The organism is Mycobacterium sp. IDUB_36, assembly GCF_055419225.1.
Window position 1 is genome coordinate 3005583 of record NZ_JBVAXH010000001.1, and the last position, 57671, is coordinate 3063253.

Below are 57671 nucleotides of genomic sequence, written 5' to 3' on the forward strand. Positions count from 1 at the left end.
GTGGAAGTGGTGATCGTCGCCGAGGAGTTCGGTCGCGGGTTGGTCGACGCGCCGTTTCTCGGTCCGGTGCTGGCCGACGACCTGGCCCGGCGGGTCGGCGAGGACGGATCCGGATCGACCGCCGCGTTCGGCGGCCACGCCATCGACGCGCGCGGTTATCGACGGGCTTTGAGGCTCGATGGCGCGACGGTGTCGGCCGTTGACGTGGGTGCCACCCGAGAGGCCGTGGACCTCACCCGAGCCGCCGCAGATCTCGGCGAAACTGCCTCCACCATCGGTGAACTCGACGATGACGCCACTCGTCGGTGGCTGGCGCTCGCACTGGCCACCACATCGGCGGACCTGGTGGGCACCGCCCGTGGTGCACAAAGTCTGGCGGTCGAGTACGCGAAAATCCGCGAGCAATACGGTAAATCGATCGGCTCGTATCAGGCTGTCGCACACCTGCTTGCCGAAAGTCTGGCACTCATCGAGGGATCGGTGAGCATCCTGCGGCACGCCGCCTGGGCGGTCGACGAACTGGATCCGGCCGAGGCGATTCGAGCCGGACGCTTCGCGAAGGTCTACTGCGCCCGTGCCGCGCGGACCGTGTGCGAGACGGCGATCCAGGTGCACGGCGGTATCGGCAACACCTGGGAATGCCTGGCGCACGTCTTCCTGCGTCGCGCGCTCACCTCGACCGAATTGTGGCCCGTCAAGCTGGAGGAGATCAGCGTTGGACTTCCGTGACTCGCCCGACGAAGCGGCCTTCCGGGATCGACTGCGATCGTGGCTTTCGGTGCATGCCAAGGAGTTTCCCAGCTCCGGTGACGAGTACTGGGCCAAACAGGGCGAATGGCACAGCGCCCTGTACGAGGGTGGTTTCTTCGGATTGTCCTGGCCGAAGGAGTACGGCGGCCAGGAACTCCCACCGGTCTTCGACGTCATCCTCGACGAGGAGCTCGCCCGCGCCGAGGCTCCGCCGCGGCCCAGCCTCGGTTATCTGGTCGCGGGACTCAGCCGGCACGGCAGCAAGGAGCTGTGCACTCGATTCCTGCCCGGCATGATCAACGGAACCGAGCGGTGGTGTCAGGGCTTCAGCGAGCCCGGCTCCGGCTCCGACCTTGCTTCGCTGACGACCACCGCGACCCGGGACGGCGACAACTACGTCATCAACGGGCACAAGATCTGGACCAGCTACTCCGACATTGCCGACTGGTGTCTATTGCTGGCCCGCACCGATCCCGAAGCCAAGCGGCACCGCGGCATCTCGGCCTTCATCATTCCGATGAAACAGCCTGGTGTGCAACAGCGTCCGCTGCAGATGATCAACGGAGTCACCACCGAATTCGGTCAGGTGTCCTTCGACGGCGCCACCGTGCCGGCCGAGAACATGGTCGGCGCGCCGGGCGAAGGGTGGCCGCTGGCCATGACCGTGGTCGGCCACGAACGCGAGCCGTCGACTCTGGGTTACGCGGCGCGCTACGGCAAGCTCGTTCGTCAGCTGGCCGCGCGCAGTGGCGGTACGCGGAATGAGGAACTCGCCTGGGCCGCAGTGCAAACCGAGATGCTGACCCACCATGTCCGACGGCGGCTGTCCGAGCAACTCGACGGCGTTACGCACACGTCGGACGGATCGCTGGACAAGCTGTTGATGACCTGGGTCGAGCAATCGGTCGGCCACGCCGCGCTGGCGGTGGGCGGTATCGACGACCCCAACCTGCTCAGCGCCTACCTCTACAGCCGGGCCCAGAGTGTCATGGGTGGCACCTCGCAGATCCAGAAGAACATCATCGCCTCACGGATATTGGGGTTATAGGAGTGATCGCGAGCGCGGGCGGAGTCCGGGTGAAGCGGGTCACGACCCACGGGATAGGAGTGATCGCGAGCGCGGGCGGAGTCCGGGTGAAGCGGGTCACGACCGACGGGATAGGAGTGATCGCGAGCGCGGGCGGAGTCCGGGTGAAGCGGGTCACGACCCACGGGATAGGAGTGATCGCGGGTGAAGCGGGTCACGACGAACAAAGGAGCCTGAGATGTACGACATGCCAACCGAAATCGATGTTCAGGCCGACGGCCCGCTGCGGATCATCACGCTGAACCGGCCCAATTCGCTGAACTCGGTCAACGACTCGCTGCACCACGGCCTGGCAAAGCTGTGGCAGCGGTTGAGTGACGACCTGACCGCTCGAGCTGCGGTGATAACCGGTGCGGGACGGGCCTTTTCGGCCGGCGGTGATTTCGGGTATCTCGAGGAGCTGGCGAACGACGCGGCGCTGCGGGCCAAGACGATCATCGACGGGCGCGAGATCGTGCTGGGTATGGCGCGCTGCCGGATTCCGGTGCTGGCCGCCGTGAACGGGCCGGCCGTCGGGTTGGGCTGCAGCCTGGTGGCGCTCAGCGACATCGTCTACATCGCCGAAGACGCTTATCTGGCCGACCCGCACGTGCAGGTGGGATTGGTCGCCGCGGACGGTGGACCGTTGACCTGGCCGCTGCACATCAGCTTGCTGCTGGCCAAGGAGTACGCACTGACCGGTGCGCGCATTCCCGCCGCGAAGGCTGTCGAACTGGGGCTGGCCAACCACGTCGTGGCCGACCCGATGGCCGAGGCGATCAAGGCGGCCAAGAAGATTCTCGAGTTGCCGCAGCAGGCGGTCGAGAGCACCAAGCGGGTGCTGAACCTGCATCTGGAACGCGCGGTGCTGGACACCATCGACTACGCGCTGTCGGCGGAGAGCCAGTCCATGCAGACCGAGGACTTCCGCGCGATCGTCGCGAAGTTCAACGCCGGCAAAAACTGAGACCGGGTCCGGCCCGGGATCAGATGTGGTCCGGACTGGACGGATTCAGTGGATTGAGCGGATTGGTCGGGCTGTTCGGATTCGTCGGACTGTTCGGGCCGTAGGGCCCGAGATTGCATACAGCGCTTGCGTTTGCGATGCAATCCGCAGGGTTGAACGGATCGGGATCAGCGGGGTCTGCGCTCGCCGGAAGGGCGAGGGCAGTGGCGGTGACGCCGATGAGAACAACTGCAGCCGCAGCCGTGGCGACAACCCTGCGGACGTCGGGAACCAGCGTGAACCTCATCGAGACCGTCCCTTCTGACTGTGCGAATCAGCTACTCACCATTAGCGCACACATCGTCAGGACGCGACCGACGCTTTTTCGTCTACTTCGGCGGGAAGCGCAGCGCGCCATCCAGACGGATGACTTCGCCGTTGAGGTAATCGTTTTCGACGATGCTCTGCACGAAGGCGCCGTACTCCGGCGAGCGGCCCATCCGCTTGGGGAAAGGCACCTGCGGGCCCCAGTAGGCCTCGAGCTGGTCGCCCGCCTTGCCGTATGCCGGGGTCAGGAAGGTGCCGGGCGCGATCGTCACGACCCGGATGCCCAGCGGGGACAGGTCGCGGGCGGCGACCAGCGTCATGCCGACCACGCCGCCCTTGGCCGCGGCGTACGGCAGCTGGCCGATCTGCCCCTCGTAGGCCGCGATCGATGCGGTGTTGATGATCACGCCGCGAGCGCCCTCGTCGAGCGGCTCGGTTCGCGCGATGGCCGCAGCGGCCAGGCGCAAGACGTTGAAGACCCCGGTCAGATAGACGTCGATGGTCGTCTTGAAGCCGTCCAAGTCCAGTGGCGAGCCGTCCTTGCCGATCAGCCGTCCGCCACTGGCGGGGCCACCGTGCGCATCCACCGAGATCCGCAGCGGAGCGAGCGATTCGGCCTCGGCCAGTGCGGCGTTGACGTCCTCGGTCTTGGTCGCGTCGGTGCGGACGTAACGGGCGTCGAGCTCCTTGGCCAGCGCTGACCCTTTCTCGTCGGCCAGATCCGCGATGACCACTCTGGCTCCCGCCGCGTGCAGCCGTCGAACCGTGGCTTCGCCCAGGCCGCCTGCGCCGCCGACGACCACCGCCGAACTCCCGCTGATCTGCATCGCTGTTTCCCTTCTTGCAATCGACACTCTCGGTTGATGAGAATAATGTTCTCATATCGACGCACTACGCTGGGGTCCCCTCAGGTCGAAGTGGAGAGATGCCATGAACAACGAAGTTCTCGTCATCGTCGGAGTGGGCGGCATGGGGATTGCCGTCGCCCGTCGCAGCGGAGCGGGGCGAACCATTGTGCTGGCCGACATCGACGCCGCAGGCCTCGCGGAGACGGCGGCGGCGCTGACCCAGGACGGGCATCACGTCCTGACTCACGAGGTCGACGTCACCTCCCGCAGCTCTCTGGCTGCGGTCGCCGAGACGGCCCGCGCGGCCGGCCGGGTCACATCGCTGGTGCACACCGCGGGGCTGTCGCCGCAGCAGGCGTCCGCGGACGCGGTGCTCGCCGTCGACCTGCTGGGCGTCGCGTTGAGCATCGAGGAGTTCGGCAAAGTCATCGAGCCCGGCGGCGCCGGGGTCGTCATCGCCAGCATGGCCGGCCACATGCTGATGCCGCCGCTCGAACCGGACGTCGAACGCCAACTGGCCAGTGCGCCGGCCGAAGACCTCCTCGGTCTCGAAGCATGTTCGACTATCACCAGCAGCCAGCAGGCCTACCCTCTGGCCAAGCGCGCCAACCAGATTCGGGTGGCCGCCGCGGCGGGCAGCTGGGGTGAGCGCGGTGCCCGGATCAACTCGATCAGCCCCGGAGTGATTTCGACGGCGATGGGCCGCCTCGAACTCGACAGCGAGTCGGGCACGCTGATGCGGGCGATGGTCGAGAACTCCGGGTTGCGACGTTTCGGTACACCCGAGGACATCGCCGCCGCAACCGAATTCCTGCTCGGGCCGTCGGCATCGTTCATCACCGGGATTGATCTGCTGGTCGACGGCGGCGTGGTCGGTGCGATCCGCACCGGCACCATCGATCTCGCGAAAGCGCTCGCCGAGCGCTGACTTACGTTCGGTTAGTCGACCGAGGTTCCGGTTGCGGCGGCGTGGCCTGCCCGATAGCCGAAAACCATTGCCGGACCGATGGTTCCGCCGGCACCACCGTAGGCGCGTCCGGTCACTCCAGCCATGGCGTTACCGGCGGCGAACAGCCCCGGGATCGGCTCGCCGCTGACATGTAGGACGCGCCCGTCGCGGTCGGTGCGCGGGCCGCCCTTGGTGCCCATGGCGCCGACCGACACCGGGACCGCGAAGAAGGGTGCGGTGTCGATTGCGCCGAGCGTCTTGCCGGCCAGGGTGGTCGCGTGTTCGTCGCCCCAATAACCGTCGTAAGCGCTTGAGCCACGGCCGAAGTCGGGATCGATGCCATCGTCCACGTGGTGGTTCCACTGTTCGATGGTGCGAGTGAGCCCATCGATCGCGATGCCGGTCTTGGCGGCCAACTCGTCGAGATCAGCCGACTCACAGAACCAATCCGGTATCGGGCCGTCGGGGTCGACACCCAGGAATCCGTACCGCTTGAGGTGCTGTGAGTCGAACACAATCCAGGCCGGGTCGTTGACGTAACCCTCGCGAGGGTCGAGATAGTGAAACGCTCCCGCCATCGAGTTGTAGTCGCAGGCTTCGTTGACGAACCGCTTGCCGAGCCGATTGACGATGATGCTGCGCGGCCGCGTCCGCTCCAGTCGCACGCTGCGGCTGCGCTGATGCCCGTTGATCGTGTCGCCCGGGATCTGCACGATCGGCACCCACCAGGCCTCGCCCATGTTGGCCAGGTCGGCCCCGTGGGCCATCACCATCCGCAGTCCGTCGCCGGTGTTGTTGGGCGGCGAGACCGCGCCATGCATGGGGCCACGCAGAAAAGCGTTGACCAGGCTGGGATCCCATTCGAATCCGCCGGTCCCCAGGATCACACCGCGACGGGCCTGCACGGTCATCCGCCGACCGTCGGCGTCGATCCGGGCCCCGACGATCCGGCCTCCGTCGGTGATCAGCTCCTCGGCGCGGGCCTGAGTCCGGGGCGCGACACCGGCGTCCAGCAGTCCCTTGAGCAGGCCCGCGATCAGCGCGGTGCCCGCCACGCAGAGGTCGGCGTTCGGGTCACCACCGGCGTACAGCCGGGCCCGCGTCTCGGCGTCGAACCCGACGTTCGACCAGTCCTGCGGGAACGCCGTGATGCGGTCACGCCACTCGCCGAGCTGGTTGAGGTCAAAGGGAGCGGCGCTCAGCGACCGGCCTCCGCCTGGTTGACCGCCGGGTAGCTCGGGCTTGTAATCCGGGAAACCCGTGGCGATGTCGAAGCGCAGGCTGCTGTGTCCCTCGATGAAGTCGAGCATCGCCGGACCGGTTCGGACGAAAGTCTCGACCAGCGCGTCGTCCATCGATCCGAGCGCCTGCGCCCGCAGATAGCTGAGCGCGTCGTCGACCGACAAATCGCCGTCGGGAGAGCGGTTGTGCGCCGGGATCCAGACCACACCACCGGAAACCGCGGTGGTGCCGCCGACAGTCGCTGCCTTCTCGTACACCGCGACCGAGGCACCGTTGGAGACGGCCGTCAGCGCCGCCGCCAGCGCGGCACCGCCGCTGCCGAGAACGACGACGTCGACTTCATGGTCCCAAGACGGCATAAGCTCCGAATTCCTTCCTGTCCCGCTCAGTTGAGGATTGCCGATAATTCCTTGGCTGCATTGACAACTGCGTCTTTGCCGCGCATCACCACGTCCTCGCGGTGGGAGATCAAATTGATGCAGGCCGGCGGTGAAGGCAGATCGCGGTGTACCGGAACCGCCAATCCGTAAGTGTTCGGCTCGATCTCGCCGTGCGTGATCACCCAACCCTGCTCGCGGGCGCTCGCCACCAGGTCGCGCTCGTCGGGCCGCGGCGGCAAGCTGGCCAGCAGGGCGATGCCCGCGGCGCCCCGGTCGAGCGGGTAGCGGCTGCCTTCGTGGAAAGCCAGTTGGTAGGGGACCTGCGTCGGGACGATCACCGCGACGGCCACCTGCTGATCTCCCTCGGCCACCAGCAGCGACACCGTGGTGCCCAGCTCATCAGCCAGCGTCCGAAGGATCGGCACGCTCAGCTGCCGTACGTTCCGGTCGAACGACGCACCGAGCAACGCCAGGCCGGCGGCCGGCCGATACCGGCCGTCCTCGCCTTTGGCGACGAATCGAAATTGGGCCAGCGTGGCGAGCAGACGATAGGCAATCGTCCGATGCACGCCGATCGCGTCGGCCACCTGCTGCACGGTCAGACCCGCAGGAGCCTCGGCCACCTGCTGAAGAGCATTGAGCCCACGGGCCAGCGTCTGAGAGCCGGGCGCGGTCGTGGTCGGGACATCGCCCATGTCAGCGGCCCGCAATCTTGCTTGACAGACACTCCGTAGAGAGTGATGCTCTATACATAGTGCACATTAGTGTGCGATTTTAGCACATACTGTTGGCGCCAGACGAGAACAAGATTTCCGCGCACAGGCAAGAGAGGAACCGGTGGCCGAGCACGAAAGCGTGTGGAGTGACCTCCAAGGTGTCCCATTCGTGCAGGGCTACCTGGATGCCGGCGGCGTGCGAACCCGCTACCTGCACGCCGGCGACGACAGCAAGCCGCCTTTGATACTGCTGCACGGAAGTGGAGGTCACGCTGAGGCGTACGTGCGCAATTTGGAAGCCCACGCCGAGCACTTCTCGACGTGGGCGATCGACATGCTGGGCCACGGTTACACCGATAAACCCGGTCACCCGTTGGAGATTCGGCACTACCTCGACCACCTGTTCGCATTCATGGCTGCCATCGGCATCGACCGCGCCCATCTGTCCGGTGAATCGCTCGGCGGTTGGGTGGTGTCCCGAGCCGCGGTCGATCATCCCGAGAAGGTCGACCGGCTGGTGCTCAACACCGCGGGCGGTTCGCAGGCCGATCCCGAGGTGATGAAGCGGATCATCACGCTGTCGATGGCGGCAGCGGAGAACCCGACCTGGGACACTGTGCAGGCGCGCATCAAGTGGTTGATGGCCGACAAGTCCAAGGACTACGACGACCTCGTCGCCAGCCGCCAGCGGGTGTACCGCCAGCCGGGCTTCGCCGCCGCGATGAGCGACATCATGGCGTTGCAGGATCCGGAGATCCGGGCGCGTAACCTGCTGGGCCCCAAGGAATACGGTTCGATCACCGCGCCCACCTTGGTGCTGTGGACCAGTGACGATCCCACCGCCGACGCCACCGAAGGCCGACGGATCGCCTCGATGATCCCCGGCGCCCGTTTCGAGGTGATGTCCGGTTGCGGGCACTGGCCGCAATACGAGGACACCAAGACGTTCGACCGCCTGCACATCGACTTCCTGTTGGGACGTTGACGGTGGACAGCATCCACGAAGACCAGGAAGTAGACGTCGACGTCGTCGTCGTCGGCGCGGGACCGGTCGGCTTGACCTTGGCCAATATCCTTGGCCTGCAGGGTGTCAGCACGCTGGTGGTGGAAGAGCGCGACACCCTGATCGATTATCCGCGCGGGGTCGGCCTCGACGACGAGTCACTCCGCACCTTCCAATCGATCGGGTTGGTCGACCGCGTCCTTCCGCATACCGTCCCCAACCAGATCCTGCGATTCGTCGACGCCAAGCGCCGAGTGCTTGCCGAAATGGCACCTCCTGACGCGTGTTTCGGCTGGCCCAAGCGCAACGGTTTCGTCCAGCCGCTGGTCGACGCCGAGCTGCTGCGCGGGCTGGACCGCTTCGGGCACGTCGAGGTTCGGTGGGGTCGAGCGATGGCGGCCTACGCCGAGGCGCGCGACGCGGTGATCGTCGAACTCGATGACGGAGGCGGGCGCGAAAGTGTGCGCACCCGCTATGTCGTCGGATGCGACGGCGGCCGAAGTGCCACCCGCCGGCTGATGGGCGTCTCCTTCGACGGCACCACCTCGCCGACCCGCTGGCTGGTGGTCGACATCGCCAACGATCCACTCGGCCATCCGAACAGCGAAGTCGGCGCCGACCCGGCCCGGCCCTACGCCTCGATCTCGATCGCGCACGGAATTCGCCGGTTCGAGTTCATGATTCACGCCGACGAGACCGACGAGCAGGCCGAAGACCCGGCCTTCCTCACCGCGATGCTGGCGTCGATGGTTCCGCACCCCGACCGAGTCGATGTGATCCGCCACCGGCTGTACACCCATCACTCCCGGATCGCCGGCGCCTTTCGCAAAGGCCGACTGCTGCTCGCCGGGGACGCCGCGCACCTGATGCCGGTGTGGCAGGGGCAGGGCTACAACAGCGGCATCCGCGACGCGACGAACCTGGGCTGGAAGCTCGCCGCCGTGGTGAACGGCTACGCCGGAGACGCGCTGCTCGACACCTACGATGTCGAACGCCGTAAACACGCGCGGGCGATGATCGATCTGTCCACCATGGTGGGTCGCGTCATCTCGCCGACCAACCGACGCGTCGCCGCGGCGCGTGACCTGTTGATCCGATCGGCGTCGATTGTGCCCTCGCTCAAGCGATATGTGCTCGAGATGCGGTTCAAGCCGATGCCGCGCTACGAACAGGGAGCGGTGGTGCACCCCGAACCACGCCGACCCGATTCACCTGTCGGCACGCTGTTCGTGCAACCCCGGGTGGACACCCGCGAGCACCAGGATCTCCTGCTCGACGATGTGCTGGGCGATGGGTTCGCCATCGTGTGCTGGAACAACAATCCCCGGGAGATTCTTGGTGCCAAGGCATTTGCCGATTGGCAGGCCTTGGGGGCGAAGCTCGTCGCAGCGAGGCCCCTCACCCAACTGCATTGGGATGGCGATGACGACCCCGATGTGACGGTGATCGGTGACCGGACCGGCCGACTCAAAGCATGGTTCGACGCCCACCAGGAATCCGTGCTGTTCCTGCGACCCGATCGCTGTATCGCTGGCGCGTGCATCGCTCAACTCGCCCCCGAGTTGAGCGCTTCGCTTTTCGACGTCCTCACTTTGACATCGGGGGGCGGTGAATCTCACAGTGCCCCTAGCTCTCTGCTGCATGTCCCACAGCCCGCTGCTCAATCTGCCCGGGCCGTCGCAGGGCCTGCTTGACGACATCGACACCGCACTCACGCAGGCAAGAGATTTCGTCGCCGACTTCGATCCGGAGATCGTCGTCATCTTCGCGCCGGATCACTACAACGGGTTCTTCTATCGGACGATGCCGCCCTTCTGTATCGGCACCGACGCGCAGGGGGTCGGCGACTACGGCACCCACAAAGGCCCGCTGGATGTTCCCGAAGCCGTCGCGGTCGCGTGCGCGCAAGCCGTTCTGTCGGCCGGTGTCGACGTGGCGGTCTCGGCAAACATGGATGTCGACCACGGCACCGTTCAACCGCTGGAGAAACTGTTCGGTAGCGCGAAGGCGCGACCGATGATCCCGATCTTCATCAACTCGGTCGCCACCCCGTTGGGTCCTCTGCACCGCTGCCGCACCCTCGGCACCGCGGTCGGCAGCTATCTGGCGACCCTGGACAAGCGGGTGCTGGTGGTGGGATCCGGTGGACTGTCGCATGATCCACCGGTGCCGACCCTGGCCACCGCGACTCCGCAGATCGTGGAGCGGATAGTGCACGGACGACCGATGACCCCCGAGCAACGCTCGGCACGTCAGACCGCCGTGATCGAAGCAGCCAGGAGATTCGCCGGCGGCGACAGCGACTTGCGACCACTCAACCCCGACTTCGACCAGAAGTTCCTCGAGATCGTCGACAGCGGCCGGCTCGACGAGTTGGACAAGTGGTCGAATGCGTTCATCGCCGGTGAGGGTGGAAACTCCGCGCACGAAATCCGCACTTGGGTAGCGGCATTCGCAGCATTGGCGGCGTCCGGACCCTACGAGACGGGTCTGCGCTACTACAAACCGGCGCCGGAATTGATCGCCGGTTTCGCCGTCCGAACGGCGGTGTCGTCGTGACACGCGCCGGCGACGATGCAGAGCGCAGCGATGGGGAGGAGCGGCGCCAGATCGAGGAAGCCTTCGACAGCGTCGTGGATGTCCTGATCGTCGGCTCGGGTGGGGGCGGCATGACCGCTGCTCTGGCCGCGGAGGCCTCCGGGCTGACCACCTTGGTCGTGGAGAAGTCCAGCCAGTTCGGCGGTTCTACTGCTTTGTCCGGCGGCGGAATCTGGGTCCCGGGCGCACCGGCACAGCGTCGCGCGGGCTACACGCCACCGCCCGACAAGGTCGTCGACTACCTGCGGCGGATCACGGACGGATTGGTGAGCGACGCGCGAATCCGCCAATACGTCGAGTCGGCGCCGGACATGATGGACTTTCTGGAAAAGCTCAGCCCGTGGCTCGAATTCGTCTGGAAGCCAGGCTATGCCGACTACTACCCGGAAATGCCTGGCGGTTCCGAACTCGGCAGCACGATCAACGTCCCGCCCATTGATCTGCGCACCCTGGGTGAGGACGAGCGGAATCTGCTGACCCCACTTGCCCTGGCCCCGCGAGGAATCTGGTTGGGCCCCAAAGAGCTCCGGTCCTTCTATCAGGTCCGCCAGTCCTGGGCGGGCAAGGGCGTTCTGGTCAAGCTGGTGTGGCGGATGATCCGGGCGCGCGTCTTCGGCGACCGGATGGCGGCGATCGGTCAGTCGCTGGCCGCACGCCTACGGCTGGCAATGCGAGACCGGGGTATCCCGCTGTGGCTGAATGCGCCGATGACGCAGCTGCTCACCACCGCCGATGGATCGGTGGTCGGTGCTGTCGTCGTGAAAGACGGTACGCCGCAACGGATCGGAGCCAGTCGCGGTGTGATCGTGGCGAGCGGCGGCTTCGACCACGACATGGCCTGGCGTAAAGAGCACCAACCGACCGTGGACCAGGACTGGAGCTTCGGCAACCCGGCAGCCACCGGCGACGGGATCCGGGCCGGCCAGCAGGTGGGCGCCGCCGCCGACCTGCTGGACGAGGCCTGGTGGTTTCCGGCTATCCAATGGCCGGACGGCCGAATGCAATTCATGCTCAACGAGCGGATGATGCCGTCACAGTTCATCGTCAACGGTGCGGGTAAGAGATTCATCAACGAGGCGGCCCCGTACATGGACTTCGGTCACGCGATGATCGAAGGCCAGGAGTCGGGCGTCACCCACATTCCGTGCTGGCTCATCACCGACCGGCGGTCCTTCCTCAAGTACGTGGTCGCCGGCCATCTGCCGATCCCCAAAATCCCATTTGCGCCGGTTCCCACCGGCCGGCGTATTCCCAAAGCCTGGCTGGAATCCGGAGTGGTCAAGGCGGCCGGCAGCTGGGACGAGCTCGCCGACAAGATCGGTGTACCTGCCGCCGAACTACATTGCACCGCCACACGATTCAACGCGCTCGCGCTCAAGGGCCACGATGACGACTTCAACCGCGGTGACAGCGTGTACGACAACTACTACGGCGACCCCACGCTGCCCAATCCCAACTTGTACCCGCTGGGCAAACCGCCCTACTACGCATTCCGGATGGTGCTGGGCGACCTGGGCACCTCGGGTGGTCTGCGTACCGACGAGTTCGCCCGGGTGCTGCGCGGCGACGACACCGTCGTCAACGGCCTCTACGCGGTCGGCAACGCCTCGGCGGCGGTCATGGGCCGCAGTTACGCCGGCGCCGGCGCCACCATCGGACCGGCCATGACCTTCGGTTACGTCGCGGCCAAACACCTCATCAGCCAGAGCTCAACTCAATCAATTGTTCCGGGAGGTACCAGTTGAAGATCTCACTGTTCTACGAATTCGCTCTGCCCCGCCCGTGGTCGGACGACGATGAGCACATCCTGCTCAAGGACTGCCTCGATGAGGTCGAAGCCGCCGACAAGGCCGGCTTCTCCACGGTCTGGCTGACCGAGCACCACTTCCTCGAGGAGTACTGTCACTCGACCGCGCCGGAGATGTTCTTGGCCGGAGCCAGCCAGCGCACCAAGGACATTCGGCTGGGGTTCGGCATCATGCATCTGCCGCCCGCGGTCAACCACCCGGCCCGGGTCGCCGAGCGCATCGCCACCTTGGACCTGATCTCGGACGGCCGGGTCGAATTCGGCACCGGCGAATCATCGTCGATCGGCGAGCTCGGCGGCTTCAACATCGACCCGGCCGACAAGCGCGCGCAGTGGGAAGAGGCGCTCGAGGTGTCGATCCGCTGCATGACCGAAGAGCCTTTCACCGGATTCAAGGGCGAGCACATCGAGATGCCGGCCCGCAACGTTGTCCCGAAGCCGCTGCAAAAGCCGCACCCGCCGGTATGGGTCGCCTGCACCCGTCCGGCCTCGGTGCAGATGGCGGCTGAAAAATGCCTCGGCGCACTGAGTTTCGCCTATACCGGCCCGGGCCCCTTGACCGAGCGGGTGAACGGCTACTACAAGCACCTCGAGGAGGTGGGCGTACCCGTCACTCCGGCCATCAACCCGAACATCCTCGCGATCGGCGGCGATCTATCGATGATGGTGGCCAAGACCGACGAGCAGGCTGTCCAGCGCCTCGGCATGGGCGGCGGGTTCTTCTCGTTCGGCATCATGCACTACTACATGACCGGCGTACACACCCCCGGCCGAACCGGAGTCTGGGATCGCTATCTCGAAGAGTGCGAGAAGGATCCGACGCTGGCCTACGGGCCGGGACGCGGAGCGATCGGTTCGCCGGCCACCGTCCGGGAATTCCTGCGTGGTTACGAGGAGAGCGGAGTCGACGAGATCATCCTGCTGCTCAATCCGCGCAGCCACGAGGGCACCATGGAGTCCATCGAGCTGATGGGCAAAGAGGTGCTGCCCGAATTCATCGAGCGGGACAAGAGGGCGGTGGCCGAGAAGGCGAAACGGCTGGAGCCGGTCATCGAGAAGATCGAGGCACGCCGTCTGGAGCCCACCGCGCCGACGTTCGACGAGAACTACTCCTTCGGTGGCCTGCCCACCGGCCGCGGCGGAAACTTCACCGCGAGTGAGATTCCCGAGGCGATGGCCGAGATCAACGAAGGTCGGGTCCAGGCCGCGCAGCGGCTCAAAGACGAGTCGAAGCAGTAGTTGTCAGCGCGGATCGACGAGCTGTGGCGCTATGACGGACGCCGTGCGGTCGTCACCGGCTGCTCGTCGGGCATCGGGGCACACGTGGTCCGGCAGCTCACGGAATTGGGCGCGCACGTCATCGGGTTGGACAAACAGCCGGCCGCCCACGAGATCGCGGAGTTCTACGCCGTCGACCTGACTGATCCCGAGTCGATCGATCGCGGTGTGGCAGCGGTGGGCGAACGAGTGGACACGCTGTTCAACGTCGCCGGCGTCTCCTCCGGTATCGGAGACCCGCTGCTGGTCGTGACCGTCAACTTCCTCGGGTTGCGGCACGCCGCCGAGGCGCTGGTGCGCAAGATGCCCGCCGGGTCGTCGGTCGTGAGCGTCTCGTCGTTGGCGGCCAGGGAATATCGGCAGAACCAACGGATCACCGGCGGGTTGCTGAAGACCAAGACGATCTCGGACGGAATCGATTGGTGCAACGCCAATCCCGACGCGCTTGCCGACGGGGGCTACCGGTTGTCCAAGGAAGCGATCATCCTGTACACCATGAGCCAGACCGAGAAGCTGGGCAGCCGAGGCATCCGGATCAACTGCACCGGGCCGGGCGTCACCGAGACGCCCATCCTCGACCAGCTCCGCGGCGCCTACGGGCAGAATTTCCTCGATGACATCCCCAAGCCGCTGGGTCGGGTGTCTGAACCGGAGGAGCAGGCGGCGGCGCTGGTGTTTCTGAATAGCCCCGCCGCCAGCTATGTTTCGGGTCAGGTGCTGTGGGTCGACGGCGGCAATCTCGGCGCCGCGATCGCACGCGAGCTCGAGGAGAGGTAAGCACTGTGGCTGACCTGACCGACTTTCGCCGGGTGTCCGGCGAGGTGTCCAACTGGGGTCGGTGGGGAGACGCCGACGAGCTCGGAACGCTGAACTTCATCACCGCCGACAAGGTCGCCGAAGCGGCCAGTCTGGTCAGACACGGCAAGGTGTTCCCATTGGGTGTCGACTTCGGGTCGTCGGGTCCGCAGGGTGCATTCAAGTTCCGGCACAACCCGATTCACACGATGACGGTGGACGGCGGCGACGCGTACTCGCTACCGAACTTCGGTCCCGGCTGGGTCGGCAATCCAGGTGCGCAGGAAATGGGCAAGTATTTCCAGGACGACCTGTTCCGGTTCAACGACGACATGATCGTCATGCCGCTGCAGTGCGCCACCCAGTGGGATGCACTCGCGCACGTCTACTACGAGGACAAGCTCTACAACGGTTTTCCGGCCGACTCGGTGACCAGCTTCGGCGCGCGGCATTGCGGCATCGACAAAGTCGACGGCAAGGGCATCACCTCGCGCGGTGTGCTGCTCGACGTCGTCCGCCATCGTGGTGTCCAGACTTTCATCGAGCTCGGCAACCCGATCACCCCGGGCGAGCTGGACGACGTGGCCCGGGCGCAAGGCGTGTCCATCGGAGTTGGCGACATCGTCTTGGTCAGAACCGGTTGGTGGGCAAGGTTTCTGGAGACCGGAAGCGGGGCTGAACCCGGCTCCGGGCTGGACTGGCAGTGCGCGTCCTGGTTGCACGACCACGACATCGCCGCGGTGGCCGCCGACAACTTGATGGTCGAAGACCCGATATCCGGCGTGCAGGGGACACTGCTGCCGATGCACATGCTGTGCCTGCGGGACATGGGCCTGATGCTCGGCGAGTACTGGGATCTCAACGCGTTGGCCGCGGACTGCGCTGCGGACGGGGTGTACGAGTTCCAACTCGTCGCGCCGCCCCTGAGATTCACCGGCGCGGTCGGCTCTCCGGTCAACCCCATCGCGATCAAGTAGGAGCGTTCGATGGAGTCCATCACGACGACCGTCGACGGCCTGGTCACCCACTACCTCGAAGCCGGCGACGGTGATCCGGTGATCCTGCTGCACGGTGGGGAATTCGGGGTCAGCGCCGAAATTGGTTGGGAAGAGACAATATCCGCGCTCGCCGAGCGGTACCGGGTGCTGGCGCCCGACATGCTGGGTTTCGGCCAGTCGGCCAAGGTCATCGATTTCAACGACGGCCGTGGCATGCGGATCCGCCATCTGGCGCGGTTCTGTGACGAGCTCGGCATCTCCTCGGCGCACTTCGTCGGCAACTCGATGGGCGCCATCAATCTGCTCGTCGACGCCACCGCGGACTCGCCGGTGTTACCGATGCGGAGCTTGGTGGCCATCTGCGGCGGCGGTGAGATCCAGCGCAACCAGTACATGACCGCGCTGTACGACTACGACGCCACCCTGCCGGCGATGCGCCGGATCGTCGAGGCGCTGTTCCACGACTCGAAGTATTCGGCCGACGAGGCCTATGTCCGGCGCCGGTACGACTCGAGCATCGCCCCCGGAGCGTGGGAGAGCCTCGCCGCCGCCCGCTTCCGTCGTCCCGGCGCGGAACCGCCGCCGCCGCCGTCGAGCAAACGCGCCTACGAACGAGTGGCAGTGCCCACGCTGGTGATCGAGGGCTCCTGCGACAAGCTGCTACCGCCGGGTTGGGCCAAGGAAATCGCCGACCAGCTGCCGCACGGCCGATCGGTGGTCATCGAGGGAGCGGGTCACTGTCCGCAACTCGAACGACCGGTCGAGGTGAACACGGTGTTGCTCGAATTCCTGGGTTCGATTCAGCGCTGAGCCGCCGTCGCGGGCGAGGTACGAAAGCGCCATTCATCTGCTATTAAGACGCACGCGGCCTGCTGTTAACGGTAGGCTCGGCGTCCAGTAACCGATAGTTCGCGCGTCCGACCCGACGAAATGCAGGGGAGCCAGGTGAAGGTCAGCCGATGTATTGCGGCGCTCAGCGCGCTGTTGGTGGCTGTTTTGGTGGTGTCGGCGTGTGGCGGCGGCAAGAACACCGCGAACTCGTCGTCGGGGACCGGACCCCCACCGGTACCGGTGGACTGTGGCGGTAAGAAGAAGCTTCTGGCCAGCGGCTCGACCGCACAGACCAATGCGATCGAGCAATTCGTCTACGCCTACATTCGCGCCTGCCCGGGGTTGACCCTGGACTACAAGGCCAACGGTTCGGGCACCGGCGTCCAGCAGTTCCTCAGCAACGTGACAGACCTGGCCGGCTCGGACCGGCCGCTGGACGCGGCGAAGGGTGAACCCGACAAGGCGCAGCAGCGCTGCGGTTCTCCCGCCTGGGATCTGCCCGCGGTGTTCGGACCTATCGCGGTGACCTACAACCTCGAAGGCGTCTCGACGCTGAACCTCGACGGTCCGACGGCCGCGAAGATCTTCAACGGCGCGATCACCGTGTGGAACGATCCGGCGATCAAGAATCTCAACTCGGGTGCGAATCTTCCTGCGGCGCCGATCAATGTCGTGTTCCGCGGCGATAAATCCGGTACTACCTTCAACTTTCAGAAGTATCTCGATGCAGCCTCGGACGGCGCGTGGGGCAAAGGCACCGGCGAGACGTTCGAAGGCGGCGTCGGCCAGGGTGCGACCGGGAACGAAGGCACCTCGGCCGCACTGAAATCGACCAACGGGTCGATCACCTACAACGAATGGTCATTCGCGGTCGGCCACCAGTTGAGCATGGCGCAGATCGTGACGTCGGCCGGTCCGGATCCGGTGACGATCACGCCCGAGTCGGTCGGCAAGACGATCGCCGGCGCGAAGTTCGCCGGACAAGGCAACGACCTGGTCGTGGACACGTCGTCCTTCTACAAGCCGTCCCAGTCCGGCGCCTACCCGATTGTGTTGGCCACCTACGAGATCGTCTGCTCGAAGTACCCGGATGCGTCGACGGGTGCGGCGGTGAAGGCTTTCATGCAGGCCACCATCGGCGCCGGCCAAACCGGCCTGGATCAATACGGATACATCCCGATGCCGAGCTCGTTTCAGTCGAAACTTTCCGCTGCGGTGAACGGGATCTCGTGATGGAGCGTCGACAGTGAGCAATGGTCAACAGGGTTCGCGGGTGGGGTCGTGGTTCGGTCCCTACCGCCTGAACCGAGCGCTGGGACGCGGCGGCATGGGCGAGGTCTACGAAGCAGAGGACACGCGTAAGGGCCGGGTTGTCGCGCTCAAACTGATATCGCAGGAATTCTCCGACGACCCCGCTTATCGCTCCCGGATGCAACGCGAGGCCGGCGCCGCCGGCCGGTTGACCGAACCGCACGTGGTGCCCATTCACGACTACGGCGAGATCAACGGCCAGTTGTACCTGGACATGCGGCTCATCGACGGCGAGAGTCTGGCCGACGTGCTGAAGCGCACCGGACCGTTGAGTCCACCCCGTGCGGTGGCCATCGTTCGTCAGGTCGCGGCAGCGTTGGACGCCGCGCACGCCGGCGGCATCACCCACCGTGATGTGAAGCCGGAGAACATCCTCCTCACCGGTGACGACTTCGCCTACCTGGTGGACTTCGGCATCGCCCGTTCGGGCGAGGACGCCGGCGTGACGCAGGTCGGGATGGCAGTCGGAACGTATCGATACATGGCCCCGGAGCGGTTCAGCGACAGCGAGGTCACGCACCGGTCCGACATCTATTCGCTGGCCTGCGTTCTCGGCGAATGCCTCATCGGGGCACCACCGTTTCGCGGCGAGAGCGTCGAGCGGCTGGTTGCTTCCCACCTCATGGAGCCCGCGCCGCGGCCCAGCCAGCTTCAGCCCGGGCGAGTGCCGCCGGCGCTCGACGAGGTGGTCGCCAGGGGCATGGCGAAAAACCCCGCCGATCGATACCGGACCGCCGGCGAGTTGGCCAATGCCGCTCTGCGTGCGTTGACGACCACCGAGCAGCACCAAGCGGAAAGCATTCTGCAGCAGAACGATGTCGCCGCGGCCGAGCAGACCATGGCGAGTCCGTCGCTCTCCGACCCCGGCAGCCGGCAGTGGAGCTCACCGCCGACCGGCTTGGCGGGTGGCGGGGGGTGGCGATCAACGCCCACCGGATCCCGCACCGGGGGTTACGCCGCACCCCCCCCCGGATCCAACACCGGAGGTTATGCCGCACCGCCGACCGGGTCGAATACCGGAGGGCACGCCGCACCGCCGACTGGCATTGCTCCTGGAGGGCGTTCAGCCCCGCCCGCAGGCGGAGATTGGTCCTCGCCGCCCACCGGCATTGCGCCCGCGGCGCGCACGTCGCCACCCGCCGGTGGAGGCAACTGGGGGCCTCAGCCCGCTGCCTCGCCGCCGGCATCGTCGCGCCCCCGCCAACCGGACTTTCAACCCCAGCCCGAGCGTCGCAGCAAACGCAAGCTGTTGATGATCCTGGGCGCCGCCGCGGTCGCCGTGTTGCTGGCCACCGTCGCCGCCATCGTCTTTCGGCCTGACAAGGGCCCGGCAGCCGAGGCGTGCGGTCAAAACGAGTTGCCGTTCAACGGGCTCAACTTCCGGCTGTCGCCGGGCGGCGTCGCAGTCGACTCCGCGGGCGCCGTCTATGTCACCAACCAGGGAATGTACGGCCGCGTGGTGAAACTGAACCCCGGGTCGGAAACGCCTGCGGTGCTTCCGTTCACCGGTCTGTATCAGCCACAGGGATTGGCCGTCGACTCGGCCGGTGCGGTGTACGTCACCGACTTCAACCATCGGGTCGTGATGATGGCGGCCGGCTCGAATACTCAGACGGAACTGCCGTTCACCGGCCTGAGTTTTCCGGAAGGTGTGGCAGTCGACAAGTCCGGCAACGTCTACGTCGCTGATCGGGGTAACGACCGGGTGGTGAAATTGCCCGCCGGCACCAAGACCCCCGAGGTGCTTCCGTTCAGCGGACTCGACAACCCAGACGGAGTGGCGATCGATGACGCCGGCAATGTCTACGTCACCGACACAGACAACAACCGGGTGCTGAAGCTGGCGCCCGGGGCCAACGAGCAGACCGTGCTTCCGTTCACCGGGACCAGCGTGCCCTGGGGGATCGTGGTGAACCCGGCCGGCGATATCTACGTCAGCGAGCACGACGACAACCAGGTGGTGAAACTGGCGGCCAACGGCGGCGCCCCAACTCCGTTGGCGCTCAACGGCCTCAACACACCGCTTCAGTTGGCGTTGGACAAAGACAGCAATCTCTACATCGCCGACCGTGGCAACGACAGGGTGACGAAGTTCCGTGTCGCCGGGTGCTCCGGATAAGCCAGGACGGTCAGCGGCGTCGCAACGTGATGAGCCGGTTCGCCAGGGTCGCGACGAGATAGACCACGGCCACAACGATGATCAGCGTCAGCGCCGAACCCCACACCCGCAGAAAGCCGGCGTGCTCGGGATTGTTGAGTTCTGAGTAGATCAGCAGCGGTAGCGACGCCATGTTGCCGTGGAAGATGTCGAAGTTGATCGACCTGCTGTATCCCACCAACACCAGGACGGGCGCGGTTTCGCCCATCACCCGTGCGATGGCCAGCAGCACCCCGGTGACAATCCCCGGCAGCGCAACGGGAACAACGATCCGCATGATGGTTTTCCACTGGGGAATCCCCAACGCGTAACTGGCTTCTCGTAAGTCTTGGGGCACCAGCCGAAGCATCTCCTCGGTGGATCGCACCACGACCGGCAACATCAGCAACACCAGCGCCAGAGACACGGCGAAAGCACTCTGTTGGAAGCCGAAGGTTGCGATCCACAAGCTGAAGATGAACAGCGCCGCGACGATGGACGGCAGCCCGGCCAGCACGTCGACCATGAAGGTGGTGAACCGGGCGAGCCGGCTGGACCGGTACTCCGCCAGATATACCGCGGTCATGAAACCCAAAGGGACAGCGATGATTGCGGCTACCGCCGCCTGGACCAGCGTGCCGTAGAGAGCGTGATAGACCCCCCCGGCGAACTGCTCCGGCAGTACTCCGCGCAGTGAGTGACTCCACCAGCCCTGCCGGGTGATCGCGTACCAGCCCCGATCGACGACGATCCACAGCACCCAGAACAGCGGCACCAGGGCGAGTGCGAACGACGCGACGAAGAAGAGTGCGGCTGCGTTGTTCTTGATTCGCCGGCTGAGGCTGATCCGGGACACCGCAGGGCTTTTGACCGGAAGGCTGAGGCTCGGAGCGCTCATACTTTGACTGCCCTCCCGACGATCCCGCGTGCGGCCGCGTTGACGATGAAGGTGAGTACGAACAGCACGAAGCCGGCCGAGATGTAGGCACCGGTCGGCAGTGGAGCACTGAATTCGCTTGCCGCAGAGGCAATCTTCGAGGCGAATGTGTATCCGCCGTCGAACAGCGACCAGTGACCGGCCGACGCGGATGCGCGCAAGATGATCAGCACTGCCACGGTTTCGCCCAGCGCGCGGCCCAAACCGAGCATCGACGCGGCCACAGCACCGCTGCGGCCGTACGGCAGCACGGTCATCCGCACCACTTCCCATTTGGTCGCGCCGAGCGCCTGCGCGGCTTCGGTGTGACTGGTCGGTGTCTGCCGGAACACCTCCCGTGTCACCGATGTGATGATCGGCAACACCATCACCGCAAGCACCACACCCGCGGTGAAGATGTTGCCGCCGCCGGCCAGTGACACATCGCCAGGCTTGAACAGGAAGAACCAGCCCAATTTCTGGTTCAACAGCGATTCGACCGGTGCGAGTTGCGGGGCCAGCACGAAGATCCCCCAGAGCCCGAACACGATCGAGGGGACGGCGGCCAACAAATCGATGACGGCGGCAAAGGGACGCGACAGCCGTGCGGGCGCGTACTGGGTCAGAAAGACCGCAATTCCGATCGCGATCGGCACCGCCAGCACCATGGCCCACAGCGAACTCAGCAGCGTCACCATGAAGAGGTCGCGGATACCGAACGCCAGGTTGCTGCCGTCAGTGGTCGAGAACTGCGCACTGGTGAAGAAGTGCGCATGGTTGGCGCGCAGCGCCGGAATCGCTTTCGCCAGAAGGAAAACGGCGATCAAACCGATCACGATGGTGATCGTCGAACTGGCCAGGGCGGCGGCCGACTTGAACAGCCGGTCGCCGACCCGTGCCTTGCTTTCGTTTCTGGCGCTGCGCGCGGGCGCTGTCGACACTTATCGCCCGACGTCAGGCGATGGCGTCAACCGCGGTCGACAGCCTGGACTTGAAGGACTCGGGAATCGGGATGTATCCGTTGTCCGCCAAACCAGTCTGTCCCGCGCCGATGGTGGTCTGCAGGAAGGCCTTGACCGCCGTGCCGACCTGACCATCCGAGTACTTGGAACAGACGACCTCGTACGTTGCCAACACGATCGGGTACGCACCGGCTTGCGTCGGCTTGTAGAACGACAGCGTGTCGAGGATCAAGTCGTTGCCCTGACCCTTGACCTTGGCCGCGGCGATGGTCTTTCCGACCGAATCCGCGCTGATCGCTACCGGGTCAGGTCCCGCCGACGTGACGATCTTGGCGATGTTCAGTTTCTGCGCCTGGGCGAAGGACCACTCGTTGTAGGTGATCGAACCTGGCGTGTTCTTGATGGCCGCCGAGGTTCCGTCGTTGCCCTTGGCGCCCTCGCCGACGCCGCCGTTGAACGACTTACCAGCGCCCTTACCCCAGGCCCCGTCGGACGCGGCGTCGAGATACTTCTGGAAGTTGTCCGTCGTGCCGGACTGGTCGCTACGGAACACCACGTGGATCGGCAGATCCGGCAGGCTGGTACCGGCGTTCAGCGCCGCGACCGCCGGATCGTTCCAGGTCTTGATCGTGCCGTTGAAAATCTTGGCCGCAGTCGGTCCGTCCAGGTTCAGCGTGCTCACGCCGGTGACGTTGTACGTCACCGCGATCGGTCCGAACACCACCGGCAGATCCCAGGCCGGCGACCCGCAGCGTTGCTGCGCCTTGCCGTGCTCCTCTTCGCTGAGCGGGGAATCCGAGCCGCCGAAATCAGTCTGATTTCCCGTGAATTCGTTGATGCCGGCGCCGGATCCGTTGGCCGTGTAGTTCAACGTCTGACCTGAGCATGCCTGCTCGAAGGCGTTGACGAAACGCGCCATCGCGTTGGCCTGAGCGGTCGATCCGCTCGCTTTCAGCGTCTGCTTACCGCCGCAGTGCACGTTCCCCGAGGAAGCTTTGGAGCTCGTGCCCCCCTCGTTCGGTGCGTTGTTGCTCCCGCAGCCCGACAGCACCACTGCGCCAGCGGTCAGCAGACCTACCGCGGCGCCAAATCGGTTGAGTTTCAATTCATTTCCTTCGATTGGGTCGGGTCGACGGCCATTTCACGCGATCAGGTGGCCGGGCACGGCGCGGTCCCGACATACGGCAGCGTGGCGGCTCCCGGTGAACGCCATGAGAATCGCAGGTTAACTAACCGGCTCACGAAGCCGAAGTTAGCATCACGGGCTGCGAGTCTGCGGTGATAGCCCTAAATCAATCGCTTGACTTAACCGACGCCGCGCCGATTAACTCATCGACATGGTCAACGAACTGCTGGGCAAGGTCGCGATCGTCACCGGTGGCGCTTCGGGCATCGGCGCCGGGATTGTCGAGAAGTTCGCGGCAGAGGGCGCCCGGGTGGTGGTCGCAGATGTCGACCGTGAGCGCGGAGAAGGCCTCGCCAGCCGCCTGGGCGGTGAGGTGATCTTCCGGCCCACCGACGTCTCCGACCCCGCTAAGATCGCCGACTTGGTGGCGGGCGCGGTCGAATCGTTCGGTGGCCTGGACGTGATGGTCAACAACGCCGGAATCTCCAGCAAGATGCACCGCAGCTTTCTCGATGACGACCTCGCCGACTTCCAGCGGGTCATGTCGGTCAACGTCCTGGGGGTGATGGCCGGGACCCGCGACGCGGCGCGCGAGATGGCCAAGGGCGGCGGCGGGTCGATCATCAACCTGTCGTCGATCGGCGGTATCCAGGCCGGCGGTGGCGTGATGACGTACCGAGCCTCCAAGGCGGCGGTGATCATGTTCACCCAATCGTCGGCAATTGAGTTGGCGCACTTCGATGTACGAGTCAACGCCATCGCGCCGGGCAGCATACCCACGCCGATCCTGGCGTCGTCGAATTCCGGCAAGACGCCCGAGGAACTCGAGATCTTCGAGCAAAAGATCCGCGCTCAAATGCGTGCCGACCGGCCGCTGCAGAGGGAGGGAACTCCCGAGGACGTGGCTGAGGCCGCGTTGTATCTGGCGGGCGACCGGTCGCGGTACGTCACCGGGACGGTGATGCGCGTCGATGGTGGGACGTCGGCCGGAAAAGTGGTTCGGCGCCGTACTCGGGAGAACGATTAAATCAATCGCTTGACTTAATCAAGGTCAGCGCGTTGACTGGCCAAGGTGACTACCGCGAGGGCCCCGCGCAGCGACCGGGCCAGCACCACGCAGGAAGCGATCTTGACCGCCGCTGAGCGGCTCTTCGCCGAGCACGGCGTCTTCGCTGTCTCGAATCGGCAGGTCAGCGAAGCGGCCGGCCAGGGCAACAACGCTGCGGTCGGCTACCACTTCGGTACCAAAACCGACCTGGTGCGTGCCATCGAGCATCGGCATCGTGAGCACATCGAACGCCTGCGGGAAGACATGGTGGCCCAGATCCTGACATCCGAGGACACCCGGAGTTGGGTCGCCTGCCTGGTGCGCCCACTGACGGAACACCTTGCGGCGCTGGGAAATCCCAGCTGGTACGCACGTTTCGCCGCGCAGGTGATGACCGACCCCACCTATTACAACATCATGGTGAAAGACGCGCTGACGTCCGAGTCGCTGGTCCAGGTGATCGACGGGATCAACCGCTGCCTGCCTGAACTTCCCCACGACGTGCGAGTGGAACGCAATCTGATGGCCCGCAACCTGCTGGTGCACACCTGCGCCGACCGCGAACGGGCCCTGGCCGCAGGCGCTTCCGCGCCGTGGACGTCCTGGGAGGCCGCCGGGACGCGCCTCATCGACGCAGTGGTGGGGCTGTGGCTGGCGCCCGTCACGCCGCACGAGTGAAGAAGAAATGATGAAAGTCTCTGTGGAACAAGACAAATGCGCATCATCAGGAAACTGTGTGATGCATGCACCGGAAATCTTCGATCAGCGCGACGACGACGGCGTCGTTCTCGTGCTCGACGAGAACCCGCCCGCCGAACAGGCCGACAACGGCCGCAAGGCCGAGGCCAACTGCCCCGCACTAGCCATCCACATCGAGGAGTGAGACGTGTCCGACACACTCGCCGGCACCACCACTGAGGCGACCACCGACGGCCCCGAATATCCGATGGCCCGCGCCGCTGGGTGCCCCTTCGCGCCGCCACCGGAGGTGATGGAACTGGCCCGCGTGCGGCCGCTGTCCAGGGTGAAGATCTGGGACGGCAGCACACCCTGGCTCATCACCGGTTACGAAGAGGCGCGCTCGTTGTTCTCCGACTCCCGGGTCAGTGTCGACGACCGTCGGCCGGGCTTCCCGCACTGGAACGAAGGCATGTTGTCCACGGTGCACAAGCGGCCGCGGTCGGTCTTCACCTCAGATGCTGAGGAGCACACCCGGTTTCGGCGGATGCTGTCAAAACCGTTCACGTTCAAGCGAGTTGAAGGTCTGCGCCCGGCGATTCAGCAGATCACCGACGATGCCATCGACACCCTGCTGGCCGGCCCGAAGCCGGGCGAGATCGTCAGCACGATCGCTCTGCCGGTGCCGTCGCTGGTGATCAGCCAGCTGCTGGGCGTGCCGTACGAAGACGCCGAGATGTTCCAACACCATGCCAATGTCGGCCTCGCCCGCTACGCCGCCGCCGAGGACACGATGAAGGGCGCGATGAGCCTGCACAAGTATCTCGCGCAGCTGGTCGAGGCCAAGATGGAGAACCCCGCGGAGGATGCGGTTTCGGACTTGGCCGAGCGGGTCAAGGCCGGCGAGCTCAGCGTCAAGGAAGCCGCGCAGCTCGGCACCGGCCTGTTGATTGCCGGCCATGAAACCACGGCCAACATGATCGGACTGGGCGTCCTGGCGCTGCTGGCGCACCCCGACCAGGCGGCGGTGCTGCGGGACACCGACGACGCGAAAGTCATTGCCAACGCGGTTGAAGAGCTGCTGCGGTACCTCTCGATCATCCAGAACGGCCAGCGTCGGGTCGCCGCCGAGGACATCGACATCGCCGGTGAAACGATCAAGGCCGGTGACGGCATCATCATCGACAACGCGCCGGCCAACTGGGATGCCAAGGAATTCAGCGAACCCGACCGGCTGTATCTGCACCGCTCGGGTGCGGGCCAGCACGTCGCCTTCGGCTACGGCCGGCACCAGTGCGTCGGGCAGCAGCTCGCTCGCGCCGAACTGCAGATCGTCTTCCACACCCTGCTCCGCCGCGTCCCCACCCTCGAACTCGCCGTACCGATCGACAACGTTCCGCTCAAGCACGACCGGCTCGCGTACGGCGTCTACGAATTACCGGTGACCTGGTGAAGACCCTCGCCAGGCGTTCCGGGATCACTAATTTCGACGACTCATCAATCCGATTGGAGGGCCACTGATGTCGCCTCAAACAACCACCATTTCGCTCTATCCGCCCGGGGGATTCGGCGCTCCGAAGGATCGGCACGGACATGCCGACGGAACCCCCACCGGTCTGCCGGAGGGCACCGTGGTGTTCTCGGCGGACAACCACATCTCGATCGCCGACGACATCTTCTTCAACCGCTTCCCCGACGAGCTCAAAGAAAAGGCGCCGCGGATCTGGTACGAGGACGGCGCCTACCAGGTCGGCCGGAAGGGCCAGTCATTCCTGCCCGGCGACTTCAGCGCCGTGCTGATGCAGTACGACGACCTGCCCGGCGCGGCGAGCACCAACATCGCCGCCCGGATCCAGGAGCTGCGTGAGGACGGCGTCGACAAGGAACTCGCGTTCCCCAACGCCATCCTGGCGCTGTTCCACTACCCGGACAAGCAACTTCGCGAGCTGGCCTTCCGGATCTACAACGAGTACATCGCCGAGCTGCAGGAGCAGTCAGGAGGTCACTTCTACGGTGCCGGCCTGATCAACTGGTGGGACCCGGCGGGTGCGAAGAAGACCTTGGCGGAGCTGAAATCTCTGGGGCTCAAGACATTCCTGCTACCACTGAATCCCGGCAAGGATGACGACGGAAACGTCATCGACTACGGCAGTACCGCCATGAAGCCGGTCTGGGACGAGATCGAAGCCGCCGGACTGCCGATCTCCCACCACATCGGGGAGACACCGCCGAAGACTCCCTGTCAGTTCAACAGCGTCGTCGTCGGCATGATGATCAACATCGACGGGTTCCGCGAGCAGTTCGCCAAGTACCTGTTCACCGGTATCCTCGACGACCACCCCAGCTTGCGCATCGGTTGGTTCGAGGGCGGAATATCCTGGGTTCCTTGGGCTTTGCAGGACGCCGAGCATCTGGTGGCGTCCTACCAGCACATGTTCAACCGGCCGCTGCAGCACGACGCGCACTACTACTGGGACACCCACATGAGCGCCTCGTTCATGGTCGATCCGCTCGGTCTACAGCTGATCGATCAGATCGGTGTCGACAGGGTGATGTGGTCCAGCGACTATCCGCACAACGAAAGCACTTTCGGCTACTCGGAGAAGTCGTTGGCCTCGGTCGTCGAGGCGGTCGGACCGGACGACGCCGTCAAGATCGTCAGCGACAACGCCACCAAGTTCTTGGGGCTGTAGGCCGTTCGATGACTGCAACCACATCGGTCCTGCCGGCATGCACGTCGGTGCTCGATATTCCGGAGACGCCGGATATCGAGCGGATGCGTCGCGAAACCGGCGCACGGCTGCGTTCGGCGATGGCCGACCGCGGCGTGGATGCGCTGATCTTGCTGGGAAACAACAGCGTGGTGTACGCCACCGGGGTCAGCTGGCCGCTGGGCGATGCCGGCCTGTCGTACGTCGAACGACCGGTGGCGGTGGTGCTCGCCGACGATCCGCATCCGCATCTGTTCCTTCCGTTCCGGGAGGGCGCATCGTCGGAGTCGGGTTTGCCGGCAGACCATCTGCACGGCCCGGTGTATCTCGAATTCGACGAGGGTGTCGAGAAATTCGCGCGGATGATCCACGAGCTCATTCCGGCTGCGGCCACCATCGCCGTCGACGAGCTCACCGGCGCCATGCGCCGCGCGCAGTCTCAGCTGTTCCGGTCCGGTCCGCCGACCGACGCCGCACAGGTCGTCGGTGCCGCCAAACTCATCAAAACCCCCGACGAAATCGCTTGCATCCGAACCGCGGTGAAGATCACCGATGCGGCGATGGTCGACGTGCAGGCGTCGTTGGCCCCGGGCATTCGGCAGATCGACCTGTCAGCCGAGTTCACTCGTCGCACCTTCGAATTGGGTGCGATGGCCAGCATGCTGGAGCCGATCTGGCAGGTGATGCCCAAGTTCAAGGCGGACGGAGTCTGGACCACCCACGGTGATCTGGCGTTGCCGCTGTTGACGACTGAGCGTGAACTCGCCGCAGGTGACGTGCTGTGGACCGATGTCAGCATCACCTACCAGGGCTACTGCTCCGACTTCGGTCGCACCTGGGTGGTCGGTGACCAGCCGACACCGCGGCAGCACGCCCAGTACTACAGGTGGCAGGAAATCATGGATGCCGTGCTCGGCGTGGTGTGCGCCGGGGCCACCGTCGCGGACCTGGGAAGAACGGCGACCACAGCCAACGGCGGTACGAGGCCGTGGCTGCCGCACTTCTACCTGGGCCACAGCATCGGCGTCAACGCCGCCGAAACACCCATGATCGGAACCGATCTCGGTGCGGAATTCGACGAGAACTTCGTCCTCGAACCGGGCATGGTGATGGTTCTCGAACCGGTGGTGTGGGAAGAAGGCACCGGTGGTTACCGCAGCGAAGAGATCATCGTCATCACCGAGGAAGGGCATATCCGGTTGACCGACTACCCCTATGCCCCGTACGGAGAGGCCTGATGGCTACCGAGGTTCTTGCCGACGACCGCGCGCTGCGGACGGGCCGACGCGAGCGTGCCCTGGCGCAAATGGAAATACACGACCTGGACGTCCTGGTGCTGGGGCGGCAGGCCAATGTCCGCTACGTGTCCGGCACGCCGCAGTTGTGGGTGGCCGGAACCAGACCCTTCGGTCCGACCTGCGTCGTAGTGCGGGAGACCGGCGCGATCCACCTGCTGAGCACGTGGGACGAGGGCGTGCCCGACGACATCCCGCACGAGAACCTGTACGGCATCGCGTGGAACCCGGTCAACACCATCGCCAACCTGAGCCGCATACCAGGTGCTGATGTCGCGAAACGAGTTGGCACCGACGCGCTTTCACCAGGGTTCGCGCAGCTGCTGCCGATGGCGTTCCCCAAGGCCGAGCTGGTCGACGGCGAGCTGGCGATGCGCGCGGCGCGACGGATCAAGACACCCGAAGAAGTGGTCGCACTGCGCGAGTCCATTAGGGTTGCCGAGCTCGGATTGGCCGCGGCGGTAGCCGAATTGCGGCCGGGACTCAGCGAAAAGGCGTTGGCCGGTGTGCTACTGGAAGCGATGGCGGCCGGCGGGGTCAGCACTCCGTCCACGCAGGACGCCGCCTGGGTGACAGCGCGCGACCACCCGTGGCGCCGGGCCAATCCCGACGGCCTGGTGCACGCCGGCGACCTGGTGGCGTTCTCATCCGGAGTGCTCGACGGTGGCTACACCGGTGAAGTGGGCCGCACCTGGCCGGTCGGCGACGTCCCGGGTTCGTCAGATCTCTATCGGCGGTGGGATGCATTGTGGGACAGGTTGTTCGAGGCCTGTCAGCCGGGAGCGCCAGCTCTCGATCTGCTGGCGGCCTACCAGGCCGCCGGTGAAGAGCTGCCGCCGATGCCCATTGCGCGCGGGCTGGGCTTGGGCTTCGACCCGCCGGTGGTGTCGCCGCATCTGCCGGCGACGGCTGCCGAGGAGCAACTCGAGGCGGGCATGGTGCTGGCGGTCACCGGCTACGTCTGGCAATCGGGCGTCGGTGCGGTGTTCGGGCGAGAGGCGGTGTTGATCACCCCCGATGGACCCGAGGTGCTCACGTCGAGCCCCTCGGCCCACATCGCAGTCGGCGCCTGATCGTGGCCGAGCGCGGGCGGCCGTCGGCCGAGGAGAAGTCCGGCCGGGCGAAGAAGGATTGAGGCGTGGTACCCGACACCGGTCCACTGCACGGCTACACCGTCGTCGAACTCTCTTCCGGCATCGCCGGCGCCTACTGCGCCAAGCTGTTGGCCGACGGCGGTGCACACGTGATCAAAGTGGAGTCGCCAGAAGGTGATCCGCTGCGTCGGTGGTCGGCATCCGGTGCCACTGTCGAGCCCGGTTGTGACGGCGCCCTGTTCGGCTATCTGGCCGGCGGAAAACACGGCGTGGTCGCCGACCCCGCCACCGATGCCGGCTTCGTGGACGAGTTGCTGGCCGGGGCGGACGCGGTGGTGTGGTCACGCGGATCAGCGCTGGCCGAATCGTTCACACCGGCAAAGCTCCGCGAGACGCATCGGCACTTGATCGTCACGTCGATCACCCCGTTCGGGCTGGACGGGCCCTGGTCCGGTCTGCCGGCGACCGAGTTCACCCTGCAGGCATGGTCCGGCGGCATCGTCGGGCTGGGTCGCGGATCCGCCGACCGCGCACCGGTCTTCGTCGGCGGTCAGGTGGGTGACTACCTCTCCGGTGCCTATGCCAGCGCCGCAACTCTGACCTCACGAATCCGGCAGTTGGACACCGGGGCCGGCGAACTCCTCGACCTGTCGATGCTCGAAGCCCACATTCTGGGGCTCACCTATTATCCGGTGACGTATTTCCAGATGCTCGGGCGGCCGTGGCGCGATGCCCGTAGACTCACGGTGCCCGGAATCGCCCGTGCCAAAGACGGTTTGGTGGACGTTGGCTGCGGCACCGCACAACAGTGGTTCGATCTCTGCGCGATGGTCGGTCAGCAGGACTGGATCGACGAGGACTCGCCGCTCTCGATCACCGAGATGGCGAACGAAAAGGCCGCCGACATCTACGCATGGTTCGAGGCCCAGAACGCTGACGACATCCGCGACCTAGCCACCGCGTTCCGGATTCCCAATGCGCCGGTGGCGAACGGCGCCAACATCACCGAGCTCGAACAGTTCCGGCACCGGGGCTCGTTCGTCACCAACCCCCGCGACGGGTTCTCCCAGCCCGGTCCGCCCTATCGGATGAAGCCGGCGACACTGGTCGCGCCGCGACCCGCACCACTGCTGGGCGAGCACACTGCGCAGTACCGGCAGACACCGCCGGCCGCCAAGCGGCCTCCCACCGATCACGTTGCAGAACAACTGCCGCTCAACGGTATTCGTGTGCTCGACATGACGACGTTCTGGGCTGGGCCGAGCTGCACCCATTTCCTGGCGATGCTGGGTGCCGAGGTTGTGCACGTCGAGTCGACGGGCAAGCCGGACGGCACCCGGCTGATCGCCGGCATCCCGGTCACCGAAGACCAGTGGTGGGAGAAGTCGCCGATCTTCTCGGCGCTGAACACCAACAAGAAGGGTCTGACCGTCGACCTGCAAACGGACACCGGCCGGGACCTGTTGCGCCGACTGATCCCGACATTCGACGTGATCGTCGAGAACTTCACCCCGCGGGTGCTCGACCAGATCGGATTGGACTTCAATGCAATCCAGGCGATCCGGCCGGATGCCATCCTGCTGCGAATGCCCGGCTTCGGTCTGGACGGGCCGTGGCGGGACAATCCGGCTTTCGCCTATGTCATCGAGGCCGCATCCGGGGTGAGCTGGCTGACCGGGTATCCGGACCGAAACCCCTACGAGCCGTACTCGATCGGGGACCCGAATGCCGGCATCCACGCGGTCAACGCGTTGTTGCTCGCCGTGGAGTTCCGGCGCCGCACGGGCCGCGGTGTGATGATCGAAGCCGCGATGGTCGATGCGGCACTGAACATCGCCGCCGAACAGGTCATCGAATACACCGCCTACGGAGCACTGCTGCAACGCGCGGGCAACCGGGGGCCGACGGCTGCGCCCCAAAACGCCTACCTCTGCAGCGATGTCGACGAGTTCGGCAGCCGCGACTGCTGGGTCGCCATCGCTGTTGCCGACGACCAGCAATGGTCCGGGCTGTGTGACGCGCTGGGCGCTCCGCACTGGGCGCTGGATCCGACGTTGTCGACAGCGGATGGCCGCCACCGGTGGCACGACCTCATCGACGAGCACCTAAGCGCATGGTGCGAGAGTCGGGGCGGCGACGACATCGTGCGCGTGCTCTGGGATGCCGGCGTGCCGGTCGCCAAGGTGATGCAGCCGCATCGTCAGATCGAGATTCCCCAGCTGCAGTTCCGCGGCTTCTTCGAAGACGTCGGCCACCCGCTCGGCGAGCCGGCTCCGCACAGCACTGTCCCGGTGAGGTTTTCGGCCGGCCCGCACCGATTCCATCGAGGCCAGGCGCCGCTGCTCGGCGAGCACAACGACGAGCTGCTGGCCGGCATCGGGCTCAGTACAGGCGAAATCGCCCAGCTGGAGGCCGAGGGCGTGATCGGCCGGGCGCCCGGCACCACGCGAAAGGCCGCCAGCCGGTGAGCATCCGGGGGACGAATCCGCGGCTGGCGGGTCAGTGACTCCAGCCGTCGTTCGCCTGCGCGTCGAAGGTCTGGTCGATGCGGTCGAAGCGCTTGCGGATCGACCGGCGGGCGGCCGAATGCGGTAGCACGTAGAGGCGGTTGGCCGCGATCGCGTCAACCGTCAATCGGGCGACCTCGTCGACCTCCAAGGTGTCCGGTTGCGCCGGTGTCCCGGCCGAGGCGAGCCCGTAGTCGGCGCCCATGATCCGCCCCGAGTTCGACAGCAGCTCGGTCTCGACCACCATCGGGCACAGCACTGACACACCGATGCCGGCGTCCTTGACCTCCCGCGCCAGGTTCTCGGCCAGGCCCACGACGCCGTACTTGGCGACGCTGTAGGCCCCGAGCCCGAGGTTGGGCATCAGGCCGGCGAACGACGCGGTGAATGCGACGTGCCCGCCGGTGCCCTGCTCCAGCAGTCGGGGCACGAACGCCTCGACGGCGTGAATCGAGCCCCACAGGTCGATGTCGATCACCCAGTGCCAATCGTCGTGGGTCATCTGCGCGATCGGTCCCCCGACCACGATGCCGGCGTTGCTGAACACCACGTCGACCTGGCCGAGCAGACGGAACGCCTCGTCGGCCAGGTGGTTCATCTCGTCGAGAGACCGCACGTCACACAGCACCGGGTGGGCTTCGAATCCCTGTGCCTGCAGATCCGTGACGGCCTGCTCCAGCGCCGGCTTGTCGACGTCGGCAAGTACGAGACGCACTCCGCGCCTTGCCAACTCAGTTGCGGTCGCGAGACCGATACCGTTCGCGCCACCGGTGATGACGGCGCTTTTCCCTTCGAAATACCCGCTGTCGTTGCTCATGGCGCGACGGTAGCCGACGTGGCTGCGCGAATGCGGGCAGCCCCGGTTATCCGGTGATCGCGTCCAGCGCGGCGCGGGTGTCGAGGTCGACGAAGGCCGCCGCGTACCGCTGCGCCAGGGCGAGGCAGATGTCGGCGCCTTGCCAGGCGTCCCCGCCGCTGAGCGTGGCGATCCAGATCGCCAGGCCGTGTGCGACCGAAGCCCGGTAGCGCAGCCAGACCTCGTCGGCGCTGGGCGCCTCATCGGCCGGCAGCGTCAGCGCATTCCGGTATTCCGCGACGAGGTCGCGTTCGGCCGCGCGACGGTCCTCGATCGTCAGCGCACCCTGCAGGAAGTAGCCGAGGTCGAGCGAGAAGTTGCCCCGCCGGGCCATCTGCCAGTCGAGAAACCCGACGGTGTCGTCCGGCAGCACGTAGGTGTTGCCGATGTGCGGGTCGCCGTGCAGCAGCGTCTGCGGTGCTTCGGTCAACGTGCCGATGTAGCGCGCCCAGATGTCGACGAACAGCTCGGTGCCCGTCATCGCGGGGATCTCGGCGGGCACCGAATCGCCCATGCGCTGATGCGCGATTTCCAGCGGCGCGTACTCCAGACCGGCGAACGCGACGAACGGCTCCAGCCAGCCGAGCGCCGGATTGGACGCGCTCCGGTCGCCCCAGAACGCACTGTGGAGTTTCGCCAGACCGCGAACGCCGCTGGCCGCCTGGTCGACCGTCAGCGGTCGAGTCGAATCGCGCGGGTCGGCGCCACGGGCGACCACGTCCTCCATGATCATCAAGAAGTCGGAGTGCGCTTCATCGATGATCGCGGTGTAGACGGTCGGATGATCAAGCGGCAGAACGACTCCCGAGCTGAACAGGCGAGGCTCGTGATAGAGCCCGCTGGTCAGCGCCACGAGTTCGGCGTGCGCCGGGTCGACGGCCTTGGCGAACACGGTCGCCGGGCCGGCTCCCTCGGAATAGGTCAGCCCCAGCCGGGCCCGCCGGTTGGTGCCGTCATCGCGCAGCACCACCTCGACGCCGCCGACCACCGCGCCGGGATAATCACCCCGCAGCGCGTCCGTCATCCACGCCGGGGTGATCTGATCCCAGCCGCCCGGAATCGACAGCGCTGAAAGTGTCACGGCGACAACCTATTTGAGGCAGCTACCGCCGTCGACGGGCAGCGTGACACCGGTGATGAAACGCGCCTCGTCGGACGCCAGGAACAGCACCGCGTTGGCGATGTCCTCGGGTTCGACCCAGCCGATCGGCAGCGTGTGCATCAGCTGGCCCACGACTTTCATGTCGTCGGGGCCCGGGTTCTCCAGGTCCGGACGGAACAGCCGCATGGTGCCCTCGTTCATGAACAGCGGGGTGTTGACGTTGGTGGGGTGCACGGAGTTGACCCGGATGTTCTGCGCGCCGAGTTCGACCGCGAAGGTTCGCATCAAGCCGACCACGCCGTGCTTGGCGGCGACGTAGTGACCCGTGTGCGGGTAGGCCTTGAGTCCGCCCACCGAGCTGGTCAGGATGATCGAGCCACCTCTGCCGCCCGCGAGGATGTGCGGCACACCGGCTTTGACGGTCTTCCACACCCCCCCGAGGTTGATGTCGATCATGGCGGTCCAGTCCCGCTCGCTGGTCTTGTCCAGCGTCTGGCCGCCGTTGCCGATTCCGGCATTGGCGACGATGATGTCGAGTTGGCCGAGCTGCTCGACGCCGGTGTCCACCGCCGCTTTGAGCGCGTCGTAGTCACGGACATCGACTTCGGCCGTGAAGATCCGACGGTTGTGGCCCTTCACCAGATCCGCGGTCTCGGCCAGATCCTCCGGTGTGGACGCGGCGATCAGATCGACGGTGTCGATCTTCTTACAGATGTCGACCGCGATGATGTCGGCACCCTCCTGGGCCAGCCGCACCGCGTGCGCGCGGCCCTGGCCACGTGCCGCACCGGTGACGAACGCGACCTTGCCTTCGACTCGACCCGCCATCGTTTCCTCGTTTCCTAGTTGTGATTGCTCAACCGACGACCGCAGGCATTGTGTCCCAGCCACGCACGGTGGAGGTCGGGGACAACGCGGCACGGCTGAGGTCGACCTGCCATTCGGGAAAGCGCTTCAAGATCTCCTCGAGCGCGATGCGCCCCTCCAGCCGGGCCAGCGCCGAGCCCAGGCAGTAGTGAGTGCCGACACTGAAGGACAGGTGCTGGCGGGGTTCACGATGAATGTCGAAAATGTCTCCGTCAGGCGGGAATTGGCGATGGTCTCGGTTGGCGGCGCCGATCAGCATCATCATCGCGCTGCCTGCCGGCACGGTCTGCCCGTAGTAGGTGATGTCGCGGGTCACGTACCGGGCCACGTGCGGCGCGGGCGGTTCGAAGCGCAGCAGCTCCTCGATGGCCGCAGGGATCAGCGCCGGGTTGTGCGCCAATTCCCTTCGCTGATCCGGATGCTCGGCCAGCACCTTGCCTGCCCAGCCGATCAGCCGGGTGGTGGTCTCATTGCCCGCTCCGGACACGACGGCGATATAGGTGAGCAGCTCTTCGCGGGTCAACCGCCGCGTGACGCCCTTCTCGTCGGCGAACTCGACATTCAGCAGATCCGTCATGATGTCGTCGGACGGGTGCTTTGCGCGCCAGTCGATGAACTCGGCGAAGAACTCGCCGGTGTCCATCGCAGAGGAGGCATCCATGGGTTTGCCTGCCTCCGTGCGCATTTGGTCGTTCGTCCGGTCGCGCGCAGCTTCCTGGTACTCGTCGGGGACGCCGAGCAGCATGCCGATCACTTTCATCGGCATCTGGGCGCCGAGATCACCGACGAAGTCGAAACTGTCACCGCCGGCGATCGGATCCAGGCTGTGCGCGCAGAATTCGCGGATCTTGGGCTCGAGATCGTTGATTTTGCGCGGGGTGAACATCCGGGCCAGCAGCTTGCGGTGGACGTCATGGATCGGTGGGTCTTCGAAGATGATCACGCCCGGCGGAATGTCGATGTTCGCTTTGATCAGTTCGATGATCGCGCCGCGGGCAGAACTGAAGGTGGCGTGATCGACGAGCGCGTCGTCGACGTCGGCAAACCGGCTGAGCGCGTAGAAGTCGTGCTGCTCGTTGTAGTACAGCGGGGCTTCTTCGCGAATCGCCCGGAACGCCCGGTAGGGGTCGGCATTGATCTCCACGTCGTACGGGTCGTAGTAGACCCCGTCGGGTGCAGCCACTGTCACTGGAATTCGCCTCTCGCCGCGCGCGCATCGGGAATGGCGCTCAGATCTGCGGCAACTCTGTCATCAGGCGGCTACGGGTGTCAATGTGGGATCCGTTTTCGCTACTTAGCATTCTCTTGCGGTGAGAATCCAATTTCCAACGCGACGTTTTTGGTGCGTTATGTGAGCATTGAAACGTCGTATGTCGGCCTCGTCGCGGTCGCGGCGAGTGACCGATCGGGGATGTGACGCGTCACACGATCCCGACCCATCGGAACCAAACCGGCCGAGTTGAGTGTGCGGCGACGCTTGTGCAAGTGAAGTTCTCACTTCACGGTAAGCCGATTCTCGTGCGGCTAACCGCCGACGAATCCTTGCGAGCAGAAGTCCCACACCTCGTCCGCAGTGATGGGATGGATGGTCGCCTCGCCCGGACCGCCGCTGGATTGCGCGATGAACATGACGGTCTGCATGGTCATTGCGGCCATCCGGCGCGGATTGACGCCGGTTCGGAGTTCACCGGCTTCGCTGGCGGCCTCCATCAGCTCGGTCAGCAAAGTGACCAGCGGCGCATGCGCGATCTTGACTTCGTCGGGGTGTGAGACCAGTAGTCGCGGAGCAAAGTCGGTGAACAACGGACGCTTGGCCGTCGGATCCGGGCGGGAGGCCTCGAAGAGCAACTCGACGGCGACTTTCAGCCGTTCGATCGGAGCGGTGTGGTTGGCCGTCGCCGCACGGATCTGATCCGACGAGCGACTCAGCGCGTCTTCGAAAAGCGCCAGCAGTAGCTCGTGTTTGCCATCAAACTGCAGGTAGAAGCTTCGCAACGACTGCCGGGAGCGGTCCACCACCTCTTGGACGGTAAAGTCTGTGCTGCCCTTCTCGATGATGATCGCCTGCGCAGCGTCCAGGAAGCGCTGGACGCGTTGCGCGGCCCGCAGTTTCGCCGTTTTGATCGAGCGTTCGACGGCGCGCTGCTTCCAGGCCGGCTCTTCGCTGGGGCTGGTCACGGGCGGCTCGGGTGATTGCCGCGAGGGGAGAACATGGTTGGACTGTACCGGAGAACGCCGTGTCATCAGTGTGCTCTCCCCCTCGCGGGACGACGTGTCTGAGATTGTAACTTTCCCTTGGCGAGAATAATATTCTCTCATTGCTCTGCTGGGAAGTGGAATACGAATTACGGAGCCCCGATGCAACTGACGTTCGATGCCGAGGTGGAGCAATTCCGGGCCGAATTCGTGGCATTCCTCGACGAGCATTCGCCGGAGGAAGCCACTGCGGTCCAACGTTCCCGCTCATCATCCGACGTGCCGCTCTGGGCGCGGCGCTGGCAGCGGTTGCTCTTCGACCACGGATGGCTACTGCCCGGTAATCCGCCCGAGTTCGGCGGCCGTAACGCGACCGTGCTGCAGCAATACGTGCACGCCGAAGAGTTGTCGCGGCGACGCATCTACCAGAGCTTCAACCCTCAGGGTGTCGGCATCATCGCCGCGTCACTGCTCTCATTCGGGACAGCGGAGCAGAAGCACGAATGGGCGGTGCCCATCCTGCGAGCCGAGATCACGGCGTCCTTGGGCATGAGCGAGCCCGGTGCCGGCTCCGACCTCGCGTCTCTGCGCACGGCGGCGGTACGCGACGGCGAGCACTTCGTGGTCAACGGACAGAAGGTGTGGACGTCGGGCGCCCACGACGCCGACGTGCTGCTGACCTTCGTGCGGACCGATCCGGATGCGCCCAAGCACAAGGGAATCAGCGTGCTGGTGATACCCACCGACACCCCGGGTCTGGTGCGACGGCCGTTCGCGTCCGTCGCCGATCCCGAGGACCTGGACTTCAACGAGGTGTTCTTCACCGACGTTCGGGTGCCGGTGGAAAACCTCGTCGGCCCGCTCAACGAGGGCTGGCGGGTAGCCAACGGCTCGCTGGGCCACGAGCGCAACATGCTCTGGATGGGCTATGCCGATCAATTGCAGGAGTTGACAGCCGATTTCGAACCGATCGGAGATCTGGAGCGTAATCGTTACGCCACCCTGGTGATGGACCACGAGGCACTGCGGCTGCTGGGGTCGGTGACCCTGGCGCGAGCCGCCCGCGGCGAGGACGACGTCGCCGGCCAGTCGGTGCTCAAGCTGCTGGGATCGGAAGCCGTGCAGACGGCCACCGAACACGTGCTGGGCGCCGCCGGGGTCGACGGGCTCGTGCACCCCGCGCTCACCGGCCCGTACGCGCCGTTGAACCTGGATTCCCACTACGGCAGCTGGTTCGACCGCTACCTGCGCACCTTTGCGGCGACCATCGCCGGTGGCACATCGGAGATCCAGCGAAACATCGTCGCGCAGCGAGTCCTCGGTCTGCCGCGAAACTAGGACGCGGCGACGAAATCGACGCTAGCGCGGATTTGCGCGAGAGGCGTCGACGCCGGCGTCGATCTCGACGACCTCAGAGTTGTACGAGCCGTGGCGCAAAGCCGCTGTCGCGCAACGCCGCTCCGGCTTCGCGCGTCAACTCACGTGAACTACCGAGCGTCGCGTCGAGAACCATGGCGCGCTTGACGTGCCGGTGCAGCTCGTGCTCTGCGGTGAATCCGATGCCGCCCAGTACCTGCTGGCAGTGACGCGCGGCGGTCAGCGCCGCCTGACCAGCGGCGGCCTTGGCGAGCAGGCAACTCAGTGCGTCTGGCGCCAAAGCGGCCGCGGTCAAAGTGGACTCCGCGCCCTCGATGGCGACCAATGTCTCGGCCAGCCGGTGCCGGATCGCTTGGAACGACGCGACCGGCCGACCGAACTGGGTGCGGTCCAAAGCGTGCCGGCGGGCCAGCGTCAGCATCGCACGCGCGGACCCCACCAACCACCAGCCCAGCGCAGTCCGTCCGGCATCCATCGGCACCGAATCGCCCTGCTCGGCGCGGTGTATCGGTAGGTCGTCGCCCAACACGGTGGTCGGCTGGTCGGTGCGCTCCCACACCACCCAGGAGTTGCCCGCGAAAGGCAGCGGCACGGTTCCACCACCGTCGCGACCGGCGGCCCGGAGCACGACGTCATTCAGCACCGGGGCGTGGGCACCGGTCTCACCGAGCAATCGGAACACCAAAGGAACTGCGGCTTGTGGCATTTCGTCGAGCATTTCGAGCCAGCCCAGCTCGGCCAGGGCCGCGTCGAGACGCTCGCCGGATGCCGTCGCCATCGTCTTACGCAGGCCGTCTTCCAGCAGCTGCAAGGATTCGCTGTCCACGCTCACTCCTTGCCCAGGTCCAGCAGCCGGCGCGCGATGATGTTGCGCTGGATCTCAGCGGTTCCGCCGTAGATGGTCGACGCCCGGGAGTAGAGGAATTCAGCGCGCCAGGGACTTTCGTCCAGCTCCAGGGTGCCGGGCAGTAGATCGCGCACGGTGTCGTAGAGCCGTTGCTCGGCACCGGCCAACAGCACCTTGTCGATCGACGTCTGCGGTCCCAGTGGCTCGCCGTCGGCAAGCCGGTGCTGGGTGGAGCGCGAGCGGCAGCGCAGCGTGTGCAGCGCGAGATAGGCTGCCCCGAGCTCGTATTCGTCGGGCTCGACCGCCTCGGTGATCAACTCGTCGAACCGTGAGTAGAGGTAGGCAATGCGTTGCCAGAAGCAGGTGGATCGCTCGTAGGGCAGTAGATCCATCGCCAGGCGCCAACCGTCGCCCGGCTTGCCGAGCATGCGCTCCGCCGGCACCACGACGTCGTCGTAGTAGACCTCGCAGAATTCGTCGACTCCGTGCATGGTGCGCAGCGGGCGGACGGTGATTCCCGGTGTGTCGAGGTCGACGAAGAACGCGGTGATGCCGTCATAGCCGGGCGCGGTGCGGGTGAGCAGAATGCATCGGGTGGAGAACTGTGCGTAACTCGTCCAGACCTTCTGCCCGTTGATGATCCAGTTGTCGCCGTCCTGCACGGCGCGGGTGGTCAGGGACGCGAGGTCGCTGCCGGAGCCCGGCTCGGAAAAGCCTTGACACCACTGCTCTTCACCCCGGAGAAGGCGCGGCACCATTTCCGCCGCGAGTCCGTCCGGCGCATAGTCGATCATCGTGGGCGTGAGCACCTCGAGCATCGAGTACGGGCCGGGCTCGGCTAGGCGGCGACCCACAATTTCCTCGCCGACGACAGCGCGAAGAATCGCCGGGCCGCCCAGCCCGCCGACTTCGACCGGCCAGCCGTAACGCATCCAGTCGGCGTCGTAGAGTGCCCGGCTGACCCGGGCCATCTGTGCCATGTGGGCTTCCAGCGAGTGATCAGGCCCCGGCGTCAAGTCGTGCTCGTCGAGCCAGGCTCGAAGATCTGCCCGGAACTGCTCGACTTTCATGCAGGCGGACGCCCGATCGCGTGCGGACGACCCGAGTCGTGGACACCGCTGCGCCGAATGAAGGTCATGGCACGGGTTTTCAGCCGCCAACCGTCGGCGCTGCGCACGTAGTTGTCCTTGTAGTAGCCGATCCGCATGTCGTGTGTCGCGTGGTCGATGAAACACAGCGGCTGGGTTCCGGTGGCGGTGTCGCCGTCCAGGTCGATCACCGGAGTCGCGGTCATGAACAAGCCCTTGGGGGCGGCGTCGACCAACACCGGAAAGCGGTCCAGCGAATAGGTTTCACCGAATGCGCTGTAGGTTCCATCGGGGGTGAAGACCGCGACGAGACCGTCGATGTCCCCCTGGGTGATCGTCACCGCATAGCGGGCCAGCAGTTGCTGGATATCGACGAGGTCCTCAATTCGGTCCGACATAAACCTTGCCGCCTTTCATCACAAAGTTCACCTGCTGGGTAACGCTGATGTCGGACAACGGGTTTCCCGGCACCGCGATGACATCGGCGAGCTGGCCCACCGCCAGCCGTCCCCGGTCGGTCACGTTGATCAGTTCGGCGGCGGTCACGGTGGCCGCCCTCAACACCGCGAGTGGCGGCATGCCCCATTCCACCAGCGTGACGAGCTCATCGGCATTCTTGCCGTGGGGGATGGCTGGGGCGTCGGTGCCGACCGCGATCTTCACCCCGGCCTCGTATGCGGCCTTGATCGATGTCTCCGCCTTGGGGAACATCTCGGCGGCCTTGTCCTGCAATGCCTTCGGAGCGTGCGATACGTCCATCGCCTGGGCCAGCCGGCGGGTCGTGACCAGGAACCGGTCGTTGTCGACCAGCATCTGGATGGCTTCGTCGTCCATCAGAAAGCCGTGTTCGATGCAGTCGATACCGCATGCGACCGCGTGCTTGACCGCTTCCGCTCCGTGGGTGTGCGCGGCGACCCGCAGCCCGCGTCGATGCGCCTCGTCGACGATCGCGGACAGTTCCTCGTCGGAATAGTGTTGTGCCCCAGCTTCACCGGTCAGCGACATGACACCGCCGGACACACACACCTTGATCAGCTGGGCACCGTGCTTGATCTGGTATCGGACGGCCTTGCGGATCTCGTCGACCCCGTTGGCGATGCCCTCTTCGACCGTGAGCTCGAGTGCGCCCGGCATGAACGCAGCGAACATGGTCGGATCCAGATGTCCGCCGGTCGGGGTGATCGCGTGGCCGGCCGGCACGATTCGGGGTCCTTCGATCCATCCCGCGTCGATGGCCTTGCCGAGCGCGACGTCGAGCAGATAGCCCCCGGTCTTGACGAACAATCCCAGGTTGCGGACCGTGGTGAAGCCCGCCCGCAGCGTGCGCCGGGCATTGCCGACGGCGCGCAGCACCCGGGTCGGGGGATCGTCCTGCACCTGGGACAGCCCGGGTTTCTCCCCGCGCCCGCCCATCAGCAGGTTGACTTCCATGTCCATCAGTCCCGGCAGCAGGATGGAGTCCCCGAGATCGATGACGGTGTCATCCGGGCCGGTCGGGACCGAACCGCCGACACCGACGATCCGGTCGTCCTCGATACGCAGGATGCCGGGCGAAACGATCTCGCCGGCGTCGATGTCGAGCAGCCCGGCAGCCTTGAGCGTCAGCACCGGCTAGATCACCGGCTCCCGGAGCACCTCGACCCAGGCCGCTCCGCTGTCGGGAACCCGCGGCTGCTTCCAGGCCTCGATCGGGAACGACACCATGACCAACGACTGCATGATGTGCATCAGCGTCTTCGCGTCGTCGGGCAGGTCGTCGAGCGGGTATTTGTCGCAGTAGTCGATGACATCGTTGAGTTTAGGAAATGCCACGTCGTAGAACGCCTGCATCTCGGCCATCGACGACGCCAGCCGCTTGGCATACCGCTCGGGCTCGGTGGCCAGATCCCAGTCCACATACTGCTCCAGGGCGGCGAATTCAGACGGTAACGCCATTGCCTTGATACTCCTTCACGTAGTCACCGGTTGTCTTGTGCAGATGGCGGATCAGGATCTCCTGATCACACAGCAGGAACTCCTTGACCGCCCGGGTGCCGATCATGGTCTGGGTCGCTTCCAGGGTGTTGGCGTCCTGCAGCGCGTACTCCTTGAAGGTCACCGCGGCCAGCTCCTGGGCCAGACGTTCGCGGGCATTGCGCGGCGGAACGAAGTACAGCGTCGACTCGAAGATGTGCTTGTCGACCGCGGTCGGCCAGTAGTGGTAGGTCAGGAACCAGCCCGGCTCCCAGATCAGCAGCATGAAGTTGGGGTAGAACAGCCATGAGTCGATGCCCCACTGCGGCACCCGCTTGACGTTCACACCCGGTGGCAGCTCGAGGTTTTCGATGATCTCCGGCTTGTCCCAGGGACCGAACAGCCCGCTGCGCAACACCTGATCCAACGGCTTGACCATCGACATGTCCGGGGGAGGTGCCTGACCGCCCCAGGTCGACTGCAGGTTGTGCGGGCCGGCCAATTCGTAGTGCAGCGCCTCGTAGCCGAACTTCTGGATCTTGGCGGCTTCTTCCTTGGTGTACTGACCCTGGTGCAGGATCGGCGCGTGGTAGAACTCGATGAACGCGTCGATGAACAACTTCCAGTTGCTACCGACTTCGGCTCGGTAGGAGTAGGTCTCGGTCATCTCCCCGAACGGGTAGCCCTCGATGCTCTTGGCCAGCGGCCCGAGATAATCGACCAGCGGCGCCGCGTCGTCGTCGAAGTTAATGAAGATGAAGCCTTCCCACACCTCGCAGCGGACGGCAGCCAGGCCGTAGTTGCCTTTGTCGAGGCCGAAGAACTCCTCCTCCTGCTGGACGAAGGTCAGGTCGCCGTCCAGGCTGTAGCGCCAGGCGTGGTACTTGCAGGTGAACTGGCGGCAGGTGCCGGACGTCTCTTCGTTCGGAAAGTCGTTCCACACCAACTTGTTTCCACGGTGCCGGCAGACGTTGTGATATGCCTTGACCGACCCGTCCTTGGTCTTGACGATGATGACGGACATGCCCTTGCCGGCCGACGGCATCTCCTTGGTGAAGTAGCTGCCGGTGCGGGGCAGTCGGTCGATGCGACCGACGTTGAGCCAGGTCTTCTTGAACACCGCCTCGCGCTCGGCCTCGAAGAATGCCGGGTCGATCGAGTCGGTGTAGTCGACCGGTTCAGTGCCCAGGTCCGGGTAGTTCTCGGTCCAGCTACCGGCGGCGGGCTTGGGAAAGTGTGCCAACGTCCTTACCTCTCTTGTGTTCCGGCGCGGTCGCCTTCGACCTCGACGCCAAAAGTGTTCAGTGCCATTGCAAGTGCGATGTAGTTACCGGTGGTGAAGACCAGGTCCATGCGCTGCTGCTCGTCGAGCCGTTCGCCGAGTACGGCCCAGGTCTGGTCGGAGATGTTGCTGGTTTCGTCGAGCTCGTCGACGGCCCGCAGCAACGCGTTGTCGAAGGTGTCGTCCGACTTGCCGGCCCGGGCGGCCTCGATGTCCGCGTCGCCGAGCCCGGTTTGCTTGCCCATCTCGACGTGGTGGGTCCATTCGTAACTGCAATCCCGGCGATGCGCGACGCGCAGGATCACCAGTTCGCGGATGCGCGGCGGCAACGTCGACCCGTACAGCAGATACGTGCTGAATTTGAGATACGCGCGGGTGAGCTTCGGATGCCGCACCAGGGTCGACAGCAGGGTGCCGGCGTCGTCGGGGTTGCGCCGCTCCTCGGGCAGCATCACCGAGACCGCGTGGCGGGCAGCGTCGTCCCACTGGTCCGCCGGTAGCGGGGACAGACGCATGTGGGCTCCTCGGTTAGGAGAATCAGATTCTCATATTTGATCGATAGGTTTCCATGAACTCGCGGATTGGTCAATCTTTCGTGCTCCACCTGCGGTGACACCGGCGCCTTGGGCAGCTGGGCGGACCGCCCCAATGCATGTCTGACCGTGGTGGGGGTAGCCTTGGGATGTTGATTCTCGCGTTTTGAGAAGCTAGTTTTCAAACTACGAGCGAAGTCAGCGGCAAACGCGATTCGACGACGGGCCGACCACAGGTTCGCCACAATCGCGGGATAACCGCGAGTCATCGACCAGGTGGGCCACGAGCGCCCCCAATGAGAGGACCGGGCAGTGAACAAAGACGACATGATTTTGATCAGCGTCGACGACCACACCGTCGAGCCGCCGGACATGTTCAAGAATCATCTGCCGAAGAAGTACATCGACGACGCTCCGCGGCTGGTGCACAACGAAGACGGCTCGGACACCTGGCAGTTCCGCGACACGATCATCCCGAACGTCGCCCTCAATGCGGTCGCCGGTCGGCCGAAAGAGGAATACGGTCTGGAGCCGCAGGGTCTCGACGAGATCCGGCCCGGCTGTTACAACGTCGACGAGCGCATCAAGGACATGAACGCCGGCGGCATCCTCGCCTCGATCTGCTTCCCGTCCTTCCCCGGATTCGCCGGCCGGTTGTTCGCCACCGAGGACCACGACTTTTCGGTCGCCCTGGTCCAGGCCTACAACGACTGGCACATCGACGAATGGTGCGGCGCCTATCCGGCCCGCTTCATCCCGATGGCGATCCCGGTGATCTGGGACGCCGAGGCGTGCGCCAAAGAGGTGCGCCGCGTCGCCAAGAAGGGTGTGCATGCGCTGACCTTCACCGAGAACCCGGCCGCCATGGGCTACCCCAGCTTCCACGACGACTACTGGAAGCCGCTGTGGGATGCACTGGTCGACACCGACACGGTGATGAACGTGCACATCGGGTCCTCGGGTCGGCTGGCCATCACGGCGCCCGACGCGCCGATGGACGTGATGATCACGCTGCAGCCGATGAACATCGTGCAGGCCGCGGCGGATCTGTTGTGGTCCAAGCCGATCAAGCAGTACCCCGACCTGAAGATCGCGCTGTCCGAGGGCGGCACCGGGTGGATCCCGTACTTCCTCGAGCGCGCGGACCGTACCTATGAAATGCACTCGACCTGGACGCACCAGGACTTCAAGGGCAAGGTGCCCAGCGAGGTGTTCCGTGAGCACTTCCTGACCTGCTTCATCAGCGACAAGGTCGGCGTCAAGCTGCGCAACATGATCGGCATCGACAACATCTGCTGGGAGGCCGACTACCCGCACAGCGACTCGATGTGGCCCGGTGCCCCGGAAGAACTGTGGGACGTGTTGTCGGAGAACGACGTGCCGGACGACGAGATCAACAAGATGTCGTACCAGAATGCGATGCGCTGGTATTCCTTCGATCCGTTCAGTCACATCACCGAGGCGCAGGCCACCGTCGGCGCGTTGCGGAAATCCGCAGAGGGCCATGATGTTTCGATTCGCGCGCTGTCCAAGCACGAGCACGGAGGCGCCAGCTTCCAGGACTTCGCTGCCAGCGCCAAGGAACTGACCGGCAACAAGGACTGACGCGTCACCGGTCACATGGTTGCCGGTGCCTGAACTGATCAAAGGAGATTTCGCAGTGGCCGGCGATGGGATGAGCTTCGAGCTGACCGACGACCAAGAGCTGATCCGAAAGTCGGTCGCCGAGCTGGCGTCGAAATTCGACGACCAGTACTGGATGGAAAAAGACCTCGCCCACGAGTTCCCTCAGGAGTTCTACGACGCGATCGCCAGTGGCGGTTGGCTGGGCATGACGATCCCCGAGGAGTACGGCGGCCACGGACTCGGAATCACCGAGGCCACCCTGTTGCTCGAGGAAGTGTCGCGCTCGGGTGCGGCGATGAACGGCGCCAGCGCGATTCACCTGACGATCTTCGGCATGCAGCCGGTGGTCAAACACGGGTCCTACGAACTGAAGGCCCGGACGCTGCCGCGGATTGTCAACGGCGATCTGCACGTGTGCTTCGGTGTCACCGAACCTGGTGCGGGTCTCGATACTTCGCGGATCACGACGTTTGCCAAGCGCGAGGGCGACACGTATCGGATCAACGGGCGCAAGGTCTGGATCTCCAAAGCGCTGGAGTCCGAGAAGATCCTGCTGTTGACGCGGACTGAGACACCCGCTGATCTGGAGAAGCGCGGCGCCAAGAAGACCGACGGTATGACGCTGTTCCTCACCGACCTCGATCGCGACCACGTCGACATCCGGCCGATCAAGAAGATGGGCCGCAACGCCGTCAGCTCCAACGAGGTCTTCATCGACGATCTGATCGTTCCGGTCGAGGACCGAGTCGGGGAGGAGGGCAAGGGCTTCAAGTACATCCTCGACGGTCTCAACCCGGAGCGGATGCTGATCGCCGCCGAGGCGCTCGGCATCGGACGCGTCGCGCTGGAGAAGGCCGTCAAATACGGCAACGAACGGGTGGTCTTCAACCGCCCGATCGGCATGAATCAGGGCTTGCAGTTCCCGCTCGCCGATTCACTGGCCCGCCTCGATGCCGCGGAATTGGTGCTGCGCAAGGCGACGTGGCTCTACGACAACGGCAGACCGTGCGGCCGCGAAGCCAACACCGCCAAGTATCTGTGCGCCGACGCCGGTTTCGGCGCGGCCGACCGGGCGCTGCAATTGCACGGTGGCATGGGTTACTCGGAGGAATACCACGTGTCGCGCTATTTCCGTGAGTCGCGTCTGATGAAGATCGCGCCGGTGAGTCAGGAGATGATTCTGAACTTCCTCGGCGAGCACGTGCTGGGAATGCCGAGGAGCTACTGATGGCATCGCTGTTCGACCTCACCGGTCGATCGGCATTGATCACCGGGTCGGGCACCGGGATCGGCGCGGCAGTCGCCGAGGCCTTGGCCGCCGCGGGGGCGGCGGTGCTCGTCAGCGACGTCGATGCCGACGCCGCTTCGGCTGTGGCCCAACGCATTTCCGCCGGCGGCGGCACCGCGGAGAGCGTTGCGCTCGACGTGCGTGACCGCGGGGCGGCGGAGGCCGCTGCGGCACAGGCCGCCGCGTTGTCCGACGGGGTGCTGAACATCTTGATCAACAACGCCGGGGTGACCGCACCCGGGATGTTCGCCGATCTGACCGACGACAGCTTCTACAAGGTGCTCGACATCCATCTGATGGGCGCGGTGCACTGCGCCCAGGCGGCGCTGAAATTCCTGCCCACCGACGGCACCGGCCGGATCATCAACGTGGTCTCGTCGGCCGGCATCACCGGCACCCTCGGTCAGGTCAACTATTCGGCGGCCAAGGCCAGCATCATCGGGTTCACCAAGTCGCTGGCGCGCGAACAGGCGCGAAACAGTATTCTCGTCAATGCGCTTGCGCCGCTTGCGGCGACGAAGATGACCGAGACGATCCGCACCAACGAGAAATTCTCGGCCAACATGATGAACCGCATTCCGCTGAAGCGGTGGGCCGAGCCCGAAGAGGTCGCCGGCGCTTTCGTCTTCCTGGCCTCCGACGCCGCCTCCTACATCACCGGTCAGGTACTGCCGGTGGATGGCGGCATGGTGATGTGATGCCGCAGAACCGCGGGCCGCTGACGGGCGTCACCGTCGTGGCCCTGGAGCAGGCCGTCTCGGCACCGATGTGCACCCGCGTGCTGGCCGACTTCGGTGCGCGGGTGATCAAGGTCGAAAATCCCAAAGGTGGTGACTTCGCCCGGTACTACGACGAGGTCGTCAACGGGCTCGCCGCGCATTTCGTCTGGGCCAACCGGGGCAAGGAGTCGGTGACCCTCGACCTGAAAACCGATGCGGGGCGCGACATCCTGCATCAATTGCTAGACCGGGCCGACGTGCTGGTCTCCAATCTGGCGCCCGGTGCGGTCTCCCGACTCGGGATCGGAGCTGCCGACCTCAAAGAGCGCCATCCGAACGTGATCGCAGTCGAGATCGACGGGTACGGCCCGGGCGGTCCGTTGTCCCACAAGCGAGCCTACGACCTGCTGGTGCAGGCCGAATCCGGCGCGTGTGCGATCACCGGGAGTGCGGGCGCACCGGCCAAGCCCGGCCCCCCGGTGGCCGACATCAGCACCGGGCTGTACTCGGCGCTGTCGATTCTTGCGCTGTTGTATTCGCGCGATGCGCAGTCGACGCCGGGGGAGCACGGCAACGCGATCGGGCTCAGCCTGCTCGACACCATGATGGAGTTGATGGGTTACCCATTGACCTACACCCAGCATTCCGGCGTCGACCAGCAGCCGCTGGGGATGAGTTCGCCGGCGGTAGCGCCCTACGGTGCCTATCGAACTGCCGACGGTCAAACCGTCGTGCTCGGCACCACCAATGATGCCGAGTGGCAACGGCTTTCCCGCCAGATCATCGGACGTGACGATCTGGCCGACGACCCGCGGCTGGCCCACAACTCCGGTCGCTGCGCGCACCGCGACCTCCTGGACGAGGCCATCGGCGCCTGGTGCGCCGGGCACGACCTGCAGCAGGTGCAGGAAACCGCGGATGCGGCCGGGATCGGCAATTCGCGGTACAACACTCCCAGCGAGGTTCTGGTCCACCCACAATTGAAGGCCCGCGACCGGTGGCGCGAGGTCGACACACCCGCGGGGCCCATCCAGGCTCTGCTGCCGCCCCCGGTGATCTCCGGCTATCAGCCCCCGATGGGTGCGGTGCCCGGCCTCGGACAGCACACCGAGCCGGTGCTGGCCGAACTCGGTTACAGCGCAGACGATCTCGATGGCCTACGAGAGCAGGGTGCCATCGGAGCGGCGTACTCCTGATGCGCGCTGATGACGCCGCGGAGCCCGCGCTGCTGTGCAACGACCGTGACGGCGTCCGGACGCTGACGCTGAACCGGCCGCGTCGCAAGAATGCGATCAACCGTGAACTCTGGATCGCGTTGGCCCAGGCGCTGGTTGACGCGGACAAAGACGCCGGGGTGCGGGCGGTCGTGCTCACCGGTGCCGGGGGCGCGTTCTGCTCGGGTGCCGACATCTCGACGCCCGACGACAGCCATCCCGTACACAAGCTGCAGCGGCTGACCGACGTCGCCCTGGCGCTGCACGAGTTGTCCAAGCCGACCATCGCCAAGGTCGACGGCGTGGCGGTCGGCGCCGGCTGGAACCTGGCACTGGGCTGCGACCTGGTGGTGGCGACGCCGGAGTCGACGTTCTCGCAGATCTTTTCCAAACGGGGGCTGTCGGTTGATCTCGGTGGTTCCTGGTTGTTGCCGAAAATCGTGGGGCTGCAGCAGGCCAAACGCCTGGTGCTGCTGGCGGAGACGATCGATGCCGCTGAGGCGCAGACGCTGGGGCTGGTGACGTGGACGGTTGCCGCCGACGAGATCGACGGCTTCGTCACCGACATCGCCCGCCGACTCGCGTCCGGGCCGCCGATTGCGCTGGCGCACAGCAAGGCCTTGCTGAACGAGGGCGCCGACCGGACGCTGCGCGACGCCCTGGCCAACGAAGCCCGCGCGCAGGTCGGTAATTTCGCCACGGTCGATTCGGCGGAGGCGTATGCCGCCTTCGCCGCGAAGCGCGAACCGTCGTTCACGGGTCAGTGGGCGGTCAAGAGATCGGAGCAGAAGAATGCGTGAAACAGTCATCGTCGAGGCGGTGCGGACGCCCGTCGGAAAGCGCAACGGTGGCCTGTCGGCCATGCACGCCGCCGACCTGTCGGCCGTGGTGCTCAACGAACTCGTGGAGCGCACCGGCATCGACCCGAATGTCATCGACGACGTGGTCTGGGGCTGCGTCTCGCAGGTCGGTGACCAATCCAGCAACATCGGCCGCTACGCCGTGCTGGCCGCCGGCTGGCCCGAGCGCATTCCGGGCACGACGATCAACCGGGCCTGCGGATCCAGCCAGCAGGCGCTCGACTTCGCGGCGCAGGCGGTGATGTCCGGCCAGCAGGACGTCGTCGTCGCGGGTGGCGTCGAAGTGATGAGCCGGGTGCCACTGGGCTCGGCCCGGGCCAGCGGGCAGCCCTACGGACCCAAAGTGCTTGCGCGCTATGACGGTTTCTCGTTCAATCAGGGCATTTCCGCGGAGCTGATCGCGAAGAAGTGGGGACTCTCCCGCACCCGGTTGGACGAATACTCCGCTCTGTCGCACGAACGTGCCGCCGCCGCGCAGGACAACGGCGCCTTCACCGACCAGATCGTTCCGGTCTTCACCGATGTCGGTGACGACACCGCTGTCGTGACGGCGGACGAGGGAATCCGTCGCGGCACCTCGGTGGAGAAACTCGCCGGACTCAAGCCGGCGTTCGACGAGGCCGGCGTGATCCATGCCGGCAACTCCTCGCAGATCTCCGACGGCGCCGCCGCATTGCTGGTGACGACCTCGGACATCGCGGTCGAACTCGGCCTGACCCCGCTGGTGCGCTACCAGGCCGGCGCGGTCACCGGTGCCGACCCGGTGCTGATGCTGACCGGGCCGATCCCAGCCACCGAGAAAGTGCTGGCCAAGGCGGGCGTCTCGATCTCCGACATCGGCGCCTTCGAGGTGAACGAGGCCTTCGCCCCGGTTCCATTGGCATGGCTGGTCGAAACCGGCGCCGACCCGGATGTGCTGAACCCCCTCGGCGGAGCCATCGCGCTCGGACACCCACTCGGGGCGTCGGGGGCTGTTCTGATGACCCGTCTGGCGCATCACATGCGCGACAACGGGATTCGCTATGGCCTGCAAACCATGTGCGAGGGCGGCGGAACCGCGAACGCCACCATCGTCGAACTTGTTGCCTGACAGGAAGATCCATGCGTAGAGACCTGTTCACCGACGACCACGAGGCTTTCCGCGAGCTGGCCCGCGACTTCATCGAGAAGGAGGTCGTTCCCGCTTACCCCGAGTGGGAGAAGGGCGGGCGGATGCCGCGCGACGTCTTCAAGAAGATGGGCGCGCTCGGGATGCTCGGGATGGCGATCCCCGAGGAGTACGGCGGTGGCGCAGAGCCGGACTATCGCTACAACGTCGTGCTCCAGGAAGAGGCCGCCAAGGCGCTGGTGACACTGTCCACCGTGCGCACCCAGCTCGAGGTGATCCTGCCGTACTTCCTGCACTACGCCGATGACGAGCAGCGCAAGCGCTGGTTTCCGGGTCTGGCCGACGGGACCCTGCTCACCGCCGTCGCGATGACCGAGCCGGGCACCGGTTCCGACCTCGCGGGTATGCGCACCACGGCGGTGAAGGATGGCGACCACTGGATTGTCAACGGCGCCAAGACATTCATCACCGGCGGGATGCAGGCCGACCTGGTGATCGTGGTGGCCCGGACATCCACCGACCCCGGCAACCGGCGCAAGGGATTGACCTTGTTCGTCGTCGAGGACGGGATGGCGGGCTTCACCCGCGGCCGGGAGCTGGAGAAGATGGGCTGCAAAGTCCAGGACACCGCCGAACTGTCGTTCGTCGACGTCCGGGTGCCCGCAGAGAATGTGCTCGGCGAGGTGGACGAGGCGTTCGGGTATCTGGGCCACAACCTGCCTCAGGAGCGTCTGACGGTCGCGGTCGGATCGGTGGCGCAGGCGCGTTCGGCGATCGCCGCGGCGATCGGCTACACCAAGGACCGCAAGGCATTCGGCCAGCCCGTCGCGTCTTTTCAGAACACCAAATTCGAGCTGGCTGCCTGCTCGACGGAGGTGGAGGCCGGCCAGGCGATGCTCGACCGGGCGGTCGCGCTGCATGTCGACAGCGAGTTGTCGGCCGCCGACGCGGCGCGGGTGAAGCTGTTCTGCACCGAGATGCAGCAGCGGGTGATCGACCGCTGCCTGCAACTGTTCGGCGGCTACGGCTACATGATGGAGTATCCGATCGCCCGGCTCTACACCGATGCACGGGTGGCGCGGATCTACGCCGGCACCAGCGAGGTGATGAAGGTGATCATCGCCAAATCGCTCGGGCTGTAGCGACGCCCGCCTAGAACCCCGCGACGAACGCGTTGTACAGCGCGTCAAGCAGCCCGTCGATGCCGAGCGTCGGCATGGTCATGAGGGTTGTCAAGCCATCGGTTATCGGAATGGCCGAGTCTATTTCGGCCGGTGTCACCCAGAGGTAGGCGAGATGGAGCAGCAACTCGTACTCGATGTTCTCCAGATTCGTGCCCAGGAGGCCGGGAAAGGCGAAGAAGTCACCGTAGATGTCGTACACCTCGGTCGGGTACAGACTGTCGGGGACGACGAGGGGGTCCGCGCCGGTCATCACGAAACGTAAAGCGTCACTGGGGATGCCGTCGGCGGAGAGCTGCTGTTCGGCCAGAGTCGCGACGAGGCTGCTCTGCGAATAGGCGAAAATGGTCAACGGGTCGCTGCACACGCCGAGTGAGTTGCAGTCCATGGCCCCGGCGCTGTAGTCGGCGAGGACGGCGTTGATGAGGTCCTGTTCACCCTGCGGCACGCTCGAGGTGAAGTCGAAGGTCTCCGGCGTGGTCAGCGCGAGCGTCGTCGCGGTGGTGCCGTCATACCCGTTCGGGTCGAGATACAGGTTTTCCGCACCGGCGATGTAGGCGGCGTCCGGTGTCGGGATGCCGGTCGAGCCCAGGACGAGCGCGTGGGTCGAGCCGAACAGGAAGTCCTCGTCGTCGGCGTTGGCGACACCGGCAGACATCACCGCAGCACCGCAGAGAGCGGCACCGAGCAGCGTGCGCTTCATGAATCCCCCGTGGATATCGAACGCCCCCAATGCAACCGAAGTGAGGTTCACACCTCACTCAGTTGCAACACAGAAGTCAAATAGTAAGGCACGCGACCGTTCTGCGCGGGCGTCAATAGAAATCTGCAATGCGAGCCTTGTCACAAGTCGGCCAACCAACCTACTGTGTGTTCAGTTGGTTGGTTCGAAGACAGGAGTTCGGTGCCCGAGACACGGCCATACGAGTCGCTGCGCGCCAAGGGTGAGGACCGCAAACAGCGGATTCTGGCGGTGGCGCAGCGATTGCTGACCCGAAATGGTTGGCGCAACACGACGCTGGCCCAGATCGCCGGTGAAGCCGGGGTCAGCCCGGCCGGCCTGCTGCACCACTTCGAGTCCAAGGAACAGCTGTTGCATGCGGTGCTCGACATCCGGGACGCCGACGACGATTCGCACGCCGACCGGGCCGGCGACCTGATCACCGAAGTCGCCGCCGTCGCCGACCGGTACTACCGGTCGCCCGAGTTGATCGGCACCTACAGCGTTCTGCTGGCGGAGAACGTCGACCCGGACGCGCCGTTGCACGACCGTCTCACCGCCCGCTACCAGGGCGCGATCGACATCATCATCGAGCTCATCCGGCGGGGGCAGCGCTCCGGCCAGTTCCGCATGGACATGGATGTGACCGTCAAGGCAGTGCAGATTCTTGCCTTCATAACCGGAATGGAGACGACGTGGCTGATCAATCCCGCGATCCCGCTGACCGAGGTCTTCAAGGAGTACTCGGAGTCGCTGGCTCGGGACATGGCCCCGCCGAACCCGGCGTGAGGTACCGGCTGGACGTCGTCGCGGCCGACGTCGCCGACGTGGTGCGGTTCGCCGGCGGCTGGTTGTTCGACCGGACGATGGCGGGCTGGGACGTGACGGTCCTGGTCGCCGATCATCCCGACGAACGTCCGCTGCGGATCCTCGGTGCCCGAATTCTCGACCTCGAATACGCGCTGGCGTCGGCCGGGCATCGACCACCGCCGCAAACCCTGGCCGTGGCCGCCGACCTGTTCGATTGCGACTCCCGCGTTAGGGAGGGCGTCCTGCAGGCGCTCGATCAGGGCGCCACCGAGGTCACGCTGTGGGGACAGACGTGGCCGGCCGAGCTCGATGACAGCGTCGGTCTGGTCGAGCATCGGCTCAGCGCGGCGGCGCAGGCGTTCAAGGCGCATGCCTTCACGGCCGCCGGGGTTATTGCCGCGGCGATCGGGCCGATCGAAACTTTCCGCAGCCGGGTGCTGTCCGGCCCCGCGGTCGCGGCGGATCTCGTTCCCGCCGGCTGACGCGAAGCGTGTCCGTCCGTACCGCGTTGACGTTGCGGGCTGCCCTATGGAAATCTAATACTCATCTCTGAGAGGCTCATTCTCACTGATCGAGATTGGAACGGTGCGAAATGGTGAATGACGCAGGAGAGCTGGACTTTTTCCGGGGCAGCGATCTCATCGCTGACCCGTACCCCTATTACGAGGCGCTTCGGCAGCAATGCCCGGTGACCAAGGAGAAGCACCACGACGTCACGATGGTGACCGGGTGGGAAGAAGCCTGCGCCGTCCTCAACGACGCCGACACGTGGTCGTCGTGCAATTCGGTCACCGGGCCGTTCCCCGGTTTCCCGGTGAGCCTCGAGGACAAGCGCGACGGCGACATCACCGAGCTGATCGAGCAACACCGCGACGAGCTGCCGTTCAGCGACCAGCTGCCCACCCTCGACCCGCCGACCCACACCAACCACCGGTCGTTGCTGATGCGCCTGATCACTCCCAAGCGCCTCAAGGAGAACGAGGACGCCATGTGGGCGCTGGCCGACCAGGCGCTCGACGACTATCTGGCGCCCGGGCACGGTGAGTTCATCAAGGGCTTCGCCAGCCCGTTCACGCTGCTGGTGATCGCGGACCTGCTCGGGGTGCCGCTGGAGGACCGGGACAAGTTCGTCCAGGGCATCCGGCAGCATTCGGGCGGCGGGGTCGGTGGCACCGGCAAGGAGTCGTTGGCGCACAGCCCACTGGAATTCCTCTACGGTCTGTTCTCCGACTACGTCAACGACCGCCGCGCGAATCCGCGCGAGGACGTGCTGACCGGCCTCGCCACCGCGACGTACCCGGACGGGTCGACACCCGACGTCGGTGACGTGGCCCGCGTCGCGGCCAACGTCTTTTCGGCGGGTCAGGAGACCACCGTCCGACTGCTCGGCGCGTCGCTGCAGACGCTGGGGGAGCGGCCGGACATTCAGGCACAGTTGCGCAAGGATCGCAGTCTGCTGGCGAACTTCATCGAGGAGTCGCTGCGCCATGAGAGCCCGGTCAAGGGTGACTTCCGGATGAACCGGCGGCCGGTCAGCGTTGGCGGGGTCGACCTGCCCGCGGGCACGACGGTGATGATCGTGCAGGCCGCGGCCAACCGTGACCCCCGTCGGTTCGACGACCCCGCGACGTTCGATCCGGAGCGCAAGAATGCCCGCCAGCACATCGCGTTCGGCCGGGGCATTCACAGCTGCCCCGGTGCACCGCTGGCGCGTGCCGAAACGCGGGTGGCTCTGGAACGACTGCTCGACCGTACGTCCGACATCCGGATCAGCGAGCAGCACCATGGGCCGGCCAATGATCGGCGCTTCCAATATGTTCCGACGTACATATTGCGTGGGCTGACCGAGCTGCACCTGGAGTTCACGCCGGCATGAAGGTATGGGTAGACGACCAGCGATGCCGCGGCCACGGGATGTGTCTCACGCTCTGTCCGGATGTGTTCACCCTGACCGATGACGGTTACGCGGAGGCGATCGAGTCCGATGTGCCGCCGGAGCTGGAGCCGGCCGCCCGCGAGGCCATCGAATGCTGCCCCGAGCAGGCCATCAGCGAGAAATAGTCAAAACCACACCTGCACAGGAAGTTTGAGTCAAGTATGCCCAAGGGATACGTCATTCTGACCGAGGCCGTCAAAGATCCGGAAGGCATGAAGGCTTACGGCCGGGCGGCCGGCGCGGCGATGGGCGGAGTCAACATTCTCTCGGTGGACACCAAGCCGACCGTCCTCGAAGGCGACTGGCACGGTGACCAGACCGTGGTGCTGGAATTCGAGTCGGTCGACGCCGCCCGCGCGTGGTACGAGTCGGACGCCTACCAGGAAGCGGCGAAGCTGCGACAAGCCGCGGCCGACTGCAACGCGGTGATCGTCGCCGGGTTCGCCTGAGCCGCAAGCCCTACGGCGTCGGCTGTTGGGCCTGACCGGGCACGGCCGCGGTTCCGTGCAGGCACTGCTTGTATTCGTCGCTACCCGGGGCGTTGTCGGCGCCGCAGTTGCACTCGCGAATATGTTCGGGGTTGCCGAGGGAGTTGCAGAAGTCGCTCTGCGCCACCGCGGAGGGCGCGGTCCACAAGACCCCAGCGGCCAAGGCTGCCACTGCGCCACCGACCGAAGCCGCCCATACTCTCGTCGTCATGGTGTATTCCTCCGCTGTCAAAGACGACGGCACTCTGCTGTCGCTGATCGCGCTAGCCGAATCGTAGGGCTTTTCAGGGAAAGTCGCAGACGTCCGTCATTCCCCCGGGTGGGCGGCGGTCGCCGATCTGATGATGAACCGGCCAGGCTGACGTTGACCATAATCTGACTCGACCGGCGTCGAAGTCTCGCGCCGCAGGGCAACCGCGACGTGCTATTCGCTCATCGAGATTGCCTGACGCGGGCATTGCCGAACCGCGTCGAGCACCTGCTCCTCGTTGTCGGGGGTGACCTCTTCCTGCAAGACGGTCAGGGTGTCGTCATCCTCGAGCTGAAAGACCTCCGGGATGACGCCCATGCAGACGCCGTTGCTTTCGCAGAGGCCCCAGTCGACTTCGATCTTCTTCGTCACGCAGCCCACCTCATCGCACTACCTTCACCGGGACGTTCAGCCAGCCGGCCACGTTCTGCATCGTGACGCGCTTGCAGCCGTCCCAGTCCACCTCGTACCGGGGCATGAAGTCGAGCAGTTTCTCCAACGCGATCCGGCTCTCCATCCGAGCCAGCGCAGCGCCGAGGCAGCTGTGAATCCCGTACCCCAGACCGAGATGCTGTGCCTCGGTGTGGTCGCGGTCGATGTCGAACGTGTCGGCGTCGGTGAACGCATCGGGGTCGCGGTTGGCCGCGGCGTTCATCACGAACACCGGCTTGCCGGCGGGAATCGTGCCACCGCTGGTGTGCGCCTCTTTGAGAGTCCAGCGGACGTTGTACTGCACCGGACCCTCGTAGCGCAGCAACTCCTCGACCGCGCCGGACAACTTACTGCGGTCCGCTTGCAGTTTCTCCCATTCGTGCGGGTTGCGCGCGAACAGCACCGCCGCACTCCCGATCAACTTGGTGACGGTCTCGGCGCCGGCGCCACCGAGAAGCGTTGCAAAGCCGCATATTTCGATGTCGTCGAGCTGCCGGGTCTGCCCGTCTTCACCGGGGATCTCGGCGGCGATCAGCTTGCTGATCATGTCGTCCTGCGGGTTTTGCCGCCGTTCCTGCACCAGGCTGAAGTAGTACATCGCGGTGTCGATGTTGGCCT

57 protein-coding genes (2 of these 57 cut by a window edge) are annotated in these 57671 nt (G+C 65.4%); 35 read left to right on the top strand and 22 right to left on the bottom strand.

Going from position 1 to position 57671, the window contains the following annotated elements; translation table 11 throughout:
* From ACZYW1_RS14905 to ACZYW1_RS14915, 3 genes are all read left to right on the top strand, one after another.
* A protein-coding gene (locus tag ACZYW1_RS14905; protein WP_463786912.1) for an acyl-CoA dehydrogenase family protein crosses the window boundary here: on the top strand, positions 1 to 729 show its 3' portion. The gene continues 177 nt to the left of window position 1, outside the view; only the last 729 of its 906 coding nucleotides appear in the window; the start codon falls outside the window, past its left edge; the stop codon is at positions 727 to 729.
* Positions 716 to 1798, top strand: a complete 1083-nt coding sequence (locus ACZYW1_RS14910; RefSeq protein WP_463786914.1) for an acyl-CoA dehydrogenase family protein — start codon at positions 716 to 718, stop codon at positions 1796 to 1798. The genes ACZYW1_RS14905 and ACZYW1_RS14910 overlap by 14 nt, the downstream gene beginning before the upstream one ends.
* A gap of 217 nt (positions 1799 to 2015) precedes the next feature.
* A complete protein-coding gene (locus tag ACZYW1_RS14915) occupies positions 2016 to 2783 on the top strand; it encodes an enoyl-CoA hydratase/isomerase family protein (protein ID WP_463786916.1) in 768 nt (255 codons plus the stop codon).
* Between the two features lie 368 nt (positions 2784 to 3151).
* On the opposite strand, the gene ACZYW1_RS14920 is transcribed toward ACZYW1_RS14915, so the two are convergent.
* Positions 3152 to 3916, bottom strand: coding sequence for an SDR family NAD(P)-dependent oxidoreductase (locus tag ACZYW1_RS14920; RefSeq protein WP_463786917.1), 765 nt, complete (start codon positions 3914 to 3916; stop codon positions 3152 to 3154).
* Positions 3917 to 4019: 103 nt separating this feature from the next.
* Here ACZYW1_RS14920 and ACZYW1_RS14925 point away from each other — a divergent pair, with 103 nt between their 5' ends.
* Positions 4020 to 4865: an SDR family oxidoreductase gene (locus tag ACZYW1_RS14925; protein WP_463786920.1), complete on the top strand. Its 846-nt coding sequence runs from the start codon at positions 4020 to 4022 to the stop codon at positions 4863 to 4865.
* 11 nt (positions 4866 to 4876) lie between these two features.
* On the opposite strand, the gene ACZYW1_RS14930 is transcribed toward ACZYW1_RS14925, so the two are convergent.
* Positions 4877 to 6487 carry an FAD-binding protein gene (locus ACZYW1_RS14930; protein ID WP_463786921.1) on the bottom strand — a complete coding sequence of 537 codons (1611 nt, stop codon included), beginning with the start codon at positions 6485 to 6487 and terminating at the stop codon, positions 4877 to 4879.
* Between the two features lie 26 nt (positions 6488 to 6513).
* Positions 6514 to 7203, bottom strand: coding sequence for an IclR family transcriptional regulator (locus ACZYW1_RS14935; protein ID WP_463786923.1), 690 nt, complete (start codon positions 7201 to 7203; stop codon positions 6514 to 6516).
* Between the two features lie 142 nt (positions 7204 to 7345).
* On the opposite strand from ACZYW1_RS14935, the gene ACZYW1_RS14940 reads away from it, so the two are divergent.
* The 10 genes from ACZYW1_RS14940 (at position 7346) to ACZYW1_RS14985 (ending at position 19964) form a co-directional block, all read left to right on the top strand.
* On the top strand, positions 7346 to 8209 hold the full coding sequence (locus ACZYW1_RS14940; protein WP_463786924.1) for an alpha/beta fold hydrolase: 864 nt from the start codon (positions 7346 to 7348) through the stop codon (positions 8207 to 8209).
* Between the two features lie 2 nt (positions 8210 to 8211).
* Positions 8212 to 9921: a bifunctional 3-(3-hydroxy-phenyl)propionate/3-hydroxycinnamic acid hydroxylase gene (locus tag ACZYW1_RS14945; RefSeq protein ID WP_463786925.1), complete on the top strand. Its 1710-nt coding sequence runs from the start codon at positions 8212 to 8214 to the stop codon at positions 9919 to 9921.
* Positions 9869 to 10786: a 3-carboxyethylcatechol 2,3-dioxygenase gene (locus ACZYW1_RS14950; RefSeq protein ID WP_463786927.1), complete on the top strand. Its 918-nt coding sequence runs from the start codon at positions 9869 to 9871 to the stop codon at positions 10784 to 10786. Before ACZYW1_RS14945 ends, ACZYW1_RS14950 begins: the two co-directional genes overlap by 53 nt.
* Positions 10787 to 10836: 50 nt before the next feature.
* Complete coding sequence (locus ACZYW1_RS14955) at positions 10837 to 12570, top strand: FAD-binding protein (protein WP_463787838.1); 1734 nt, start codon at positions 10837 to 10839, stop codon at positions 12568 to 12570.
* Positions 12567 to 13871, top strand: coding sequence for an LLM class flavin-dependent oxidoreductase (locus ACZYW1_RS14960; protein ID WP_463786929.1), 1305 nt, complete (start codon positions 12567 to 12569; stop codon positions 13869 to 13871). Before ACZYW1_RS14955 ends, ACZYW1_RS14960 begins: the two co-directional genes overlap by 4 nt.
* On the top strand, positions 13872 to 14687 hold the full coding sequence (locus tag ACZYW1_RS14965; protein ID WP_463786930.1) for a coniferyl-alcohol dehydrogenase: 816 nt from the start codon (positions 13872 to 13874) through the stop codon (positions 14685 to 14687).
* Positions 14688 to 14692: 5 nt separating this feature from the next.
* Positions 14693 to 15682 carry a cyclase family protein gene (locus ACZYW1_RS14970; RefSeq protein ID WP_463786933.1) on the top strand — a complete coding sequence of 330 codons (990 nt, stop codon included), beginning with the start codon at positions 14693 to 14695 and terminating at the stop codon, positions 15680 to 15682.
* 9 nt (positions 15683 to 15691) lie between these two features.
* A complete protein-coding gene (locus tag ACZYW1_RS14975; RefSeq protein WP_463786935.1) occupies positions 15692 to 16513 on the top strand; it encodes an alpha/beta fold hydrolase in 822 nt (273 codons plus the stop codon).
* Between the two features lie 120 nt (positions 16514 to 16633).
* Positions 16634 to 17767, top strand: a complete 1134-nt coding sequence (gene pstS, locus ACZYW1_RS14980) for a phosphate ABC transporter substrate-binding protein PstS (protein WP_463786936.1) — start codon at positions 16634 to 16636, stop codon at positions 17765 to 17767.
* Between the two features lie 13 nt (positions 17768 to 17780).
* The gene (locus ACZYW1_RS14985; RefSeq protein ID WP_463786938.1) at positions 17781 to 19964 is read left to right on the top strand and encodes a serine/threonine-protein kinase PknD; all 2184 of its coding nucleotides are present in this window, start codon (positions 17781 to 17783) and stop codon (positions 19962 to 19964) included.
* Positions 19965 to 19974: 10 nt separating this feature from the next.
* On the opposite strand, the gene pstA is transcribed toward ACZYW1_RS14985, so the two are convergent.
* The 3 genes from pstA to pstS (ACZYW1_RS15000) are packed head-to-tail and all read right to left on the bottom strand — an operon-like array spanning position 19975 to position 22965.
* The gene (gene pstA / locus ACZYW1_RS14990; RefSeq protein WP_463786940.1) at positions 19975 to 20880 is read right to left on the bottom strand and encodes a phosphate ABC transporter permease PstA; all 906 of its coding nucleotides are present in this window, start codon (positions 20878 to 20880) and stop codon (positions 19975 to 19977) included.
* Positions 20877 to 21839: a phosphate ABC transporter permease subunit PstC gene (pstC, locus tag ACZYW1_RS14995; RefSeq protein ID WP_463786942.1), complete on the bottom strand. Its 963-nt coding sequence runs from the start codon at positions 21837 to 21839 to the stop codon at positions 20877 to 20879. Before pstC ends, pstA begins: the two co-directional genes overlap by 4 nt.
* A gap of 13 nt (positions 21840 to 21852) precedes the next feature.
* Complete coding sequence (gene pstS, locus ACZYW1_RS15000) at positions 21853 to 22965, bottom strand: phosphate ABC transporter substrate-binding protein PstS (protein ID WP_463786945.1); 1113 nt, start codon at positions 22963 to 22965, stop codon at positions 21853 to 21855.
* A 232-nt stretch (positions 22966 to 23197) separates the two neighbouring features.
* Between pstS (ACZYW1_RS15000) and ACZYW1_RS15005 the strand changes: the two genes are divergently transcribed.
* From ACZYW1_RS15005 to ACZYW1_RS15040, 8 genes are all read left to right on the top strand, one after another.
* Positions 23198 to 24013: an SDR family NAD(P)-dependent oxidoreductase gene (locus ACZYW1_RS15005; protein WP_463786946.1), complete on the top strand. Its 816-nt coding sequence runs from the start codon at positions 23198 to 23200 to the stop codon at positions 24011 to 24013.
* 45 nt (positions 24014 to 24058) lie between these two features.
* Positions 24059 to 24712, top strand: a complete 654-nt coding sequence (locus ACZYW1_RS15010; RefSeq protein ID WP_463786949.1) for a TetR/AcrR family transcriptional regulator — start codon at positions 24059 to 24061, stop codon at positions 24710 to 24712.
* 10 nt (positions 24713 to 24722) lie between these two features.
* Positions 24723 to 24917 (top strand): ferredoxin, encoded by a 195-nt coding sequence (locus tag ACZYW1_RS15015; protein WP_463786951.1) that lies wholly within the window; start codon positions 24723 to 24725, stop codon positions 24915 to 24917.
* Between the two features lie 3 nt (positions 24918 to 24920).
* The gene (locus ACZYW1_RS15020) at positions 24921 to 26165 is read left to right on the top strand and encodes a cytochrome P450 (protein ID WP_463786953.1); all 1245 of its coding nucleotides are present in this window, start codon (positions 24921 to 24923) and stop codon (positions 26163 to 26165) included.
* A gap of 178 nt (positions 26166 to 26343) precedes the next feature.
* Entirely contained in the window at positions 26344 to 27405 is a 1062-nt protein-coding gene (locus tag ACZYW1_RS15025) for an amidohydrolase family protein (RefSeq protein WP_463787839.1), read from the top strand.
* An 8-nt stretch (positions 27406 to 27413) separates the two neighbouring features.
* Positions 27414 to 28661 (top strand): M24 family metallopeptidase, encoded by a 1248-nt coding sequence (locus ACZYW1_RS15030; RefSeq protein ID WP_463786955.1) that lies wholly within the window; start codon positions 27414 to 27416, stop codon positions 28659 to 28661.
* Complete coding sequence (locus tag ACZYW1_RS15035) at positions 28661 to 29791, top strand: M24 family metallopeptidase (RefSeq protein ID WP_463786956.1); 1131 nt, start codon at positions 28661 to 28663, stop codon at positions 29789 to 29791. The genes ACZYW1_RS15030 and ACZYW1_RS15035 overlap by 1 nt, the downstream gene beginning before the upstream one ends.
* Positions 29792 to 29856: 65 nt before the next feature.
* A complete protein-coding gene (locus ACZYW1_RS15040; protein ID WP_463786957.1) occupies positions 29857 to 32280 on the top strand; it encodes a CaiB/BaiF CoA transferase family protein in 2424 nt (807 codons plus the stop codon).
* Between the two features lie 31 nt (positions 32281 to 32311).
* Here ACZYW1_RS15040 and ACZYW1_RS15045 read toward each other — a convergent pair whose 3' ends face one another.
* The 5 genes from ACZYW1_RS15045 to ACZYW1_RS15065 all read right to left on the bottom strand — a co-directional run bounded on the left by ACZYW1_RS15045 (position 32312) and on the right by ACZYW1_RS15065 (position 37322).
* On the bottom strand, positions 32312 to 33136 hold the full coding sequence (locus tag ACZYW1_RS15045) for an SDR family NAD(P)-dependent oxidoreductase (RefSeq protein ID WP_463786960.1): 825 nt from the start codon (positions 33134 to 33136) through the stop codon (positions 32312 to 32314).
* 46 nt (positions 33137 to 33182) lie between these two features.
* A complete protein-coding gene (locus ACZYW1_RS15050) occupies positions 33183 to 34256 on the bottom strand; it encodes a phosphotransferase (RefSeq protein ID WP_463786961.1) in 1074 nt (357 codons plus the stop codon).
* A gap of 9 nt (positions 34257 to 34265) precedes the next feature.
* On the bottom strand, positions 34266 to 35105 hold the full coding sequence (locus ACZYW1_RS15055) for a mycofactocin-coupled SDR family oxidoreductase (protein ID WP_463786962.1): 840 nt from the start codon (positions 35103 to 35105) through the stop codon (positions 34266 to 34268).
* Positions 35106 to 35133: 28 nt separating this feature from the next.
* Positions 35134 to 36333 carry a cytochrome P450 gene (locus tag ACZYW1_RS15060; protein WP_463786964.1) on the bottom strand — a complete coding sequence of 400 codons (1200 nt, stop codon included), beginning with the start codon at positions 36331 to 36333 and terminating at the stop codon, positions 35134 to 35136.
* Between the two features lie 335 nt (positions 36334 to 36668).
* Positions 36669 to 37322 carry a TetR/AcrR family transcriptional regulator gene (locus tag ACZYW1_RS15065; protein WP_463786965.1) on the bottom strand — a complete coding sequence of 218 codons (654 nt, stop codon included), beginning with the start codon at positions 37320 to 37322 and terminating at the stop codon, positions 36669 to 36671.
* A gap of 180 nt (positions 37323 to 37502) precedes the next feature.
* Between ACZYW1_RS15065 and ACZYW1_RS15070 the strand changes: the two genes are divergently transcribed.
* Positions 37503 to 38678 carry an acyl-CoA dehydrogenase family protein gene (locus tag ACZYW1_RS15070; RefSeq protein ID WP_463786967.1) on the top strand — a complete coding sequence of 392 codons (1176 nt, stop codon included), beginning with the start codon at positions 37503 to 37505 and terminating at the stop codon, positions 38676 to 38678.
* Between the two features lie 73 nt (positions 38679 to 38751).
* Here the strand turns inward: ACZYW1_RS15070 and ACZYW1_RS15075 are convergent, their stop codons facing one another.
* The 7 genes from ACZYW1_RS15075 to ACZYW1_RS15105 are packed head-to-tail and all read right to left on the bottom strand — an operon-like array spanning position 38752 to position 44402.
* Positions 38752 to 39495 (bottom strand): acyl-CoA dehydrogenase family protein, encoded by a 744-nt coding sequence (locus ACZYW1_RS15075; RefSeq protein WP_463787840.1) that lies wholly within the window; start codon positions 39493 to 39495, stop codon positions 38752 to 38754.
* 50 nt (positions 39496 to 39545) lie between these two features.
* Complete coding sequence (locus ACZYW1_RS15080) at positions 39546 to 40634, bottom strand: acyl-CoA dehydrogenase family protein (RefSeq protein WP_463786969.1); 1089 nt, start codon at positions 40632 to 40634, stop codon at positions 39546 to 39548.
* The gene (locus tag ACZYW1_RS15085; RefSeq protein ID WP_463786971.1) at positions 40631 to 41050 is read right to left on the bottom strand and encodes a nuclear transport factor 2 family protein; all 420 of its coding nucleotides are present in this window, start codon (positions 41048 to 41050) and stop codon (positions 40631 to 40633) included. Before ACZYW1_RS15085 ends, ACZYW1_RS15080 begins: the two co-directional genes overlap by 4 nt.
* Positions 41034 to 42260: a metal-dependent hydrolase family protein gene (locus ACZYW1_RS15090; protein ID WP_463786972.1), complete on the bottom strand. Its 1227-nt coding sequence runs from the start codon at positions 42258 to 42260 to the stop codon at positions 41034 to 41036. The genes ACZYW1_RS15085 and ACZYW1_RS15090 overlap by 17 nt, the downstream gene beginning before the upstream one ends.
* Before the next feature lie 3 nt (positions 42261 to 42263).
* Positions 42264 to 42587 carry a hypothetical protein gene (locus tag ACZYW1_RS15095; RefSeq protein WP_463786974.1) on the bottom strand — a complete coding sequence of 108 codons (324 nt, stop codon included), beginning with the start codon at positions 42585 to 42587 and terminating at the stop codon, positions 42264 to 42266.
* Positions 42571 to 43848, bottom strand: a complete 1278-nt coding sequence (locus tag ACZYW1_RS15100) for an aromatic ring-hydroxylating oxygenase subunit alpha (RefSeq protein ID WP_463786975.1) — start codon at positions 43846 to 43848, stop codon at positions 42571 to 42573. Before ACZYW1_RS15100 ends, ACZYW1_RS15095 begins: the two co-directional genes overlap by 17 nt.
* A 5-nt stretch (positions 43849 to 43853) precedes the next feature.
* Entirely contained in the window at positions 43854 to 44402 is a 549-nt protein-coding gene (locus ACZYW1_RS15105; RefSeq protein ID WP_463786977.1) for a carboxymuconolactone decarboxylase family protein, read from the bottom strand.
* A 330-nt stretch (positions 44403 to 44732) separates the two neighbouring features.
* Between ACZYW1_RS15105 and ACZYW1_RS15110 the strand changes: the two genes are divergently transcribed.
* The 7 genes from ACZYW1_RS15110 (at position 44733) to ACZYW1_RS15140 (ending at position 52377) form a co-directional block, all read left to right on the top strand.
* On the top strand, positions 44733 to 46025 hold the full coding sequence (locus ACZYW1_RS15110; RefSeq protein ID WP_463786979.1) for an amidohydrolase family protein: 1293 nt from the start codon (positions 44733 to 44735) through the stop codon (positions 46023 to 46025).
* A gap of 70 nt (positions 46026 to 46095) precedes the next feature.
* The gene (locus tag ACZYW1_RS15115; RefSeq protein ID WP_463787841.1) at positions 46096 to 47274 is read left to right on the top strand and encodes an acyl-CoA dehydrogenase family protein; all 1179 of its coding nucleotides are present in this window, start codon (positions 46096 to 46098) and stop codon (positions 47272 to 47274) included.
* Positions 47274 to 48032, top strand: a complete 759-nt coding sequence (locus ACZYW1_RS15120; RefSeq protein ID WP_463786980.1) for an SDR family NAD(P)-dependent oxidoreductase — start codon at positions 47274 to 47276, stop codon at positions 48030 to 48032. The genes ACZYW1_RS15115 and ACZYW1_RS15120 overlap by 1 nt, the downstream gene beginning before the upstream one ends.
* Positions 48032 to 49249 carry a CaiB/BaiF CoA transferase family protein gene (locus tag ACZYW1_RS15125; RefSeq protein ID WP_463786982.1) on the top strand — a complete coding sequence of 406 codons (1218 nt, stop codon included), beginning with the start codon at positions 48032 to 48034 and terminating at the stop codon, positions 49247 to 49249. Before ACZYW1_RS15120 ends, ACZYW1_RS15125 begins: the two co-directional genes overlap by 1 nt.
* Entirely contained in the window at positions 49249 to 50067 is an 819-nt protein-coding gene (locus tag ACZYW1_RS15130) for an enoyl-CoA hydratase/isomerase family protein (RefSeq protein WP_463786984.1), read from the top strand. Before ACZYW1_RS15125 ends, ACZYW1_RS15130 begins: the two co-directional genes overlap by 1 nt.
* Entirely contained in the window at positions 50060 to 51217 is a 1158-nt protein-coding gene (locus tag ACZYW1_RS15135) for a thiolase family protein (protein ID WP_463786985.1), read from the top strand. Before ACZYW1_RS15130 ends, ACZYW1_RS15135 begins: the two co-directional genes overlap by 8 nt.
* A gap of 11 nt (positions 51218 to 51228) precedes the next feature.
* A complete protein-coding gene (locus tag ACZYW1_RS15140) occupies positions 51229 to 52377 on the top strand; it encodes an acyl-CoA dehydrogenase family protein (protein ID WP_463786986.1) in 1149 nt (382 codons plus the stop codon).
* Between the two features lie 10 nt (positions 52378 to 52387).
* On the opposite strand, the gene ACZYW1_RS15145 is transcribed toward ACZYW1_RS15140, so the two are convergent.
* Positions 52388 to 53170, bottom strand: coding sequence for a PE-PPE domain-containing protein (locus ACZYW1_RS15145; RefSeq protein WP_463786987.1), 783 nt, complete (start codon positions 53168 to 53170; stop codon positions 52388 to 52390).
* A 150-nt stretch (positions 53171 to 53320) separates the two neighbouring features.
* Between ACZYW1_RS15145 and ACZYW1_RS15150 the strand changes: the two genes are divergently transcribed.
* The 5 genes from ACZYW1_RS15150 to ACZYW1_RS15170 all read left to right on the top strand — a co-directional run bounded on the left by ACZYW1_RS15150 (position 53321) and on the right by ACZYW1_RS15170 (position 56332).
* Entirely contained in the window at positions 53321 to 53926 is a 606-nt protein-coding gene (locus ACZYW1_RS15150) for a TetR/AcrR family transcriptional regulator (RefSeq protein WP_463786988.1), read from the top strand.
* Positions 53923 to 54429, top strand: a complete 507-nt coding sequence (locus tag ACZYW1_RS15155) for a hypothetical protein (RefSeq protein WP_463786989.1) — start codon at positions 53923 to 53925, stop codon at positions 54427 to 54429. Before ACZYW1_RS15150 ends, ACZYW1_RS15155 begins: the two co-directional genes overlap by 4 nt.
* Positions 54430 to 54539: 110 nt before the next feature.
* Positions 54540 to 55823 carry a cytochrome P450 gene (locus ACZYW1_RS15160; protein WP_463786990.1) on the top strand — a complete coding sequence of 428 codons (1284 nt, stop codon included), beginning with the start codon at positions 54540 to 54542 and terminating at the stop codon, positions 55821 to 55823.
* Positions 55820 to 56008, top strand: a complete 189-nt coding sequence (locus ACZYW1_RS15165; protein WP_463786991.1) for a ferredoxin — start codon at positions 55820 to 55822, stop codon at positions 56006 to 56008. Before ACZYW1_RS15160 ends, ACZYW1_RS15165 begins: the two co-directional genes overlap by 4 nt.
* Positions 56009 to 56044: 36 nt before the next feature.
* Positions 56045 to 56332, top strand: coding sequence for a DUF1330 domain-containing protein (locus ACZYW1_RS15170; protein WP_463786992.1), 288 nt, complete (start codon positions 56045 to 56047; stop codon positions 56330 to 56332).
* Positions 56333 to 56342: 10 nt separating this feature from the next.
* On the opposite strand, the gene ACZYW1_RS15175 is transcribed toward ACZYW1_RS15170, so the two are convergent.
* The 3 genes from ACZYW1_RS15175 to ACZYW1_RS15185 all read right to left on the bottom strand — a co-directional run.
* On the bottom strand, positions 56343 to 56582 hold the full coding sequence (locus ACZYW1_RS15175) for a hypothetical protein (protein ID WP_463786993.1): 240 nt from the start codon (positions 56580 to 56582) through the stop codon (positions 56343 to 56345).
* A gap of 213 nt (positions 56583 to 56795) precedes the next feature.
* Positions 56796 to 56993 (bottom strand): ferredoxin, encoded by a 198-nt coding sequence (locus tag ACZYW1_RS15180; RefSeq protein ID WP_463786994.1) that lies wholly within the window; start codon positions 56991 to 56993, stop codon positions 56796 to 56798.
* A gap of 10 nt (positions 56994 to 57003) precedes the next feature.
* Positions 57004 to 57671, bottom strand: partial view of a cytochrome P450 gene (locus ACZYW1_RS15185; protein ID WP_463786996.1) — the 3' portion only. It continues 538 nt past the right edge of the window; only the last 668 of its 1206 coding nucleotides appear in the window; its start codon lies beyond the right edge, outside the window — the gene reads right to left on this strand; it ends in the stop codon at positions 57004 to 57006.

Coding starts and splice junctions, on each gene's coding strand:
- ACZYW1_RS15085 (WP_463786971.1), bottom strand. CDS start 41,050: ATGTCGGACCGAATTGAGGACCTCGTCGATATCCAGCAACTGCTGGCC.
- ACZYW1_RS14925 (WP_463786920.1), top strand. CDS start 4,020: ATGAACAACGAAGTTCTCGTCATCGTCGGAGTGGGCGGCATGGGGATT.
- ACZYW1_RS14950 (WP_463786927.1), top strand. CDS start 9,869: ATGTCCCACAGCCCGCTGCTCAATCTGCCCGGGCCGTCGCAGGGCCTG.
- ACZYW1_RS15170 (WP_463786992.1), top strand. CDS start 56,045: ATGCCCAAGGGATACGTCATTCTGACCGAGGCCGTCAAAGATCCGGAA.
- ACZYW1_RS15140 (WP_463786986.1), top strand. CDS start 51,229: ATGCGTAGAGACCTGTTCACCGACGACCACGAGGCTTTCCGCGAGCTG.
- ACZYW1_RS15160 (WP_463786990.1), top strand. CDS start 54,540: ATGGTGAATGACGCAGGAGAGCTGGACTTTTTCCGGGGCAGCGATCTC.
- ACZYW1_RS15120 (WP_463786980.1), top strand. CDS start 47,274: ATGGCATCGCTGTTCGACCTCACCGGTCGATCGGCATTGATCACCGGG.
- ACZYW1_RS15105 (WP_463786977.1), bottom strand. CDS start 44,402: ATGCGTCTGTCCCCGCTACCGGCGGACCAGTGGGACGACGCTGCCCGC.
- ACZYW1_RS14975 (WP_463786935.1), top strand. CDS start 15,692: ATGGAGTCCATCACGACGACCGTCGACGGCCTGGTCACCCACTACCTC.
- ACZYW1_RS15005 (WP_463786946.1), top strand. CDS start 23,198: ATGGTCAACGAACTGCTGGGCAAGGTCGCGATCGTCACCGGTGGCGCT.
- ACZYW1_RS15080 (WP_463786969.1), bottom strand. CDS start 40,634: ATGAAAGTCGAGCAGTTCCGGGCAGATCTTCGAGCCTGGCTCGACGAG.
- ACZYW1_RS15095 (WP_463786974.1), bottom strand. CDS start 42,587: ATGGCGTTACCGTCTGAATTCGCCGCCCTGGAGCAGTATGTGGACTGG.
- ACZYW1_RS15055 (WP_463786962.1), bottom strand. CDS start 35,105: ATGGCGGGTCGAGTCGAAGGCAAGGTCGCGTTCGTCACCGGTGCGGCA.
- pstA (WP_463786940.1), bottom strand. CDS start 20,880: ATGAGCGCTCCGAGCCTCAGCCTTCCGGTCAAAAGCCCTGCGGTGTCC.
- ACZYW1_RS15030 (WP_463786955.1), top strand. CDS start 27,414: ATGACTGCAACCACATCGGTCCTGCCGGCATGCACGTCGGTGCTCGAT.
- ACZYW1_RS15015 (WP_463786951.1), top strand. CDS start 24,723: ATGAAAGTCTCTGTGGAACAAGACAAATGCGCATCATCAGGAAACTGT.
- ACZYW1_RS15165 (WP_463786991.1), top strand. CDS start 55,820: ATGAAGGTATGGGTAGACGACCAGCGATGCCGCGGCCACGGGATGTGT.
- ACZYW1_RS15115 (WP_463787841.1), top strand. CDS start 46,096: ATGAGCTTCGAGCTGACCGACGACCAAGAGCTGATCCGAAAGTCGGTC.
- ACZYW1_RS14930 (WP_463786921.1), bottom strand. CDS start 6,487: ATGCCGTCTTGGGACCATGAAGTCGACGTCGTCGTTCTCGGCAGCGGC.
- ACZYW1_RS14915 (WP_463786916.1), top strand. CDS start 2,016: ATGTACGACATGCCAACCGAAATCGATGTTCAGGCCGACGGCCCGCTG.
- ACZYW1_RS15035 (WP_463786956.1), top strand. CDS start 28,661: ATGGCTACCGAGGTTCTTGCCGACGACCGCGCGCTGCGGACGGGCCGA.
- ACZYW1_RS15045 (WP_463786960.1), bottom strand. CDS start 33,136: ATGAGCAACGACAGCGGGTATTTCGAAGGGAAAAGCGCCGTCATCACC.
- ACZYW1_RS14935 (WP_463786923.1), bottom strand. CDS start 7,203: ATGGGCGATGTCCCGACCACGACCGCGCCCGGCTCTCAGACGCTGGCC.
- ACZYW1_RS15125 (WP_463786982.1), top strand. CDS start 48,032: ATGCCGCAGAACCGCGGGCCGCTGACGGGCGTCACCGTCGTGGCCCTG.
- pstS (WP_463786936.1), top strand. CDS start 16,634: ATGCAGGGGAGCCAGGTGAAGGTCAGCCGATGTATTGCGGCGCTCAGC.
- ACZYW1_RS15130 (WP_463786984.1), top strand. CDS start 49,249: ATGCGCGCTGATGACGCCGCGGAGCCCGCGCTGCTGTGCAACGACCGT.
- ACZYW1_RS15070 (WP_463786967.1), top strand. CDS start 37,503: ATGCAACTGACGTTCGATGCCGAGGTGGAGCAATTCCGGGCCGAATTC.
- ACZYW1_RS15135 (WP_463786985.1), top strand. CDS start 50,060: ATGCGTGAAACAGTCATCGTCGAGGCGGTGCGGACGCCCGTCGGAAAG.
- ACZYW1_RS15175 (WP_463786993.1), bottom strand. CDS start 56,582: ATGACGACGAGAGTATGGGCGGCTTCGGTCGGTGGCGCAGTGGCAGCC.
- ACZYW1_RS15075 (WP_463787840.1), bottom strand. CDS start 39,495: ATGGCGACGGCATCCGGCGAGCGTCTCGACGCGGCCCTGGCCGAGCTG.
- ACZYW1_RS14920 (WP_463786917.1), bottom strand. CDS start 3,916: ATGCAGATCAGCGGGAGTTCGGCGGTGGTCGTCGGCGGCGCAGGCGGC.